This window comes from Desulfobulbus alkaliphilus, from assembly GCF_016918545.1.
GTDB lineage: Bacteria > Desulfobacterota > Desulfobulbia > Desulfobulbales > Desulfobulbaceae > Desulfobulbus > Desulfobulbus alkaliphilus.
Genome location: NZ_JAFFQC010000025.1, coordinates 1 through 57,132, shown reverse-complemented (window position 1 = coordinate 57,132; position 57,132 = coordinate 1). Strand labels below are relative to the sequence as shown.

The following is a 57,132-nucleotide window of genomic DNA, read 5'->3' as shown; positions in this document are numbered from 1 at the left end:
ACCAAAGAAGTGCTCACCAGACTCGCCTTCTTCGGCATGCGGCCCTTGCGAAGGGTCGCTCAACTTAATCGGGAGGTGTGGGGGAATTAAGGTGAATTTTTGTCCGATTTATCTTGCGCCACTGCAAGTAAGAGCATTTTTTATATTTTTACATTCACTGATCCATACAACGACAAGGAGTGCCCATGTATTCGCTATGCTGCAAAACGCTTTCATCAATGGGTCTGATCTGTCTGCTCCTGGCAAGTACAGGATGGACAGAAGAAGTTGATAAACCGGAAACGGTCTGGTCTGCTTCCCGCGATCTGATCTGGTCGGCCTCCGATGGCCTGCGGAGGGAAATATTCTTCAGTTCACTGATCAACCAGAAGTGGACTGAACCGTTCCAGGTCACCTATGACAATGCCGACAATCTCACCCCGTCCATTGATCGAACCTCGCGGGGCATGAGGTATGCGGTCTGGGCTGCAGTTGACCAAACCGGCCATATCATCAGATACGCTGTCTCCGAAAAGGGCGGATGGTCGGAGGCACGGACAATTCCCGAACTGCCCTGGACGGCGACAACCCCCTTTATCTCTGTTGGCCCTGATGACGACATCTGGGTGGTCTTCGCCGGGAATAACGGTGATAGCGATGATATTTATTACACCAGGCTTGCCGGTACTGCCTGGACAAAACCGGAACGGGTGCATGCCGAAAACCAAGTGCCGGATATACAACCCTATTTGGAAATTGATGACACAGGGCGAATGCTGTTGACCTGGGAAGGGTACCGGGGTGATCGATACAGGACGCTCAGATCTGTCTGGAACGGCGAAGGGTGGGGGGAAGAATTCCTCCTGGAGGAAGATGGAGATGCCGAATCCGCTCTAGAAGAACCGAGTACCTCAGAGATACCTGAATTCGTGGAGGATCGGCTGCATGCCTTTCTCCGTGTTTATGACAGGTAAGAAACGGTTTTCGGTTGGCTGTCTTTACACCTTGACTACTTTATAACCAGGCGAAGCAATGTTGAACGTAATTCGTTTTATTCTTTTTGGAGTCTGCTCAGTTTTTCTGTATGCCCAGGGGGCGCATGCCTATACGATCATGGTCGTCGGCGACTCGATTTCGCGAGGGTACAAGGCGACGCCCTATCCCGTTTATCTTCAATCAATGCTTGAAGGTCAGGCAACGGTGGTCAATGTTGCGGTCGGCGGGCAGTTTTCGAGCATCGCACTGAGGAGGTTGCGAACCAATCTCGAAAGACATCAGCCGCAGTTCGTCCTGATCATGATCGGCACCAACGATGCCAAGGCTGGTCTTTCTCCGTATCTGGTCGCCTTTAATATTTCAAAAATGATAGAGATCGTGCGTGAGGCCGATGCTGTTCCCGTTATCTCGACCATTCCCCCTAATACCCGGGACAGGGCGATAACCCCCCTTATCTCCAGGAACTTTAACCCCGAGCTCATCAATCTGGCCTCCAACAGCAACACGCGCTTGGTCGATTCCTATGGCATCCTCAATCCCAATTGGCGGGCCTGGACCATTGACGGCATTCATCCGAACAACGCAGGTTCAAGAGCTTTAGCCGAAGGATTTTACGCTGCCTTGCCCAATGGGGGTGGTGGCGGCAATGGGGGCAATACTGACAGTGGCGGTGGCCGCTGTTTTATTGCCACAGCAGCTTTCGGCTCCCAACTCGAGCCCCATGTGGTGCTCTTACAGCAATTTCGCGACGAGGTATTGCTTGCCCATCCAATAGGGCAGCGCTTTGTCGACTGGTATTATGACAATTCTCCACCAGTGGCCCGGTTCATTGCCGAGCATGAAAGGTTGCGTCCGCTTGCCCGGGGCATGCTGTATCCACTGATTGGTTTTTCCTACTGCATCCTTCACTGGGCGGCGATCGCTGGGTTGGCCCTGGCGATGACAGTCGCCGCGCTTTTGCTTGCGCCAATGTTGAGCAAAAGAAGAAGAATACTCTCACCCTGAAAAGGCTTTCTGGTCTGGGCACGAAGCCGGTTCCTTTCAGGACCGGCTTTTTTTTTATAGCTATCAATCCGGTAAGGGATTAACTTGACGCCTCAGAGTTAAAAAATCAGACTATGGATAGCAGTGTGCCACCGGTAAATTCCAGGTATGAGTACAGAGATGACACTGTCAGATCTCATAAGGGGAATGGTAAAAGAGGCCCGGACACGTCCAAGGTGGCTGTTTAAGCGCAGTGAACCAGGTTTGAAAAGATGAATAGAACGTATTCTCCTCAAAATGCCATTTTTTTGCCGACACCGTCACAGATTTATCATCTGGACGATTTCCAGCGTGCTGGTTGTGTCTCTCCTCGTTGTCCTCTTGGTTACCGATCGACTGACTCCCCAGTCCCACCCTTCCACTCCTGCGGTTTTTCCTGGAGAAAGCTGGACATGGAAAACACCGGAGGCCGCCGGATTTTCCAGCCAGAAACTTGCTGAATTTTCTGAAAAATATGTTGGCACAGGAGCTATCGTCCACGGGGGTGAAATGATCCACTCCTGGGGGAGAATCTACAGACGATCGGATGTGGCCTCGGTGGTCAAACCTTTTTATACCCACTTTGTCTTGAAAGCGATTGAAAAGGGTCTTATTGAATCCCTGGAGACGCCGCTCCTGCAATGGGTTCCTGAACTGGGTACCTTGAATCCTGATCTAGGGTACAAGGATCGGGACATCACCTTTCACCATCTGCTGAGCCAGACGTCCGGATATGGCTTGATTGAACGCCCCGGCGAAACCTTTGCCTACAACGATTTTGCTACAGGCTTGCTTGCCTGGGCCCTTTTGTATCGTGTCTACGGGCTTCCTCCCAAGCGCTACAACGACCTGCTCAACGGTCCTGACCTGGGAGAAATACTGGGTTTCGAGGATTCACCGACTTTGACGCATCCTAATTCCATACGGGGCAGGCTGCGTATCTCCATGCGTGATCTGGCCCGCTTTGGCCTGCTCTATCTCCGTGAGGGACAATGGGAGGGAAACGTTCTCCTGCGAGAGGATTTGTTCAACCTGGCCTTGCGTGAGCCATTACCACCTGGTTTTCCAAGAACCTCAGGAAAAGAAGCCGAGATTCTGGACAGGGTGAGGAGTATTGGTGGCGAAGGGAACGAAAAGGGGCATGGTGGCAGTCTGGGCTATTTTTGGTGGTTTAATCGGATCGGTCTGGATGGAAAACCTTTTTTCCCGGCCGCGCCGCCAAAGACCTTTGTGGCCTCGGGACATGGTGGCTACTTTGCCATGGTTGTCATTCCGGAACTGGATCTTGTCATGGTTTGGAACATTGCTACGAGACACCGGGTGGAACGTTGGAGCCCGTTTGATGAGGTTGGGCGGTACCATGTCAATGATATGATCCGCGAGGTGATGGCTGCCCGAACCAATTAGCCGCAAGACGCTAACGGAGATTTTTGGGATGATGAATGAAAAAGTCCCGCCCATGCTCGTCTGTCATCCACAGTTGTCATGAAAAAAACCCATGCCCATATCACAAGAGGGGCCAGCCCTTTACGTCGATATCAGGAAGTCATTGTCGGTTCGCCATCCTTTACCGATCTGCTCTACTTCGAATGGTGCACCTGGCTGACCAATGTGCCCGGAGCCCTCGGCATCGGCCTGCGAAAGCTGTTCTGGCCGAGACTGTTTGCCGCCTGCGGTCGCGGGACGATGTTCGGCAGTGGGGTCATTCTTCGCCACCCCGGCCGCGTCCAGCTGGGAGAGAGCGTGGTTGTCGGTGACGGCTGCGTCTTTGACGGTCGGTGCGATCAGGGCGAAGATGCCATTGTCCTTGGCGATAATGTCATGCTGTCCAACAGTGTCATGCTGTCCTCCAAAAACGGCCGCATCCGGATCGGCAACGATGTCGGCATCAATGCGCAGACGGTTATTCAGTCCACCAGTAACTGTCCGGTGAATATCAGCAATGATTGCATCCTCGGGCAGGGATGCCTCGTCATCGGCGGCGGCAGCTATGACCTGTCCGATCCCGACTCCCTGACCAGAACTGCCAGCATCATCAATGACGGGGGCGTCGCCCTGGAAGAGAATGTCTGGCTGGGCGCGCGGGTGACCGTCCTTGGAGGAGTGACGGTGGGTCGGGGTTCGGTGGTCGCCGCCGGTGCCGTTGTCACCCGGTCGTTGCCGACCTTCAGTGTCAGCATGGGAGTACCGGCCAAAGTTGTTCGTCTACGGAGTTGAGTGCTCTTTCTATATGTCATTGAAAAGATATCTGTTTTTTGCCGTCAAATTGACGGTCAGCGGGACGCTGCTGTTTTTCCTCTATCGTCAGACGCCGATGGCGGACATTCTGCAACTGTTTGCCGACTGCAATTTGATTCTGCTTGTCCTGGTATTTTTTATTCTGCTGATCAATACCGTGCTGAGCGCATGCAAATGGAAGATATTGCTGCGCGCCGATGCGATCGATATCCCGCTGCCCAAACTGGTGACCAGTTATCTCATTGGCGGTTTTTTCAATAATTTCCTGCCGTCGAATATCGGCGGCGATTCCTACCGGGTGTACGATATCATGCGCAAAAGCAGGGAAGGGGTGCGGAGTGCGGCATCGGTTTTCGCTGACCGGCTCACCGGTTTTCTCGCCCTGGTCTCCTTGAGCCTGATTTCTTCGCTCTTTGCAGCCGTCAAGCTGGACCGGCCCCTGATCATTGTCCTGCCGCTGGTGATTCTGGGGCTGTTGTCCCTGGTATTATTCATGCTCTGGAAACAAACACCGATCCGGCGGTTTCTGCGGGTGACAACCCTGGACCGTTTTTCAGCGCTGAATCGGGGGGCGGAAAAGTTTTTCACCGCCTTTGCTCATTACGGAGCAGACCCCCGAATTATCCTCAAGGTTATGTTCTTATCCTTTCTTTTCCAGTTTTCGGTCATTTTCGCCGTCTACCTCATGGCCGTTTCGCTCCATGCCGAGGTCGCCTTTCTCTTTTTTCCCGCATTTGTCCCCCTCATCGTGCTGATGGAGGCTATCCCTCTGTCCGTCAATGGCATCGGTATCCGGGATGCCGGCTATGTCTTTTTTTTCGGCCTGGCTGGTATGACCGATATCCAGACCCGTTCGCTGGCCATTCTTTTTCTCGCCATGACCCTGCTCTATTCCCTCATTGGCGGTGTTCTCTTCCTGGGCAGGACAGTGGCCGGGTGGAAGAACGTCGATAAGGGTCATCCCGCCCCGTGATTTTTGCCGCCTGTACCGGCGGCCAACTTGTTGGAGTTTCCATGGAAAGACAAACCCTCTGGCGTTATTCGTCGCATATTCTCATGACTGTCGGCATTTCAGTCACCCTGATGGCGCTTCTGGTCCATTTCAGTCTCGGTTCGGTGGAAGGGGAGCTGTGGCCGCGAATGCTGCAGGTAGCGATTAATCTGTCGCCGCTTTTGATCCTGGCCTATACTGTAGCCATCATCCTGCGCACCATCCTGCAATCGCTGCGGTATCGTTTGATCCTGCAGGCCTCGGAAACAGATGTCCCGGGTTTTTTTCATCTGTTGCTGGTGTCCGCCTGTCGCAACATGTTCGTGGATATGTTGCCCGCTCGCCTGGGTGAGCTGAGCTATGTGGCCATGCTCAACCGCGGCTATAAAGTCGCCCTGCCAGCCTGTCTGTCATCGCTGGCGATCAGTTTTGTTTTTGATCTGTTTGCCCTGGGGATCATTATTGTCGGGATTATCGCCTATCAGGCAATTTTTCTCGGGGTCCAGTTCTGGGTTGTGGGTACGCTGTTTCTTCTCACCCTTGTGGTTGTGCTCCTGCTGCTCTTCCTTTTCCCCGGCTTGGCAACCCTGGTACGGCTGCTTGCCCGGGTACATACGGAGAACTGGGGGAGGTTGGGTCGGCTGTTCGACTGGTGCCGTTCACTGCTGAGCAAGATTGTCCAGGCCCTGCAGGCGGCTCGAGACGCCGGTATCACCGCTCGCCTCGCTCTGCTCTCCCTCGGCATTCGCGTGACCAAGTATCTTGGTTTCTATGCCTTGTTTCTGGCCGTGGTCGTCCCGAACTTTCCCCTGATCGATCGACATCTCGTGTCCGCCCTTGTTGCCCTGATTAGTGCCGAGGCCGGAGCCAGTATGCCGGTGCCGGCATTCATGGGATTCGGCACCTATGAAGCAGCCGGGATGCTGGCCATGATCGCCCTGGGGGCGGAACGGTCTGCTTCATTGATTATCATGTTCAGCATTCATATCCTCAGTCAGGTCGTTGATTATGCCTGGGGTGGTCTGGCCTTCATTGTCTTTATTATCCTGACCCGGCAGACGGTCACCTCCGTCAGGCTGGGAGCAAGGCTTCGTTTTTCCTGGTACGGTCTGGTCGCTATAATTGTTTTCTGTATCGGGGTTGCTTTCCTCGTCTGGGAGGTGCGCAGCCTGAAAAATCTCGGCGCCTTGCGACCACCGGCCAGCGGTCATTCCGTCCTCCCCGCCGGGGACTCTGGAGGGCAGGCCGCCAGTCATCTTGCCGGATTAAACGGCTATGTGGTATGGAGTTCCAACCGGAGCGGCAGTCATGATATCTGGATGTATACCCTTCCGGAAGGAGAACTGAGGCAGTTGACTACTGATTCGCATACGGATTATTACCCGCGAATTTCTCCTGACGGGGGCAGCATCGTTTTTGCCCGTTCCCAGGAGCCATGGGTATCTCAGCGGAACTATTACGCCTGGGATGTAATGCTTATGGATCTGAGGAGGAATACAACCAGGTTACTGGCCAGAAACGGCAATGTGCCCACCTGGTCCGGGGATGGGCGAAAGGTCTATTTTCAGCGCAATGGCAATCAACTGGTACAGGTTGAGGTTGCATCAGGCAGAAAGGCTGTGGTAATGCAGACAGGGCAGGATCTGCCGCTGCCCGCTTCGGTGCAATTGCAGACCCCGGTTCTTGATCCGACAGGACAGGTGGTGGCGGTTACCCTGCGGGGTGGGCAACGGGCAACCTCCCTGATTTACCCCGATAAACGGGTAGTGCGTGTCGGTGGTGGCTGCCAGTTGAACTGGTCTCCGGCAGGAGATTATCTCTACAAGATTGACCGCGGCGGGCAAAGGAGAAACGCCGTTATCCGGGTAGATCCGACGACTCTGGACAGACAGGTCTTGTTTGATCCTCCCGGGGAGTACCACCATATCTACTTTCCGAGGGTGGATAACACCGATTCGGTTCTGGTCTATGGCGCCAGTACCGGCGGACATGAACATGATACCGCTGATTACGAAATTTTTCTGTGGAGGATAGGGACTCCGGCCAGCGATGTTGTCCGCCTGACCCATCATACCGCCAATGATTGCTGGCCTGACGTGTATATCACTGGCATGAGATAACCTCACCGTTCAGGGGGACAGATGCAGCATACTATCAGACGGAAACCCGACTTCATTCTCGAAAGGATCGACGACGAGATTGTCGTGTATCATCCCACTCTCACCACCTCCATGTACTGTAACCCGACTGGGGCCCTGGTCTGGGAACTCTGTGACGGTTCACTGACCACTGGCGAGATTGTCGATCTGCTGGCGGAGATTTACCCTGAAGACAGTGAGCAGATCCGCGCCAGTGTCCCCGCAGTCATCGACCAGTTACTTGCCCGCGGCATGGTCGAGTTGACCTGAATCCGGACCGGACCAACGGGATGCTATGCGGGAACTGAGAGTCGCCTTTGCCGGATTGAGTGTGCTACTCCGCCACGACCACGACGATGTCGACCGCTTCCTTCATTTCCTGTTCGCAGATCTCATTGGCTGCGGCGAGGATGGTGAACGGATTGTTGAGATCCTTGTCCATGAGCGGCAAGGATGGTTCCTTCTCGTTTGCAAAGAGGTGATACAGTACACGGGACCGCTGGGTGTCGGTTTTGCGGCGGCCCTCTACGATCTGGTCATCTATCAGTTGCTCGACACCAATTGCAGCGGTGTCGCCCTTCATGCCGGCGCCCTCGTCCGCGACGGCAGGGTCATGTTGCTGCCCGGTGCCAGCGGTGCGGGTAAAAGCACGCTTACCTCCTGGATGGCAGTTCAGGAGGATATCACCTGCCTCACCGATGAACTTGTCCTGGTAACCGAGGACGGGCAAGACCTCCTGCTGACTCCTTTTCCCCGACCGTTGTGCCTTAAGCCGGGTTCAAGGGATATTGTCAAGACCTTTTTCCCCAAGGCTGCCCTGACCGATTCACTGGAGGATGATCAGGGGTTGCTGGTGCCCCTTCGCGGGATCAATGCCGTTGTTGCCCCCTCGCGCCTTGTTCCCGCCTGGCTTCTTTTTCCTGTTTTTCGCCCCGGAGCATCCCTTGCGCTGGAATCCCTCTCTCCGGCCCGGACATTACCGTTGCTTATCTCCTGCGATGTCAATGGACGCAATTTTGCCGATCATGGTTTCAATCTGTTGGCCCGTCTGGCCCGCTCCACCTCTGCACATCGTCTCGTCTTCAGCTCTTTTGACGGCCTTGAAAAAGCACTGAAGGAATTTTTTCCCCCAATTCATGAGCTTTCGGGGTGATGATCAGGACCATTCTCGGCCTGTGCGCGCGGGACCGGGGCAACGAATCGATGTATGTTCTGCTTGGCCAACACTTGCACGAGTTGTCCCGCCGGCAGACCTCCTGGGAGCCTCTTGTCCACTCGGCTGAACACCATGGCCTGGCACCCCTGCTGTACAAGCACCTCAAACAGCTTGCCATCGGCATTCCGCTCCACCCACGACGACAGTTGCAAAGCCTCACCCTGCGCAGCAGGCATGCCAATGCGATCAGAAACATCGCCACGGCGGAAATAGCCCGCGCCCTGGCTGAAGAAAGGATCAACCTTGTCCTCGCCAAAGGAATAGCTCTCTGTAATCTGGTCTACAGCGAGCCTGGTTTACGCCCCATGCGGGATATCGACCTTCTGGTGGCTGATGCCGACACCGCGCGCACGGCGGCTCTGCTGGCGGACCTCGGTTACAGATCGGAAGAGCGACACGACATTCCCGATGACTACTATCATCTTGTCCCCATGACCAGAAGCATCGACGGCATGACTATCACGGTCGAGGTCCATCGCAACCTGCTGCCCTATCATCGCCAGTATCCACCCTGGCCGTTGGCCCGGTCCCTGGATAATGGTTGGGATTTCAGCATCGACGATGTTCCTGTCCGGACTCTTGCCCTGGAGGATATGCTTTTCCACGTCGCTCTGCACGGCCTGCAGGCTCCTCTCACCTATGAGCCCTTTCGGTTTATCCATGTCGCCGATGTTGTCAGTCTGGTTGAAAATCACCTGGAGGAGATTGACTGGCAGGTTGTGCAGACGCTTTTTCCCGCGGGGATAAACCTGCTCACCTGTCTCCATTGGTTGACACCATGGTCCGAGAGCGTCTTCATGAAATTGGGACTGGAGCCCGGCCGCCGTCCGTGGGGGGTTGGTCAGCCGTATTCCGGCTGGCCATTACATCGGTTTCGGAATGTGCGTTTTCGTCAGGTACCAGAATTTGCCAGGAACACCTTGCTGCCTTCCCTGTGGTGGCTGCGGCTGTATTATGGCCGTGGTCCCGGCAGACCCTCGATGCGGGCACGTTGGATCGACCATCCCCGCCTGCTGCTTCAATGGCTCAAGGCGTATGCACTGCATTATATCCGCGGGAAACGATGGGCTTGAATCGGTGATGGCAGGAATTTTGTTCGGGATTTATTTTGCTGCAGTCAACCTGAATCCGTGACGGCTGGACTCTTGTTTTGGATATATTTTGCTGTAATCAGATAGTACTTGCAGCAGAGTCCTTGATAATAACCTTCACCGGCCGTCCTACGGAGCGTCCGTCCTCACGCCATCTTCATTGCCCGTAACCCTCCGATAAAATTATCCTTTCATCGAAGGGTCAAGGACAACGAAGCTGACGCTCGGACGAACACTTACGGATTCACGATGGAAAAAGGTATACACCGGCTGACAACGTTCACTGAGGAAATGAGCTTTCTTGAAAACGCGAAACTCAGGCAGTTCGTGTTACCATCCTGTTTGCTAAAGAATCAGATAACCTTGAGTTTGACCCAAACCGGTGTGGCATTGAGTCTCGCGGCGATATTGGGATGCCGCTTCCTCGGGTCACGTTCACCGGGTTTCTCAGGATTGTATTTTGGACCTCTCGAATTCATCCGCATCTTAGTACTGTTGGGCACGGAAAACTTCGTTCCATCGGAGAACACGAACTCCAGACGGCGCGGTTTGTCATCGATCCAGCGTGGCAGCGGGAACTTACGATGCCATGGTTTATAGTCGCCGCCGTGAATCCGGGTCCACCAGGTGCGGTCCCTGCTTTCGCTGGTTTCTCTGGGGTTGCCTTCCCAGTGGATTTTGATCCATTCTTCCTCTTCGGTCTCCACTGCGCTGGTCGTAGCGTGGGCAGGCAAGGCTCCGAACTCTACCAAAGGTGTAGTCCATCGCGTCGGCAGCAGACTCAAACCGGCTAGAGCGGTGGTGCCGACAGCGATTTTTTTGAGCACTTCCCGACGTCCTTTGTCATCGACCTGGGGGGAAATCTGTTGTTCACTGCTTTTCGCTGTGGTGATGGTATCGGTTTGCTGGGTCTTGTCTGTCGTCTGGTGCGGCATGACTTGTCTCATCTTGTTAGGGTTATTAGGCTCATTTAGAAAAACTAACAAAACATACCTATTTTACTGTAAAATGCAATGAATTAGGGCCAATAGGAGGCAAATTTTTCCTTTGACCTTTGCCTGCACCACGGATGGAAAAAAAACATTCCTGAATCCGTGACTGCTGAACTCTTGTTTTGGATGAATTTTTCAGTAATCATTTTGTAATTCAGTGTTATCGCTGTCGATGATTATTCGGGTGGAAAGAGGGGTGCTCTGGTGCGCAATATCACTGCGGCCAGCGATATCAAGGGGAAGGGTACTCCGAGGCAAGACCTGGGATTCCCATTGATTTCACAACGTACGCCAGAAAGATTCACAAAGGTTAATCACTGCAGTTAACAGGTCTGCTGTTCAATCCCCTGCGTCTGAACATAACCTGCTGTGACGATTAGATTCAGACCGTCGAGGGGCGCAGAAAACGCGGCAAACGGATGTATACTGTTCTCCCCATTTCAGCGGGTATGCTGAAATGGGGGTGTTCATGGATCCAGGTTCTCGTCAATGGGATGTGCAAGTTCCGCCGCCTCTGGCAAAATTCTGATGATTTGCTCCTCAATGCCCCAGCCAACGACTACTCTGCGAAGATGCTCGCTGGGTACAAAGATGCGGCTGGCGCCGTGGGCCACAAATATCGCCATCACAGCCCACAATCGCCTCTGCAACCGCTGATATATGCTCCGCAAGAGTCCACCCGGATCCGAGATCGCATCTTCCGACCGCCTTCTTTTGTCAAAGCCGTGTTCGTCCATGATACTCAGGAGATATTTTTTGCATCGTAGCCGGCAGGCCAGATAGGCAATCAGTCCCTGACTGACCGCCGCCCCACACACGCAGATCACCTCGGCCCAGCTGGCCTGCCGCCAGACTTCACGAAAAAAAAGGATGCTTCGTCGGACAGCGTCAAGTTCTCGGCGTATCCCGGACATCTTTTCTGCTCCTTTTTTCTTGTCAATCTCACTATACACCACTGACCTGATCTCAACATCCGTTGGGGAAAGGCCGATCTCTTCCCCCAGAAATTGAGCATACATTGCCAGGTTGGCCTTGTCCGGCCTGTTGCCGGCCAGGAGGATTTTCCTGTACCTGTTGTCCTCACGAATAGCTGCTTTTCTGGAGCGAAAAATCCATCGATAGATAAAAAAATTCATCACGGCCAAGCCGGCCGACATGATAATCTGGGCCAAAAGGTACCAGACCAGGAACACCTCGACCAGCAGGTACATGCCCACGGCATTCAAGATCAGGCCGAAGACGCCAACCAGGAAATAGATCAGCATTTGCCCTGCTATCCTCTCCCGGTCGGAATCGGCGAAGGTCCAGAATTTTTGCAGAGAAAAACTGACCAGATAGGCCATGATAAAAGCGAGACTCGCTGCCGGCACAATGGGGAGGTGGATCAGGCCGTGAAAGACAAACAAGGCACCCAGATTTGTCATCGCCGCCAGGGAACCGGAGATAAGAAATTTGAGATATTTCTTTCTTTGCAGAATCCCGATGCACAACTTTTTGTACTGCATGATCAGCTATGAATTCCAAGTGGTTGAACTCTCACGGCGCGGGCCACGGAAGGACCGGGCCGACAACCCTTTGTTTCCGGGTATGCTTGCTGGAGTTGGGTCTGGTTTGGTTTTTCCTCAGGGTTGTTCCGGAGCGGTCCAGGGAGTGGTATTGAACCGATAAGCCATGGCCTTGAAGGATTTGCCGGCTTCAGCGGAGAGAAAAACATCTCTGTCGGTGGTATAGGTGACCCCTTCAACTTGTGGTGCCTTGAGATCAAACAGTTCAATCCGGCGTTTGTTCCCATCCAGAAAATTGAACCCCTTGAAATCAAACAACAACCAGAGAAAAGGGATGTATTCTCCGCGGAAACGATTGTATCCGGTCAGAATGACCTCGTTATGCTCTTTAGTAAAATCAGCCCCGGTTACCAGCCCCCCACTGTTGAAATTGTCCAGTGTCTCGGCGACCCAGTTGCCTGGTTTTTTGGGAATGCGATACAGGTTGGTGCGGAGGTCTCCCCTGTTTTTGCTGAACAGATAGAGGAAATCTCCGGCAGCGATCATGGCCTCACAGTCAAAGTTGTGGGTGCGTGATGGTGCAAAGCTCACCTGGTCAGGATATCTGAATCGAATGATTTCAGCCTCAACTTCCGCATCTCCTGATTTCGGCAGGGCAGCAAGGGGAACCTTATACACCGCCAGGTTGGTCCTGGTGCCGGCGTTGTTGCCAAAATCACCGACATAAAGATAGGTATCGTCCCTGGTGATATCTTCCCAGTCATGGTTGTGCACATTATTCACACGAACCCGCTGGGTCACTGTTCCATTGCTCTGGTCGATCGCATACAGGACAGGTTCTCCGCCGCTGTCATTAAAAGTCCACAAACGGGAATCGTAAAAGAGCAGGCCCGAAGTCTCATGGACTTCATCGGGAATTTCAAAGGCAAAAGACGGGGTGTGGGTGGTTAACGGATAGACACAGCTGCCATCGTTTCGTTTGGCAGCAGGTTCATAATTTGCCGCCTGGGGATCAGTGCAGCCAGCGAGTGGGCCAGCAATTGACGAGACAGCAGTCAGGACCAGAGTCAACGCCAGCAGCGATGCAAGAAGAGCGGGGTAAAAATGCAACAAGGTGGGATACTGCACGGGCATACGTATTTCCTCCCGCCTGGATCAGCCATCCATTGCAGGGAAAAGCTGGATTCGTGAGCGTTCGTCCTTGCGCTGGCTTTATTGTCTGTGACCGTTTGATTAAAAAGACTTTATCGGACGGTTACGGGCAATGAAGATGGTGTGCGGACGGACGCCCCGAAGGGCGGTTGGTGAAAGTTTTTATCAAGGATTCCGCTGCAAGTATAATCGGATGACAGTAAGATATATCCAAAACAAGCGTCCAGCCGTCAAGTATTCAGGCGAAGGTAACCGATAACGGGGTTTTCGTGCCTGTCTGGTTTAATAAGGCTCTTGTCTTGGAAGTGATCACAGCCGCGCCTTGTCGTATGGGACGACTTCGATGTGCATATCCCGGTCCACCACCAGGTCAAGGGTGGGGGAGATCTGCTTTTCACCGTTGATAACCCAGTGGTGCGGCTTCGTCCCGCTGCCGGCAGGGACGATCCGAATTTTCTGCCCCTGAAAATAAAAGCCTTCGTAGTCGCCCCTGTAGGGATAGCCATCGACCATCAGGTCGTAGTCGCCCCTGTTGATCACTCTGCAGGTGAAAGGGCCCTGCAGATCTAAATGGTGGCGCAGATCTTCTCTGACTTTCCGGCTGCGGTTGTCCATGAATTCCCTCAACATGGCCACATATTCCTCATGGGGCTCTCCGAAGCCGCGCATCATCTGCTCATAATAACTGACACGTTCATGGAGAAAGGTGCTGGTGAGACGGTGGTTGAGGATCTCGGTGAAAAGGTTTAGAGCGTAGGTGCGGTAGGAAGGGCTTTCGTCGATCAGGCGGCTGAACAGCTTGGTGCGGTCACAGTGATGCCTCTCTCGATAAATCATACTGATGCTTTCCTGCTCCCAGCTGGGTCGATCGATCCTGTAGGTCACTGCTCGCCAATCCCAGAAACTGTGGTCCATATCCCAGTTGATATAGCGGACCCTGGCATCGGGGTCATTCTTGTCGACAAAGGCAACGCCCTGGCAGTAGTCGGTGGTGCCGTTGAACACCCAGGAAAAAACATGGCGGGTTATATTATCCATGTCGATGGACGAAGTGACCCGTTCAAAGCTGAAGGTCTCCCGGTCGTTGATATACGTCCACATTCTCCGGACAAATTCGACTTTATCGGCATGGGGAATCGTTCCCCGCCATTTGTAGAACATGTAATCGAGGTCGTCTCCGTCACCCATGCGTTGATCCCACTGCCGCCGACTGAGGTGCTCGGTGACATAGGCCATCCCCTGGGATTCGCCATTGAGATAGACTTCGACCAGACGTGTTATCGGAACGATACAACCCATCTGTTCGGAGATGTCATAGGCCAGCGGGTTGTTCATCGGTTGATCGGCAGGCCAGTCGGCAATCTGCACCACCAGGGTTTTAATCGGATAACCGGTCTGCAACATGACACCATCCGGTACATGCTCCATGCCGTATCTTTTTCTGAAATAGAGGCGATAGCTCTGGAAGGGCTGAGTGAATCGCCGTTTGCCACCGTGGATGCGCAATCCCGCTGATGAATAAAACTGCATCTCGCCGTTGACAATGAACGCGGCTTCCGCGGCCCGTTCCCACTCCCGGCCCTTGTACGCGCGATTGGCAATGATGCCACGTTCCGGGTCATACAGGGATTCAGGCGGCAGCTGAATGGCGAGAATGGGCCAGTCGCCTTTGTGGACAACTCCATCGGGAAAGAAATGCGACACCGTGATCGGTGTTCTGATAGATTGCACCTGGTACAGATATTGATCAACCTTCCTTCTTTTCTGAAAAGAGGGTACTTCGAGATCCGGTTGCACGGCGACCCAGGCCTCATTTTCCTCGGTGGGGATAAAACGGGTGCCGTCATTGTCGACCAACCGCACCAGCCCCAGCTCTTTGAGCAATTTACCCCTGTCACCGTAATTGAGCATCCCTGAATGGACCTGGTGGGTCTGCAGGGACTGTTGCAGCTCCGCAAAGAAAGGTGAGCGCTCGAAAAACAGACAGGTCAGCGCAAAGAGCAGAAACAGCAGGGGCAGCCACAGCCGGGTGAGCATTCTCGAGCGCATGACCATTCACACCTCTCCAGAGCGATGATACTGGATACGAACCGAGGAGACGGCAGCGCAACTCTCCCGCAGGAGAGTCGCCAGCTGATCGACGCGTTCACCAGTCCCACCAGTAAAGGCAAAGCGGTACCGGCGTGCCCCGCCGCTGTCGATGACACTGACCAATTGGACATTGCCAAGTCGCTTGTTGAGCACGGCGAGCATACCGGTGCTGCTCTCAGCTTGGTCCTCTGTCGATGTTTCAACGATGATGTTTCCCCGCAGGCGACTTCCTTTGAGCAATCGCTGGCAGAGAACAGCAAAGAGTATCAAGCCGGTACCAACAGCTGCCAACAGCCATTTTCCAGCTGGGGCCAGATCAAGGGAACGCTTGTTGATTGGGAACACGAGCCAGGGATCGTCATTGATGGCCTGGAAAACCAAACCCTGTTCCGGCTGGTAAGCGAGGTCTTCGATGCCTGAAACCACTGGGGTGCCGGTGGGGTATGAGGATAGATCCATTTCTTGCTGCTTGAAATAGGGGTTGGCGAGACTGACTCTGCTGATGCTGAAATCCCCGGGCCCGTCCCCCGGATCAAGGCGTATCGCGGCAAGTCCCCCTCCCGGTAGAGTGAAAGTGACGCTGGTGGCCCCCAGTTCAAAGGGAACACGAAGAGACCGCTCTGGTGAGAATTGGTTTGATCCTGAGCGCCAGAATAACTCGAATTTTCCCGGGACAGAGGCCTGCAGGTCGATTGAGACAGTATTGGTGGCGGACATGACGACCAGGGCAAAATTCACAGAGAAAAACAGCAGGGAAAACAAAAGGCAACCGGCAAGCTCAAGAGGAATGGAGCTTTTTTTCGATGACGGGTAGGACCGGAATCGAAACCGTGTCATAAGTCGCTTAAATAGCCACATTATTGTTGTAGACGTTGGATACGATCGAGGTGTTGACGGTACGTAATTCCTCCTGCAGGCGAAGAATCGAATCCTCGCCGGTACGGGCGTAATTATAGGAAAGCACGGTCAGGTCATTGTTCTCCACCAGACTGTCGAGCCGTTTACCCTGCAGATACTCCTCGCAGACTTTGTTGATCTCCGCTCCAAGCCGATGGTACACCTCGGTGGGCAGGGTGATGACGAGCATTCCGTCATTCTGATGGAGGTTGAGAAACCGGCGGCCATAGTGCAGGCCGTAGAGGGCGATGACTGAAACACTGAGCAGAATGAACAGAAAGACCAGGTTGAATGTGGCGCAACAGAGCGCGGAGGCAACCACCAGCATGATGAAGCCAATTTCCTCCGGTTCTTTGATCGGCGTTCTGAAGCGGACAATGGAGAGAGCACCGAGAAGCCCCAGGGAAAGAGGCAGGGAAAATTGGATGGAAATAAAAATGGCGGTAATGGATGTGCTCAGCAGGGGAAAGGCACGGTAGACCAGGCTGCCGGTCGATCGGGGCTTATAGAAACGGACATAGAGCAGGGCAATGAGGAAAGAGGAAAAGAGCGATAAAGTCATAACTCCCAAAAACGGGAGAAATCCGATTTGACCCATGGTTTGACTGCCGAAACCGGAAAGTATGGCGAGCCATTCTGAAGAACTGTAGATATCCATTTGTTTTTAATGTTGAAAATTAGTAATATGTTGAAAACTGGCGAGGTATTTGGAAAAGGCCGCCCGGCGGCCTTGAAAAGCGTTTATTTGTGACAACCAATCCGGAAAATCATCATAGCCCTGTTGCTTGTATTCGACCACGCCCACAGGCATGCAGACCGGTCTGGTTGTACTGATCATCAGGGGGTTGGTCCGCGGCACATGGATATCCTGATCGACGCAGAGACGGGCACCGGTGAGGGGGTCGATGAATCGTCTTCGGGTGTAACTGACCTGGAAGGCTGGAAACAAGTTCTCCCGGAGAACGACGCCAAGGCTGCGCAGGAGTGGCGGCAGTTGCATAAAGTCCGGCAGGTACATCGGGGCGGTGGCCAGCCAGTCACTTTCCCGACCGCTGGGCATACGAACTTTTTTTCGGGCACTGCCGATTTTGTATTTGGCTTCGATGAAATTACTGGGGAACAGTTGTGAAGAATGGGCGTCAGCATACCAGCGAACCCGGATTTTCAATTTCAGATATTCGCTGTTCAATTTTTCCCTGAGAATAATCCAGTCCCGGCTGTCATAATAGATACTTGAGATGCGGCTGGCCGGAAAGGTTGGATCCGGCACACAGCGTTTTTCCATCCAGTTGACCACCTTGGCGGCGAGATGATTACCGTAGGTGAATTTGAACTCATGATTGGCGTACATGCTGGGGATGCTGCTCATAAGGGTGGTACTGTTTTCGGCCAGAAGTGACAATAGGAAAATCTACGGAACACACAGAGTGTGTTGGGCGAAAGTCTTGCAAAGTGTGGCGTCTTGTATAAACCACCGCATCGTCTTTTTCAAGCCCGTATCGCCGAGCTTCCCGAAAAAATCTGGTAAATGATCTCAAAAGTCGATGGAATAGCAGCCTCGGGAGGACATTGAGCAGTCATTGAATACAATGGCAGCAAAGGTGACAACCAACCTCTTGGGCCTGGCGAAGGGTTTCCAAAATTCACTGCAACGACAACAACCTGATCCAACTTGATCTTGCATCGAGTCGGGAAACTGTGGTAAGGCTATCCGGTTTGAATGGGGGGATTGATGCGTCCACGATCCTTTTTCTCCTGTTCCTGAATCCGTGACAGCTGGACGCTTGTTTCGGATATATCTTTCTGAAATAATAATATAATTCTAGTTTCTGGCAGATGCTAACCAACGGAGAGTCCGAGTGGATATATCAGTGGTAGTTCCTCTCTACAATGAGGAGGAAAATGCCCTTATATTATATGAAGAATTAAAGACGGTGCTGGAAGGACTGTCTCTGCAGTGGGAAATTATCTTTATCGACGATGGATCCATTGACAGTACCCTGGACATTCTTGGCGGCATTCAGGAAAAGGATGCTTGTGTTCGTGTCATTGGCTTGCGACGGAACTTTGGTCAGACAGCTGCCATGACCGCTGGATTCGATTACGCACGTGGAGATATCATTATTACCATGGACGGTGATCTGCAGAATGATCCCCATGATATCCCCAGGATGATCGAGAAACTCAACGAAGGCTTCGATGTCGTCACTGGTTGGCGATTTCTTCGTCAAGATCCTTTTTTTTCGCGACGACTTCCTTCAAAGATAGCCAATCGGGTGATTTCCTGGGTGACGGGTGTGAACCTGCACGACTACGGATGTACATTGAAGGCCTTTCGTCATGATGTGATCAAAAACATTAATCTGTATGGAGAGATGCACCGCTTCATCCCCGCCATTGCCAGCGGGATGGGCGTTTCTTTCACTGAGTTGAAGGTCAACCATCGACCCCGCCGTTTCGGTGCGTCCAAGTATGGCATCTCCCGCACGGTTCGCGTTATCCTTGATCTGATTACCGTTAAATTTCTTCTCAGTTACGCGACCCGACCTCTGCATGTCTTCGGAGTCGTGGGTGCTGTTTCTTCGTCGATCGGGGTGCTGACGGTTTTCATCATGACAATTCAGCGGCAGTTTTTTGGGATTGCCATGGGCAACAGGCCACTGCTGCTTCTTGCTATCCTGCTGATTTTCATGGGGATTCAGTTTATAACCATCGGCTTGTTGGCGGAATTGGTGGTGCGGACCTATCATGAATCGCAAAATAAACCGATTTATTATGTGCGCAAGGTTCTGGAAAATACTGGCAGGAAAAGCCGGTAGACAGCGACCATGGATGGCGGCAAGACCGGGGTCGACATAATCATCCCCAATTTAAACGGCCGGCACTTGCTGGCAGGCTGCCTGCACTCGATTCGTCTGCAAACGTATGGTCACTGGCATGTCACCGTGGTTGATAACGGTTCCAGTGACGGATCCGTGCCCTTTTTGCAGCAAGAATTTCCTGAAGTCGGCATTATTGCCCTGCCAGAGAACACCGGCTTCAGTGCTGCCGTCAACACCGGCATCCGGGCAGGAAGGCGGGCCCTTGTTTTTCTCCTCAACAATGACACTGAGTTGGCCGAGGATTGTTTGCAGCGCCTGGTGGACGCAGGGGAATTGTTGCCTCAGTTTGCCTATTTTGCCCCGAAAATGCTGAATTACCATCAGCGCGAGTTGCTTGATGGTGCCGGAGAAGGGTACCTGCGCGGTGGGGCAGGTTACCGCTTGGGGACCATGGAGCGGGACGGCGCACCCTATGACTGCCCGCGGCAGGTATTTGGCGCCTGTGGTGGCGCTGCATTGTATCGCCGGCAGTTGTTTGCTGATGTCGGTTTGTTCGACGAGGATTTCTTTGCCTATCTTGAAGATGTGGATTTCAATCTGCGGGCTAGCCGGGCTGGTAAAAATTGTTATTACGTGCCGACTGCCAGAGTGTATCATATCGGCAGCGCGACCAGCGGTTCAAAATTCAATAACCTGACCATCAGGCTTTCCACACGCAATTCTTTTTATCTTCTGGCAAAAAATTATCCTTTTTTTCTTTTGATCCGCTATGGACATGTCATAGTTGTTTATCAATTTTTCTGGCTGCTTTTTGTCATAAAAAAGAAGCAGTTGCCTCCGTACATAGCTGGCCTGACCGACGCGGTCAGGAATGTACGCCGCATGCGAGGCAAACTCCACCGGCAAAGTCCAATGTCCCGAGCCGAAATCAGCAACTGGTGCCGGATTCTCGGGCGGGCCGAAGGAGAGGTGCTCGATTCGATCATGCGTCGACGTATGGCGCAGAACAAGGGAAACAGCCTGCTGCGGCTGTACCGTCGACTGTTCACTTGATGGGGTCAGTCCTTGGAGATCGCCGTCATCATTGTGACCCATAATTCGCAAGCGGTTCTAGGTCGGTGCCTGGCTGATCTCCAGCGACAAAGTCGATCCTGCCGGACCATTATCGTCGTTGACGCCGGCTCAAGCTCGACAGCGTACCTCGATGCCTTGCGTGGTCAACCAGAGATTCAGGTGTTGACAAGCGGCCCCGTGGGCTTTTCGCGGGCGAACAATATTGGGTACAGTCACTGTCCTGCCGGGGTTGATTATGTGGTGTTTCTGAACCCGGACGCCTTTCTTGATGAGCATGCATTGGCAACGGCAACCGCCTGCATGGAAAAGGAGCCAGAAGTCGGCTGCCTCACAGGACGATTGCTGGGCTATGACATGGAAGCAGACCAGCCCAGCGGACTGATTGATTCAACCGGTATCTTTCGGGCATGGTACGGTCGTTGGTATGATCGGGGCCAGGGGTTATCCTGTCGTGGACAGTATGCCACCGAGGAAGATGTGCCCGCTGCATGCGGGGCGTTCATGTTCTGCCGGAAAGCGGCTCTGGATTCCGTGGCTCTGCCTGGAGACCATGTTTTTGATCCCGATTTTTTCCTGTATAAGGAAGACATTGAACTGAGTCTCCGTTTTCGGGCTTTCGGGTATCGCATACGATATCATCCCCATTGTATTGTCTATCACTGCCGCGGATGGCAGCGAAATCGCCGCCGCATGGCGTATGCTTTACGGGTAATGGCGGCAGCCAACGAAGTGCGTCTTTATTGTAAACATCCCTCGGTGTATATGATGTGGGCTGTGAGTAAATACCTGTCAGTGCGATTGCTGCGCCTATGACCTGAATCCGTGACGGCTTGAGTCTTTTTTGGATTACATTTAACTGTAAATAGGTTATAAATGCGGCGATTTTCTTTGCAATATGTCGTCACCCGCCGCCCTTCGGGGCGTTTGTCCGCACGCCATCTTCATTGCCCGTAACCGTCCGATAAAGTTTACTTTAATCGAACGGCCACGAACAAAAAAGCTGACGCACGGACAAACGCTCACGGATCCAGGTATGAATCAGGAATTGCCCACCGATAACCGGCAGGCTTGCGCTTTGGATGTATCGGTTGTTATTCCGACCTGGAATGGGGCCTGCTGGCTGGATCAGGTGCTGACCTCGCTCAAGGAGCAGTCGCTGCTTCCCAGGGAAATTGTCATTGTCGATTCAGGATCCACGGATTCGACCCTGGCAATCGCACAACGTCATGGGGTGCGATTGCTGCACATTGCCAAGGAGCAGTTCGACCATGGCGGAACCCGTACTCTGGCGGCGCAACAGGCCCAAGGGGATATCATTGTTTTTCTGACCCAGGACGCGATCCCCGCTGACCGGCAGGCACTGGCCCGGCTGGTGGCGCCCTTTGGCGATGATCCCCAACTTGCCGCCTCGTATGGCCGGCAACTGCCTAACGCGGACGCCAACCCCTTCAGCGCCCACCTCCGCTTGTTCAACTATCCGGAGCAGGATTCTGTCCGCTCCCTTGCCGATCGACACCATCTGGGCTTCAAAACCATTTTTATTTCCAACTCCTTTGCCGCCTACCGGCGCCAGGCACTGGAACAGGTCGGTTTTTTTCCGGAAAAACTGCTTTTTGGCGAAGATACCCTGACGGTGGCCAATATGCTCAACCTCGGCTACCGGGTGCGCTATGTCAGCCAGGCCAAGGTCTTTCATTCCCACAACTACACCATGTGGCAGGATTGCCGGCGCTATTTCGACATTGGTGTCTTCCACGCTCGGGAATGGGCCGTCCTGGGCCGCTTCGGCGGTCCCGGCGGAGCGGGCCAGCGATTTGTTCGTTCGGAGATTTCCTTTCTTTTCAGATCAAAACATTTTATATTAATCCCCTTGAGCCTTGTGCGCAGCACTTTGAAATTAGCAGCCTACAGCCTGGGGAAGCAGCATGTCCTGTTACCGAGAAGTCTTGCCAGGTCTTTGAGTATGCAACCTTTATGGTGGGATTGATTTCCGCCCTTTTCTGGTATCATGGCACCACGTCTTTCCTGGAATCTGCGGGAGCGCAGTTCCTTTATTTATCGCCTCCTCCATATCGTTGATTGCTGCCTGGCCTGTTTTTTCCTCTGGGCCCTGGTCCACCTCTATGAGGTGCCCTGGTCCCATTGGTATACCCGGCTGCTGTGGATAGTGTTCATTGCCTGCTTTATCAGTTTCCATTTCTTTCAGCTCTACCGCTCCTGGCGGGGGTGGAAATATTACAAGGAATTTCTCGTTATTCTCAAGGCCTGGGCCGTGGTGATCGGAATTGTGCTCAGCTATTTTTTCCTGTTCAAAATTTCCGAGGCCTATTCACGCGTTGTTTTCCTGATCTGGTCCTTCACCACCCCACTGCTCATCTTTGCCGCCCATCTCCTGGTGCGCAAACTGCTCCATTTCTATCGGGCCCGAGGCAAAAATATCCGCCATGCCGTCATTGCCGGTGCCGGTGACCTGGGGGTGCACATGGCCAGACGCATTGAGGACATACCTTGGGCCGGGATCGAGGTGGTGGGTTTTTTTGATGATAAGATCGAGACACCGGCAGCCCTGCTGGACCTGAATAAACCGCTGCTGGGCAGAATCGATGACGTGCGCGACTATCTCAAGGCCAACGATATCGATTATGTCTATATTGCCCTGCCGATGCGGGCTGAACGGAAGATTTTCCGCATTCTTCAGGAGTGCCGCGATCTGGGTGCCCAGCTTTTTCTGGTGCCCGATATTTATATTTTTGGCCTCCACCACGCCGAAATCCAGTCGCTGGGCAATATGCTGGTGTTGAGTTTTAACCCTGATAGCGAATGGAAACGCAGTTTCGACGTGGTCTTTTCTCTGGTGGTTCTGATCCTGTTTGCCCCGGTGTTGCTGCTCATCGCTCTGTTGATCAAGCTGGACAGCCCCGGGCCGGTGCTGTTCAAGCATCGGCGGATCATGGCCACCGGCCGGGAGTTCTCCTGTCTCAAGTTCCGGACCATGGTTCGGGATGCTGATCAAAAACTGGAGGAATTGCTCACCAGTGATCCGGCCCTGCGGCAGGAATGGGAGCAGTACTATAAATTAAAAGATGATCCCCGGGTGACCAGGATCGGGCGCCTGTTGCGGCGGACCAGTCTCGATGAGATGCCTCAGTTTCTCAACGTGCTCTGGGGCGAGATGAGCGTGGTCGGTGCCCGGCCCATTGTCGGCCGTGAGCTTGCAACCTATTATAAAGGGAACGGCGAGCAGAGCGCCGGTCGTTATTGCTCGATGAAACCAGGGATCACCGGGCCCTGGCAGGTAATGAAACGCTCGGACACGGACAACTATCATGAACGTGTCGAGCTCGATGACTGGTATGTGCTTAATTATTCTCTGAAAACCGACCTGATGATCATTGCCAAGACCATTGTCTGTATGTTTACCGGCAAGGGAGCGTATTGAATGGGGGGCCCTGGTCGTTTTTCCGGCCGCCCCAGTGGAGTGGACTTACCGTTTTTTGTAAGCAATTTCCATCGCGAGGAATACTTTTTTCTGCTTGACGCTTATAAGTGAACATTATAATGTCGATCAATTTTATTGTTTCCAGCTGGCTGCCCGGTTTGGAATGAAGACAAAGCGCACATCTGATTGATGCGTCATCTATCAAGATCTTGGAGGTACTTTACTATGTCTGTTTATGTTGTTGGTCACAAAAGCCCGGATACCGATTCTGTTACTGCTGCCATTGCCTATGCTGCACTGATGAAGGCCAAAGGTGAAGAGTACATCCCGGTTATGCAGGGATCCATGAATCCCGAAACCGAAGTAGTCCTCAAGCAGTTTGGCGTTGCAGTTCCAGAGATCATGACCGATGCCACCGGTAAGAAGGTGGCCCTGGTGGATCACAGCGACCTGGCCCAGGCCCCGGATAACCTCTCCGCCGGTGAAGTTGTTGCCGTGGTCGATCATCACAAGATTGGTGACGTGACCACCAATCAGCCGATCTTTTTCTGTAACATGCCGGTTGGCTGTACCTGCACCGTACTCAAGGTCCTCTACGACCTGGAGGGTGTGGCCATTGATCCCAAGGTCGCCGGTATCATGACCGCTGCCATCCTCAGCGACACCGTCAACTTCAAGTCACCCACCTGCACCGAGGCCGACAAGAAAGCGGTTCAGGAACTGGCGGCCATTGCCGGTGTCAACGATACCGACGGCCTGTTCATGGAGATGCTCAAGGCCAAGAGTGCGGTAGCCGGCGTTCCCGCCATGGATCTGCTCCATCGTGATTACAAGGATTTTGACATGAAAGGCAAGAAGGTCGGCGTTGGTCAGCTGGAACTCGCCACCCTCGATCAGGTTGCTGACATGCGTGATGCTCTCTATGCCGCTATGAAAGAACAGAAAGGCAGTGAGCGGCATTCCGTGCTGCTGATGCTCACCGATGTTGTCAAGGAAGGAACCGACCTCATGGTTATCTCCGATGATCCGACCCTGATCGAAGGCGCCTTCAACGCCAAATTGTCCGACAACTCCATGTGGATTGACGGCATGATGAGCCGCAAGAAACAGACCGTTCCCAATCTGCAGAAGGCTTTTGGCTGCTAAATCTCAGCTTGTTCGCTGTACCACGAAAGGCTGCCCCTTGGGCAGCCTTTTGCATTTATGATCACCAGATTGCCCATCTTTCAGCGGCAGTCCTCTGTCTGCGCCTGGGCGATCCGTTCCTGGGTCTTTCGCACCAGGGCCTCCACCTCTGGGTCAGGGCGCAGGGAGGTGCGCAGGGCGATGAATTGGTTGTTATAGGTCGAAACCGATTCGGAGTTCAGCCTCTGTACGCCGGTGAGTTCCCTGGTCCAGGGACCGGAGCCGTTCCAGTGCAGATCGAGGACGCCAAGATACTGGCCCCGCGGCCCTGTCTGCGCGATGAGCGCGTTGTTGACGACCATGGGGGGCAGATTGCCCATGACCTGGCCTGACTGCAGAATGAGGTTGATGGCTCCATGGGTTCTGGCCATTTTTCTGTTCTCCTCAAGCGGATAATTTGACAACAGGATGATGAAATCGGCCCGGGGACCGATCTCCGCCAAGGCAGCGGGGAGGACATCCTGCCAGGGCAGAGCAAGCACATTTTCGGTATGTTTCACCAGAGGAACATGGTTGGTCAGGGCCAGTATCGCCACCTTCAGCGGGCCTGCCTGGCGAAAGAGAACCGGAGGGAACAATGGCCTCCTGCTCATGGGATCGACAAGATTGAGGGAAAGCCAGGTCAGCTGAGCGGGTGTCTGCTGGTGGAGAAAAGTAATTCCGGCCGCCAGGTCCCTCGTGCCCACGCTGGCTATACCGCCTCCCATGGATGCTGTTGCCCGGATGATGGCCTCGGCGGCCATCTTTTCCCGAGCTGAGGTGTCCTCTGCCAGTGTCTCTCTCGAAAAGAGCAGATTACCGCTTTCCACATACAGTCCGAACTGCCCGCCATCCTGGAGCAGATCGCCGATCAGCCCTGCTTTTCTGGACAGACCGCCCAGTCGATTACTGCCTCATCCACCGCTGGCGGTGAGTTCGCCCCGGTTGTCGTTGCCATAAAGAATGCGTAAGGACGCGGCTTCACTTGTTGTCCCCAGGCTGACGGCCAGCAGGGTCAGGAGGAGGATCATCAGGGTCGGTTTGTTTTGTACTGCGAGTAATCCGTTCATGCTCTTGGGCCCGAAGTTTGAGTATCTGTTTCCATTTGGTAAGGCGATCCTTGATGACCGCCTCATAGCCGCGGCTGGTGGGCAGGTAGTAGTTGCTGGTCGCCAGTTCCGGGGGGAGATGATCCTGAGCGACCAGCCCGTCCCGGTGGTCGTGGGCATAGCGATAGCCCTTGCCGTACCCCAGGTCCTGCATCAAGGCTGTCGGGGCGTTCCGCAGGTGAAGGGGCACGGGGAGGGAACCGGTACGATCTATATCCGCCCGGACCTTACCGGCGGCGACATAGAGTGCGTTGCTTTTCGGTGCTGTGGCCAGGTACACAGCAGCCTGGAACAGGGCCAGTTCCCCTTCGGGTGAACCCAGCATATGGTAGGCCTCCCGACAATTCAGGGCCACCTGCAGGGCCTGGGGATCGGCATTGCCGATATCTTCCGAGGCAAAGCGAATCAACCGTCTGGCAATATACAGGGGATCTTCGCCGCCGGCCAGCATTCTTGCCAACCAATAGAGGGCCCCGTCCGGGTCACTGTCACGCAGGCTCTTGTGCAGGGCCGAGATCAGGTTGTAGTGCTCTTCGCCGCGGGCATCGTATCGGAGAACCTTCTGCTGCAAGGCTTCCCGTACCTGAGCCTCGGTAATGTCCTGCTCTTGCCCATCGCCTTGACGGTCGGGGTGGCTCGCGGTCAGAGCTGCCACGGCTTCCAGGTGATTGAGAGCACGGCGGCAGTCGCCGTCCGCAGAATCGGCCAGCAGGCTCAGGGCCTGTTCGTCAATGGTCAACCGCCGGTTGCCCAGACCGGCCACCGGGTCGGTGAGTGCCCGGCGCAGGACTTTTTTGATATCGCCCTGGCTCAGAGGGACAAAGAGAAGGACCTGACAGCGGGACAGCAGCGGCGCGATAATCTGGAAGGAAGGGTTTTCCGTGGTGGCCCCGATCAGGGTCAGCAGACCGCTTTCCACATGGGGAAGAAAGGCGTCCTGCTGAGCTTTGTTGAAACGATGGATCTCGTCGACGAAAAGCAGCGTCGGGGTAGCGTGCTCATCGCGTAGCACTCTGGCCTGATCAACAATCTGTCTGATCTCCTTGACGCCGGAGAGAACCGCGGAGAAGAAGACAAAGTTGGCGGTCATGGCCTGGGCGAGCAGTGTTGCCAGGGTTGTTTTGCCCGATCCCGGAGGCCCCCAGAACAATAAGGACGACAGAGTCCCCGTATCGATGAGATGGCTGAGCAGCCTGCCGCTGCCGAGCAGGTGTTCCTGGCCGAAAAAATCCTCAAGCCGGGCAGGTCGCATCCGTTCGGCCAGGGGGATATATATATGTTTTTGCTTGGTCATCAACCAAATATACCCTATGGAAAGAGAAATGAACAGCAGCGGAACCGTTGCTGCCGGGGACGGCAGGCCTATACCTTGCCTTGCTTGCAAGTGAGTGGTACCATGGTACACAAATGAGGTTTTTACTCTGTCGGGAATCCCCCTATGAAATCTTCCGTGATCCTGCTCACCATTGATGATGCCCTGGCCGAAAGGATTGTTGCCATCCTGGAACGGTTAGCGGTGATTCATTGCCGAACTGAGCAGGACGCATTGACGATCTGCGGTCGGCAGCCTGTGTGTCTTGCCCTGGTTGTCGACGAACCACCGATGCATGACGGTTGCCGCCTGTTTGCCCGACTTGCCGTCCTGCAGCCCGGCCTGCTCGGTGTCCTCCTCACTGCATCCGTGGAGAAGAACCTACTTTGCAGCGCCATGGAGGTTGGTTTTTCAGGGCTGGTGGAACTGCCGGTGCATGCCGTCCACCTGAACCGAGTGGTGGAGCAGGCTCTGGAGCGGTTTGGGCTGCAACGGGAAAATACCCGACTGCGAACGCTGATCCCCCTATACCAGCTGGGCGAGCAGTTTGCCTCAGCCGCCACGGAACAGGAAATACTGGACGGGCTCCTTGATGCCATAGGCCGGCAGACCGAGGCAAACCATATTTCCGTGATGCTCTATGACAGCAATGAAGACCGGCTGCATATTGCCGCGGCACGTGGTATGGATCCCGCTCTGGTCCGCTCTGTCCGCCTCCAGCCCGGTGATCAGATAGCCGGCCGGGTTTTCCAGCAGGGCAAACCGGTCATCCTCAACAGGGAGGACCAGGAGAATTCCATTTTTGCCCCCCTGTTGCAGCAGCCGGATATCGTCTCGGCCATTTCTTTCCCCCTGCGTGTACGTCAGCAGATCATCGGCGTTGTCAATATCAGCCAGAAGGCGAGCGATGCGCGTTTTTCCGAGGCCGACAACGAGATGCTGGCCATTATCTGCAGCCAGGCCGCCATCGCGATGGAGAAGGTTCGCGCTTTGCGGGAGCTGGAAACCACTACCCGGATGCGCACCCTGTTCGAACAGTATGTAGCGCCTGAAGTCGCTGAATTGCTCATCGCCCGCGGCGATGATCCCATGGACCTTGGTGAGATCAAGGAGGTCACCATCCTGTTTGCCGACATCAGGAATTTCACCCGCCTGGTCCAGCATATCGATCTGCCGATGCTTCGCCTGTTTCTCAATGAATTTTTTCAGTTTTTCACCGAGGAGGTTTTTTTCCACCAGGGGACGGTGGATAAATTCATGGGAGACGCGGTGCTGGCGGTTTTCGGTGCGCCGGTCAAGGTGGGGCAGCCCACTCTGGCGGCAGCCAGGACAGCCTGGGGTATCAGGAGACGATTCAGAATGCTCCGTGACCAGTGGATTGAACGCTGCGAGGGATTTCAAGGACTTGATCTGGGGATTGGCTTGACCTGCGGGCCCGTCTTTCTGGGTAATGTCGGTTCCGCACAAAGGCTGGACTACACTGTAATTGGCAATGATGTCAATATTGCTCAGCGTTTAGCCGCGGAATCCTCCGCCTGCAGCATTTTTACCACCGAGACAGTGCAGCATGATATCGCCCCCTGGTTTGCCTGTGAAGATCTGGGCGAGCTGTTGCTGCGGGGCATGGAAAAACGGGTTCATGTTTTCAGTATCACGGAAGAGTCTGGAACAATCTCCTGAATCCGTGACGGCTGGACGCTTTTTTTGGGTATATCTTGCTGTAATCTTATTCTAATTTCAGCAGAAACCTTAAAGAGAAACTTCACCAGCCGCCCTTCGGGGCGTCCGTGCGTCAGTTTCAGGGTGTTCAGCCGATCCTGCTGTGGTCCAGCCACCATTGACCCCGCTCTTCCTGGTGCTTGTGCAAAGTCAGCTGCAGTTGTCGCATCCGATCCCCATCAGGATTTCCGGTGAATTCAACTCCCATTTTAAAGGCTTTGATCTGTTGCCGCTGGAATAGATCAATCCAGATCGGGATGGCTGTGAACATGCACTGGTCGAGTTCAGGAAGGTAATCAGTGGTCAGTTGCAGCAGAAGGCTGTTGTTTTCCCTGGTGGAATGAAAGATATGGAAGCTATTGCGCAACACCTGCGTCATCAGCAGACAGGCGCCATGCAGGGAAATATCGATAATCCGTCCGGCAAAAGGGCCGGCGATGCACCTGCCGCTCCTGCTGTCCGCCGCATGAACCTCAATGGGCAGGTAGTCGATGATTCGCCGGGATCGGCGCTGATCTTCGTGCATGGTTGTTTGTGAGTGCCCATCCAGTACCGGCTCTATTCCCCTGACGCTTAAACCCAGACAGCAATCCAGCCTTCACGGATCCAAGAGTTAATGTTCCTCCGGTGCCATTTTTCATCGTTCCCAGTTCATTCCTGCCGCGGCAGTGGTGCCCGAACAGGTCGGCGTAGTGCTGATCAGGGGTGAAAAGAGAAAAAGTCCAGTGTATAATACCCAATTTGTTTTTATGGTACCATAGGCCGGTGGGCAGAGAAAAGAAATTATCGTCTTAGTGGTCGCTCGCGTGGTTTTTCAGGGACGGCCGCTTGTTTGCATAGAGGGTGACTCGTGGAGAAGGAAGCGAATAAAGTGCGGGAGAGTGCCTTGTGGCGTACTCAGTGTTATGCGAACGGCAAGTGGTTTGCTGCCGCGGATGACAAAAGAATAACTGTTCACGACCCCGCCAGCGGCCAGGGAATCGGCACTGTGCCCTCGCTCGGGCCAGGAGAAATAACGGCCGTCATTGAGGCCGCTCAAGCCGCCTGGCCTGCCTGGCGGCGTTTGACCGCCGGGGAGCGCTCCCGGTTGTTACGACGTTGGTACGAACTGCTTCTGATGCATCAGGAGGATCTGGCCATCATCATGACCACGGAACAGGGCAAACCCCTGGCCGAGGCCAGGGAGGAGATTCTTTACGGGGCAGGGTATCTCGAGTGGTTTGCCGAGGAAGGCAAGCGGGTCTATGGGGATACCATTCCCATGGGCCAGCCGGGCAAGCGTATCCTTGTCCTCAAGGAGCCCATAGGTGTCTGTGCTGCCATCACGCCCTGGAATTTCCCTATGGCAATGATCGCCCGCAAAGCGGCTCCCGCTCTGGCTGCCGGTTGTCCGATGATTGTCAAGCCGGCCAGTCAGACACCGTTCTCCGCTCTGGCCCTTGCCTGGCTGGCCGAGCAGGCCGGTATTCCCGCCGGGGTCTTCAACGTGGTCACCGGACCGGCGGCGGAGATTGGCGCTGCATTGACCTCCAGTCCCCTGGTGCGCAAACTCAGTTTTACCGGTTCCACCGAGGTGGGCAAGCTGCTGATGCGTGCCTGCGCGGACACAGTGAAAAAAGTGTCCCTGGAACTCGGCGGCCATGCCCCTTTCATTATTTTTGAAGATGCCGATCTTGATGAGGCTGTGCGGGGTGCGGTGGCCTCCAAATACCGTAACTCGGGGCAGACCTGCGTCTGCGCCAACCGTTTTATTGTCCATGAGCGGATCTATGAGCAGTTTGCCGCCAAGCTGGTCGAGGCGGTGCGGCAGCTCAAGGTTGGCAGCGGGTTTCAGGAAGGCGTACAGCAGGGGCCTCTGATCGACCTTGCCGCGGTTCGTAAGGTGGAGGAGCATATCCACGATGCCGTGACCAGGGGTGCCCGTATCGCCTGTGGAGGCCAGCGGCTGGACCGGCAGGGATATTTCTTCACCCCCACTGTTCTCCTCGACGCCACCGCCGATATGCTGATTGCCCGCGACGAGACCTTTGGGCCGGTGGCGCCGCTCTTTTCCTTTCGGGACGACCGGGAGGCAGTGGCCCTGGCCAATGATACCCCTTTTGGCCTGGCCGCCTATTTCTACAGTCGAGATATCGGCAGAATCTGGCGAACAGCCGAGGCGCTTGAATACGGCATGGTCGGCATCAATACCGGTAGGATGTCTTCCGAGGCGGCTCCATTCGGTGGTATCAAGGAGTCCGGTATCGGCCGCGAAGGCTCCCGGTACGGGATCGAGGAGTATCTGGAGATGAAGTATCTCTGCCTCGGCGGCCTGGAATTGTAGCATTGGCCTGGGTATCAGGTCGGGCGGTTCATTTCCAGATCCCTGCTGTCGACAAAGGCATAGGCGCTATGCTTGTGGATGGATTCAAAACTTTCGACTCCCACTGAAAACCAGGCGATATCCGCATGGCTGAACGCTTTCTGGGCGACTTTTCGCGCTACATCCTCAACAAACATCGGTTGGGCGTAGGCGGCCTCGGTAACATATTTTTCATCCGGTCGTTTGAGCAGGGCGTAGACCTGCGAGGAGCCGCAGCTTTCAACCAGGGAAATGAGGTCTTCCAGCCAGATCAAAGCCAGGGGACGGATGGTCAGGGTGACCTCAGCCCGTTGATTGTGGGCCCCGACGGTGCTGATTTCCTTGGAGCAGGGGCAAAGAGTGGTCAGGGGAACATGGACCGTGAGCAGAGGCTCACCCTCGGTTTCCGAGGAGGCTGTAAAAGTGCACTGATATTCCATCAGGCTGGATGTCCCTGAAACAGGAGCTTTTTTCGCAACGAAATAGGGAAAAGACATGGTGAGGCGGACCTCGCCGGCCTGTAACTGGTCGCGAATCCCGGTGAGCAGGGATGAAAAAAGATCGATATGGAGGTCCGGCGGGATCCGGGCCAGGAGGGACGTCATGATACTGACGCTGGATTCTAGACGATTCCCGGGCATGGACACCAGGAGATTGACCGTGGCTACGGTCTGTTGACAGCCGCCGTTTTTCTCCTGGATACGGACAGGACAGGTATAATTGTCGATGCCAACGGTTTGTACGGACATGGTGCCACGCTCAGGGGGACAAGGTTTCCGTTGCTGAAAGCCTTTTGATGGGGTTTTTTTTGTGTACAGGGCCTTACCCGATTTTTTTGACCTCGGCAACCATTTCGCTGCCGCCTTGTGCCTGGCATTCGCTTTGCCGGTATAGGAGCACGAGCATGACCCTATCCTGAATCCGTGACGGCTGGACTCTTGTTTTAATATATCTTGCTGTACTCATTTTTTAATTGGAGCGGAATCCTTGGCAATACATTTCACCAGCCGCCCTTCGGGGCATCCGTTCGCACGCCATCTTCATTGCCCGTACCCGTCCGATAAAGTGTCCTTTCATCGAACGGCCACGAACAACGAAGCTGACGCACGGACGAACGCTCAGTGCGGATTCAGGCCTATGTTCTTTGTTTGAACGATCCATTGAAATGTGGTATTTTTGTCATGTAAAAAAACGTACGGAATATAGTGGGTATGGAGACAGTGCGGATCGATAAATGGTTGTGGGCCGCCCGGTTTTATAAAACCAGGTCTCTGGCTGTCAAAGCGGTGAGTGGCGGCCACGTCGCCGTCAACGGCCAGAAAATCAAACCGGCGAAAATGGTCCAGCAAGGGGACCTTGTCGTTATCCGCCTGGGGAACTGCGAATATACGGTGCGGGTTCTTGAGGTCAGCGCTCATCGTGGCCCGGCGGTTGTGGCCCGAACCCTGTATGCGGAGACTGAAGAATCCGCCCTGAAACGAGAGCAGGCCAGGGTCGAACGTGCCGCGATGCACCCGGAGGGAAGGCGGCCCGAGCAGCGCCCCGATAAACACCAGCGGCGGAAGATCCGCAAATTTCTGCAAAAAGAATAAGAGGTGTTTATTGCAGGGCCACACCATCGGCAACCCTGGGATCTGGTCCCGCAATCGTTGGCGCCTACCCGCTGTACGGTTCCGCGCATGGTGATTGAAGCAGGAGCTTTGCAGGGGAGACCTGAATCCGTGTGCGTTCGTCCGTGCGTCAGCTTCGTTGTTCGGGGACGTTCGATTAAAGTGCACTTTATCGAACGTTACGGGCAATGAAGATGGCGTGCGGACGGATGCTTCGAAGGGCGGCTGGTGAAAGATATTGTCAAGGGTTCAGCTGCAATTATAATATGCTTACAGCAAGATATAACCGAAACAAGAGTCCAGCCGTCACGGATTCAGGGGAGAGAGAAAAAAGATGAGACGAGTGGAGCGGGCACTGATCAGCCTCACCGATAAATCAGGATGCGAGGCTTTTGCCGGGGCGATGGCCGCCATGGGGATCGAAATCCTTTCCACCGGCGGAACAGCCCGGGTGTTGCGGGCCGGTGGTGTTGCCGTGACCGATGTGGCTCAATTCACCGGATTTCCTGAAATGCTCGACGGGCGAGTGAAAACCCTGCATCCCCTTGTCCATGGAGGTATTCTCAACCAGCGGTCCAATGCCGAGCATCAGCAGCAATGCCGGCAGCATGGTATCAGGCCTATTGATATCGTCGCTGTCAACCTGTATGCTTTTTCCCGAACCGTTGCCGAACCCGGATGCACCCTTGCCGATGCCATCGAACAGGTCGATATCGGTGGGCCGACTCTTTTGAGGGCCGCGGCAAAAAATTTTCATGATGTCACCGTGATTGTCGATCCGGATGATTATCGGCAAGTGCTTGATGAATTGGGTCGTCACGGCAACACGACCCTACCCACCCGTTTCAGGCTGGCATGTAAGGTGTTTGCGATGACCTCCGCGTATGACAGCGAAATCGCTGCCTGGTTGCAAAGCGTTGATCCGGGGACTCACCCTTTTTTTACAGGAGCAGATGAGCATGCGTAAAATGGCGGTGCTGCTTTCAGGAAGCGGCAGGACTCTGGATAACTTTCATGAGCGGATTGTGGCCGGAGATCTGCGGGCCGAGATCCAGGTCGTGGTTGCCAACGTGGCCAATGCGCTTGGCCTTGAAAAAGCAAAACGCTATGGCTACCCCGCATTTTATGCCAGAGATAATGAGGCAATTAATCAAATTCTCGCTGGATATGATCTCAATCTCATCGTCCTGGCCGGCTATCTCAAGTTGTACGCGCCTCCCGAAGCCTTGCGCCGGGCTGTCCTCAATATCCATCCGGCCCTTATTCCCTCTTTTTGCGGTGCAGGCTATTATGGGCATTATGTTCATGAGGCAGTCAAGGCCCGGGGCTGCAAGGTGAGTGGCTGTACCGTCCATTTTGCCAACGAGGAATACGATGCCGGACCGATCGTCCTCCAGCGTTGCGTGGCCCTGGAAGACAGCGACACCCCGGATGAGATCGCTGCCCGGGTTTTTGCGGTGGAATGTGAGGTCTATCCCGAGGCCATCAACCTGGTGGACACCAAGGGCGTTGATTATTTCTGGGACAGGGTGTGAGGCAATGACAGCGCGAACCATCATGGTGGGCAGGGATATTGATCGCAGCCTGGATCGTATCAGCCTGGAGATAGTTGAACGGAATCACGGCGTAACGGAATTATCCATCGTTGGTATTCATACCGGAGGCGTTTTTCTGGCCCAGCGGATCAGGAACCGAATCGAAGAACGGGAGGGAATCGCCCTGCCTTCGGGTAATCTCGATATTACCCTCTATCGCGATGATTGGAGCCTTATCTCCCAGAACCCCATTGTCAAAAAAACCGACATCGGCTTCCTGCTTGAGGATAAACGGGTAGTTCTGGTGGATGATGTTATTTTTACCGGCCGGACCATTCGGGCCGCCATGGATGCCATCATGGATTATGGCCGCCCACTGTCCATTCAACTGGCCGTTCTCATTGATCGTGGTGGCCGCGAGTTGCCGATTCAGCCTGATTATGTCGGTGTGACCCTGGTGCCTGAACCCGGAGAACGGGTTGATGTCCTTCTTAATGAAAAAGAGAATCGTGATGCAGTGATTCTCTCCATGCGTTGACCGTTCCCGAGACAGGAGCGCGGTACACTCCACCAGGACAACCTCGTGATCGGGTACTTGTCCTGTCAAGGTCTGTTCTTGCGCCTACGGTCTCTACGCTGAATCAGAGCAGCATGTCCCGGATTTCCCTTCTATGAGTGAGCCAGTATCCCTTCCTGCCGTTCCTAAGGACCTGGAACCTGTGTGCCGCCGCATTCTTGAGAAAGCGGAGAGTTATGGGCAATACAATTTTTCCCAGGTCCGCAATGATTTCCTCAAAACTTTTTTTGACCTGGCCCAGGAATATGATTCCCTGGATGATTTTTACCGCATCTGCGTGTCCGTGCCCCTGGCCATCGATGGTGTAGCCAGTTCTCTGTACCTCTGTCAGGGGAAGGAAGGGGGGTTGCAACTCGTCTGTTCCAGTGATCGAGGGGTGCTGGCCGAACCCGAATTGCCCCCGCGCTCCATTCAGGTCAGCGAAAACCCCTATGCAATGGGTGGTTCCTATATCATCCCGATTTTCAGCAAGCAGATGTTTCATCAACGGGAGAACAACTGGCGGGATCAGGGGCGGTCCGGGGCAGTATGGAACGAATTAAAAGGTCTGTGTGGTGGTGGGCGTACCCTGGGCATGTTTGAGGTGCGCCGCGAGGGGGGACTTTCCGAGTCGGACAGGTTTTTCTTTGTCAAGTATGCCAACAGGATCGGGTATAATCTTGATAACCGTTTGATCGCTCTGCAGAATATCGATCGATTGAAATTTATCAATACCCTGGTAATCGACATTGAGCACAATATCATTGTGCCCAATATGTATTTCAAGCATCTGTTTAATCAACTCAAAAAGAAAATCGCTCTTATTGATGACCTGAAAGATGAGATGGTGGCAGCCAGGGGACGTGAACAACATCTGGAACAATGTCGCATGTGCTGCATGAAATTGCAGTCCTTGCAGGACGACCTGCTTCGATACTATCAGGAAATAGTCAAGCATCATGCCAACATGAGCCTGTTCATTGAAAGTCTCTTTCGCCGTGAGCATTTTGAACGCGGCCATCTGGTCCTGCATCCGAAACGATGTTTTATCGAAAAAGAGGTGATCATCCCGCAGTTGGAGCATTACATCAGCCGACTCGAAGCCGCCAACATCACCATTGACCGGCCGCGCAATATGCATGAGGAAGAATTTCCTATTTTCGTCGATATCGGCCTGCTTGCCCAGGTGTATGCCAATCTTTTTTCCAACGCCGCCAAGTATACCCGGGAAATCATCGATCATACGGGTCGACCGCGCAAGGCAATGGCCTATGGCCGGGAAATAGTCGAAAATTTTTTTGCAAGCGGACAGAAAGGTATCAAATTCAACGTCTTTACCACTGGGCCCAATATGTCTGAAGAGCAGGGAAACCGCCTCTTTCTCGAGGGGATACGGAACGATGACAATCTTGATTTGCCCGGTACCGGTCATGGGTTGTCGTTCATCCGCCATGTCATTGAAATGCACGGCGGCCGAGTCGGCTATGAACCTACGCCCGAAGGCAATAATTTTTATTTTATCCTGCCGTTGCCGTCTCTTGAATATCCCCTGACCCTCTGCCCTCCGACAGAGTAGGCTTGATCCGATCTCTTCCGCGCTTGCGCTTTCTGTCCGCGGTGTTGTTTCCTTCCGCGTCAAGGCGGTCCGACGTGCCGGAATTTTTTATATGAAAACCACACAGCCTGTCTCTTCTCCTCCTCGAGCACTTCTGGAGCTGCTTGCTCCTGCCGGTACGTTACCTGCATTTGAAGCAGCTCTGCGCGAAGGAGCCGACGCTGTCTATATCGGTGCCCCCGGCTTCAATGCCCGGGCCCTGGCACGGGATTTTTCCCTTGCTGAAATCGCTGCCATGGCCGAATCTGCCAGGGAACAGGGAAAAAAACTCTATGTGGCCATGAACATCCTGGTCAAGGAAAGCGAAGTGCCGGCCGCACTGCGTATTCTGGCCGCCCTGGAGCAGATTCGACCGGACGCGCTTATTGTTCAGGATTTTGGCATTGTTCACCTTGTCCAGCGTTTTTTTCCCGGTCTCAGGCTGCATGCATCGACCCTGATGACTGTCAACAATTCCCTGGGGGCAAACTTCCTGGCCGGGATAGGGTTCAAACGGGTCGTGCTGGCGCGGGAACTCAGCATAGAGGAGATACGGGCCATCCACGCACAAAGCGATATAGCCCTGGAAATTTTCATCCATGGGGCTCTGTGCTTCAGTTACTCAGGTCTGTGTCGTTTTTCCAGCCTGCACGGCGGTAAATCGAGCCTGCGAGGTCAATGCGTCCAGCCCTGCCGTCGCCGCTATGATTGGCTGCCATCCGGGAAAAAAAGGATTGCTGGTCCTTCTTCCGGTAAGGGCGGCGGCTATCTGTTTTCCATGAATGATCTGTGCGGCATTGAACAGCTTGCCGCCATACGGGCAGCGGGTGTGACCAGTCTCAAGGTCGAGGGTCGCCTGAAATCCGTGGAATACGTTCGCCACGTTGCCCGAGCATACCGGCTGGCCCTGGATGCCCTGGATGCCGACCCGAAACAGGGTGGGGAAATGATGATTGCGGCCCGCAGGGCCCTTGATCGGGCCCTGGGACGGAAACAGTCACCAGGCTTCCTGGTGGCCGGTCAGGAGGAAAACCTGATAGTCCCCCGGCTTTCCGGCAGCACCGGAGAGGTGATTGGCAAGGTTACCCGGGTCGAGGAGAAGGGGCGGCCGGGGAAATCGGCAACGCTCGGTCTGCGCGTCCAGTTGCAGCGGGCTGTTGCCCTGGGAGATCGGTTGCGTCTCTACGACCAGCGAACCGGTAATCGGCAGAGTTTCACCCTGCGGAATATGGAGATGCGTGGCAAGAAGGTCGATCAGGGCAGGCCCGGACAGACTGTCCTCATGCTGTCCGCCGGGGACAAGGCCGAGCATCCATCTACCTTCCAGCACGGGGTGCTGTTCCGGGTTGACACCGGCGGGGTCGAAACCTGTTCCAGGGATCTGCAGCGCCGGGTTGCCACGTGTCGTCCGGCGGAGGCGGCACCGGCGAAAATCGAGACCATTTTGACGGCCCTGGCCTTCTCCTCCGAGAAAAAACAACCGGGAAGAGTGCCCAGGGGGCAGGGGACCAGGAAAAAGACCACCGGGCCAAAGGCGAGAACAGGTCAGATTCCATGGTGGGTGCGGCTCGCCAACCTCTCCGCGCTCGGATACCGTTTTCCCTTTGAAGTGTCCGGGGTGGTTATCGAACTCAATGCCGATAACCTGACGCAGTATCGCCCAGGGCAGCGGCATCCACCCCTGATCTGGTCGCTGCCATCGATCATACATCAGAAGCAGCTCCCCTGGTACCGGCAGGCCATTGTTCAGCTACGGGATCAGGGCGCTCATCGCTTTCAGATCAGCCACTTTGCCCAATCTGCCCTGTTTTCCGATGAGCTGGGTTCTTCACCTGACAGAGAACTCGAACTGTATGGGGAGTACTCCTGCAACCTGCTCAACAGCCCGGCCCTGCATACAGCCGCATCCCTGGGCATGGCCGGGGTCCAGTTTTCCATCGAGACCGACAGGGATACCCTGATGGCAGCCCTGGCTCATTATGCCGCCGCAAGCGGCACCGAGGGGCAAAATAGTGGTGGAAGAGTACGCATCGGCTTACTGATCCATGGACGGCCCCCTCTTTTCACAGCCCGGTTCGATGCTCCCCATTTCCAGGGGCATCGGACCCTGGTCAGTTCCCGTAACGAACGTTTTTATCTGGATCGTCGTCCGGACGGTCTCCATGTCCGTTCCCATACCCTTTTTTCCCTGCTACCTTACCTGAATGAACTGTCCCGGGCCGGGCTTGATTATTATGTCCTTGACCTCAGTCAGGGGGGATTGAAACGGGAATGCGCCGAGGTCATCGCCTTGCTCAGCGGTCGTGGTAATCTTCCCGCGTTCTTTTCCGGGAACTATGGTGGCATCCTGGCGTAAAACAGGGTAAAGGAAGGACCCGGAGGATCTGGATTCTCACACCTGCCAACGGGGGCATCCGTCACCCGGAGAACACTCATACGCTGAACCTCCGAAGGGGCGGCCGGTGAAGGTTATCATCAAGGATTCAGCTGCAATTATAATTTGATTACAGTAAGATATGTCAAAAACAAGTGTCCTGCCGTCACGGACTCAGGGGAATGAAACCCTGCACCTCAAGCAAAGGCATCGTAGTCAAATCCGGTCTCTGGACCGTTGAGCAGCATTCCATCAACGGCCGGTCAGACTGTCGTGCATGGAATGACTCCAGTCCTGCGGTCTGGGTATCCATATACGAAACGCTGGTCAACGGTTCCGGTTCCCGGGATATGCTGCCTTTTCCTTGCACCCGGTGAACACTGATTTTTTTCTTCTTGGGCATGAACAACAACGAACTCTACCCGAAGCTGATAGCTGTTCTCCGGCCGTATAAGTCGAGATTGCTGATCGCCATGGTCGCCATGATGGTGGTCGGTGGTTTCAACGCCCTCCAGGCTTATATGGTCAAGCCCTTACTGGACGAGATTTTTTTCAATCAGAACGCGCGCTGGCTGTATCTGTTGCCCCTGGCCTTATTGCTGGTCTTTTTTGTCAAGGGTGTCTTTTATTTTATCTATTCCTACATCCTGGAAAAAGTCGGGCAGAGTGTCATCCGCGATCTGCGCAACAGAATCTACGCCCATCTCAACGATCTACCGTTGACTTTTTTCCATAAAAATCCGACGGGTGAGTTGATTTCAAGAATCATCAACGATGTCAGTCTGCTGCAGGGAGCGGTTTCCCATGCCCTCATTCGCCTGATCCGAGATTTTTTTACGGTCATCGGCCTGCTTGGGGTCATTTTTTACATGGACTGGCGTCTGGCCTTCATCTCCGTGGTATTCATTCCCATGGCGGCGGTGTCCATCGTTGTTTTCGGGAAAAAGTTCAGAACATTAAGTACCAGTTATCAGACTCAGATCGGCGAGGCGACCAGTCAACTGCACGAAACCATCGCCGGAGTCCGCATCGTCAAGGCCTTCTGCACCGAGGGGTACGAAAAAAAGAGATTCGCCGGCAAGATGCAGAACATAATGGATACCCTCATGACCGAGGCGCGATACCGTTGTCTTGCCCATCCACTGGTGGAATTTCTTGGCGGCATCGGCATGGCCCTGATCATCTGGTTCGGCGGCTATCAGGTCCTGCAGGGCAACTCCACCCCGGGAACCTTTATGGCCTTTCTCACCGCGCTGATCATGCTGTACGAACCAGTGAAAGGTGTGAGCCGTCTCAATGCCACCATCCAGCAGGGAGTGGCCTCGGCAACCCGGATTTTTGCCTTGCTTGATATCCGTCCCGATATCCGGGAGGCTACTGATGCCATCGAGATGCAGTCGTTTTGCCGCGATATCGTTCTCGATAAGGTCAGTTTCAGCTATGAATCCGGAAAACCTGTCCTCAACAGTATCAATCTGCAGGTCAATCGAGGTGAAATCCTGGCCCTGGTGGGGCCGAGCGGCAGCGGCAAGACAACCCTGGCCAATCTGATCCCCCGGTTTTATGAGATCAGCGCCGGGACCCTGTGCATTGACGGAGTCGATATCCGCCAGCTCTCCTTGGCATCCCTGCGCCAGCAATTGGCCCTGGTCACGCAACAGACCATTCTTTTCAACGATACGGTTCGCAACAATATTGCCTATGGCCGCAATGATTGCCCTGAAGAGAACATAATCGCCGCGGCCCGGGCTGCGTATGCCTGGGATTTCATCCAGGCCTTGCCTTATGGGCTTGACACGGTCATCGGTGAATCCGGGGCGAGGCTTTCCGGAGGACAGCAGCAGCGAATTTCCATTGCCAGGGCCCTGCTTAAGGATGCCCCGATATTGATTCTCGATGAAGCGACATCCTCCCTGGATACGGAATCGGAACGGGAAGTGCAGCATGCCCTGGAAAATCTGATGCAGAACCGAACCACCATTGTCATTGCCCACCGGCTGTCAACAATTAAAAATGCCGACCGGATCGTTGTCCTCAAGGATGGTCACCTGGTGGAGGAGGGAACCCATGATGAACTGCTCGCCCGCAATGGTGAATACAGTGCCCTCTACCAGCTGCAATTTGCTGATTGAATGGTGAGGATGCGGCAATGAACCTGTTGCAAACCCGGGTGGGCCAAATCAACTTCTGGCTGCCGATGCTGCTGGCCTTCTGCCTGCCTCTGTCGACTTCGGCGGTGACCATCCTGGCTCTGCTCATGGTGCTCCTGTGGCTGATTGAAGGTCGATTCCGGGAAAAATGGCAGGAAATCAGCACCAGTCCGACCTGCATGGTTGTTGCCGCCTATTTCGGCGCCCTGCTGCTCGGATTGTTTTGGAGCAACGACCCCCAGGCGGGTTTGGACGTCATCCGTAATCAGTGGAAAATCCTTCTTCTGCCGATTTTCCTGACCACTCTTCGCTGGGAGCATCGCTGGTGGTATATTGCCGGTTTCATCGCCGGGGTCAGCGCCAAAATGGGGTCAACCTACCTGGTCTGGTTCGACCTGGTGCGGTATGCTGATGTCACCCCGCAGCATCTCACCCGGAAAACCTTTCATGTGGTGTATAACCCCATGCTCGCCCTGGCAACCTATCTGCTTGTCCACCAGATATTGTGGGGCGGGCTCAGCAGGGGGTGGCGCTGGCTGCTGTCGATCCTTGCCGCTTTGATGGTCCTGAATATGTTCATCACCGAAGGACGGGCTGGACAACTGGTTTTCTTTGTTCTTCTCGGTCTGCTGCTCATGCAGTGTTTCCAAAAACACAGGCTGAGAGCATTTCTGCTAAGCCTGGTTCTGCCGGTGCTGGTCTTTGTTGCAGGCTATCAGGTCAGCCCGGTCTTCCATGACCGCATGGAACAGGCCCGCCAGGAGATTGCCGACTTTAAACACAATCCCGAAACCTCCGTTGGCCTACGGCTGCTGTATTGGCAGAATTCGGCCAGGATCATGACCCAGTCCCCCTGGTTCGGGGTCGGAACCGGTGGTTTTGACAGTGCCTATGCGGCCGTCAACCAGCAGTGGTCGCCCGGAATGCCCGCCACCGACAATCCCCATAATCAGTATATCCTGGTCACCGTCCAACTGGGTTTCCTGGGGTTGTTGACCCTGCTGGCCCTTTTTGGGGTACCCGTGGTCCAGTCCTGGCGGGAAGCAGATGGCTGGCAGCGGATCCGCCTGGCCTTTCCGGTCTTCTTCCTGACCATCATGATGAGCGAGTCTTATCTGATCGTCTTTGAAACCGCATTTCTTTTTTCCCTGTTCGGCGCTGTTCTCGCTAAACGCCCGGGTACTCAAGGATCGGCCACCGCAGGCAATGCCGGTCCGGGTCAGGAAAGATGCTGGCTGATTCTTTCCTATCGGGCCAATATGGCCGGCTCCGCCTGTTCGCAGCATATCGATGATCGCCTGCCTTTCCTGGAGCAGCAGGGGATCAGGCCCATTCTGCTCACCGGACCGGTGGGCGAACGGTTCCGCCGATATCCGCATTATCGTACCTGGTCGCTGGCGCCATCGGGAATCCGCTTTGAACTCCGCCATTTGCTTCGCAAACATCTGCACAAGCGCTGGCAGTTCAAACTGGTTGAGACGATTGTCCTGTTGCCGGTTTTCCCTTTCTATCTGCTTGAAAAGATAGTGATCAATCTGGAGAGCGAGTGGTCCTGGTTTGCCGCTGCCGCTGCCCGCGGCCTGCTGTTAAATCGTCGCTACAGGATCGAGGCGATCTACTCGACCGGTGGTTCGGCTTCCGCCCATGCTGCCGCTCTGATCATCCATCGCTTTTCCCCAAAACCCTGGCTCGCCGAGACCCAGGATCCCCTGGTGCACGATCAGCAATGGCGACGCAGCCGGGTGGTGCTCCGTCTCTATCAATGGCTGGAGAGACGGATTGCCGCCTCCTGCACCGCTTTTATCTTTCCGACCAGCGCGGCCATGGAAAATGCCCGGCGACGAGTGGGGGAGCCCTTTCCCGGCGTGGTCATCCTGCCCGGATCATCTCCCGCCCTGTTCGGGCCGGTGCAGTATGCAAAAGGAGCATGCTGCCATTTTGCCCATTTCGGCTCCTTGGCCGGTACGCGTAATCTGCAGGTTTTTTTTCAGGCCCTTGATCTGCTGCTGCAGAATGATCCTGGCCTGCGGTCGAGAATCCGTGTTGACCTCTATGGATCATGCGATCAACTCTCCACCGTGGACATGCATCGATACGGCTTGGAGTCACTGGTGACGTATTTTGGCCTGATTGACAGGGAAAAGGCCCTCGAAGCGATGCAGTACGCCGATTGTCTGCTGTTGATTCAGGATATCACTTTTTTTTCCACGGAAACCATCCCATCCAAAGTCTATGAATATCTGCTCAGCGGCCGCCCCATACTCGGTTTAATTCATGAAAACAATGAGTTGACTGAAATGTTGGCGACCCGATCTCATTTTGTGGCTGCAGCCGATGATCCCCATGCGGTGCAACAAAGGTTGGCGGAGATTCTTCATCTGTATCTGTACACCGATTTCACCTGGCACAGCGGTGCCGGTACCTATAGAATAGACACCGCTGTGCAGAAATTGATCGCCCTGGTCCCAGCGGAGGAGAGGCAACTGCCTGACGAGTGATCCCAATGGCAGCCTGCAGAAGATATGTTGTCTGTGTTGTCGGTACTTGCACCCGGTCGGCGACGAGAGAACGCAATGGATATGAACAATAAACGGATCCTGATTATCAAGCAGAGTTCCCTGGGTGATATTGTCCACACCTTGCCGGTGGCCCATGCCCTCAAGCGCTGTTATCCCTCCTGTGCGATCGGCTGGATAGTGCAGGAGGGCTATGCTTCCCTGCTGGCCGGCGATCCCGCCGTGGATGTCATTCATCCTGTTCGCATACCCTCAACCAGTGATCCCAATGCGAGCTGGTTGGACTATGTCCGGGCGTTGACCGCCATGGTCAGGCAGCTTCGCCAACTGCGGGCCTTCTTTCGCAAGGCTCCATATGACCTGGTTCTCGACCTGCATGCCTCTTTTCGGAGTGGTTTGTTTGCCCTGATGAACCCGGGAGGGCAACGGATCGGTTTTGCCGACGCCAAGGAGCTGAACACCCTGTTTCAGCATCAGCTGCTGCCGAGAAGCACGACTTCCGTCCATGCGGTTGACGGGAACCTGCTGTTTGCCGATTTTCTGGGCTGCGAGGCACACGCCGAGGATTTTCATCTCCGCACGAGCAGGGCTGATGAAGAGCAGGCTGATCGATTTTTGCGCAACGCCGGAATAGAGGCCACTGTCCCCCTCGCTTATATGAATCCCCTGGCCCGATGGGAGTCAAAATGCTGGTTTGCTTCCCGGTGGAGTGCTCTCTGTGACCGGCTTATGGATACGGGAATTCAACCGATACTGGCGGGAGGACCCAGCGATCAACCCTATCTGGATGAAATTGCCGCTCGCATGGTCCGGCCCGCGGTCATTGCCGCCGGTCGTCTGGATCTGAATGCTTCAGTAGCATTGATGAAGAAAGCCGCGGTCTATGTGGGCGTTGATACCGGGCCGTTGCACATGGCGGCCATGGTCGGCACGCCTGTGGTGGCTCTCTTTGGCCCCACTCATCCTGAAAGGGTCGGGCCGTACCGGGTACAGAGTACTGTTGTCCGGGATGAAGGGCTCGACTGCCTCTGTTGCCGGAAACGGACCTGCGCTCATATGCGTTGCATGGAGAATATTTCCGTGGCCACTGTCCAGCAAGCAATACTGGCTACTATCAGGAACCGGGGCCAACAATAAACCTGGATCCGTGAACGTTCATCCCTACGCCCCGAAGGGCTGCGGATGAAGGAATTCCATGAAAAATGGATCTACACGTATACCCTGATCACAGACAAATATATCCAAAACATGAACGCCGCCGTCACGGATTCAGGATAAAGATATGTCAGCGCTGCGCATCAGTCTGATCATTACCACCTATAATTGGCCAGCTGCCCTGGAGCTTTCCCTGCGCAGCGCCCTCAAACAGACCCATCTCCCCTGTGAAATCGTGGTGGCAGACGATGGTTCCCCTCCAGATACAGTTGAACTGGTCCGACAGGTCCGTTCATCGACCAATGTTCCCATTCTCCATTCCTGGCAGGAAGATAGAGGGTTCCGCCTGGCTCGAAGCAGAAACAAGGCCATTGTCAGGGCAAGCGGAGACTACATCATTCTTATCGATGGCGATATCCTGCTTGAACCGCGTTTTATTGCCGACCACGTTGCTTTTGCCCGGCACGGTTATTTTGTCCAGGGTACCAGGGTGCTGCTGGGAAAAGAGCTTTCTTCCCGGACGCTGTGCAGCGGCCGGTTGCGGATCCCCTTGCTGCTGACGGGAGTGGAAAATAAAAAGAATTGTCTACGTTCTGTGTGGCTGGCCCGGCTTTTTTCCTTTCGGAGCCGAGATTTGAGCGGTGTCAAGACCTGCAATTTTGCTTTCTGGAAAAAGGACGCATTGAGCATTAATGGCTTCAACGAGGAGTTCGTCGGCTGGGGAAGGGAAGATTCGGAATTCACGGCACGTTTGCTTAACTACGGCATCCGGAGACAGAACCTGAGGTTCCATGCCCTGGGGTACCATCTCTACCATCCCATGAAGACCCGCGACAGACTGCCTTTGAATGACGCCATCCTCAAGAAAACGATTGATCAAAAATTGAGATGGTGCCAGACAGGGTTGGATCAGCATCTCGCCTGACGGCAGGTCAGGCCGTCATGAACCTGCACCTGTGACCGCCTGCGAGGGGTGTGGCAAATCACACAACAAACCCGTGATGGGATACGGTGAGTGTTTACTGCCTGCCTGGTCACTATCGGAGCGGCGGTGAAGATGGTGGGGTCCAGTCCGCCCCGAGTTCAAGCAGTTTTGCATACTTGTAGAAGGTGCCTTCAAAGTTGCCGATGGCGATGACCAATCCCGGCCAGCCATCGAGGACGCCGCGTTTGAGGATGTACATGTGGAAAAAAGCCCAGATGCCATGGAGCACAGCCATCCCCATGGTGGCCTTTCGTCCCTTTTTTGCCAGTTTTTCAGCACCAAGGGTCGAATATTTATTGGCCTTGTGGACGACCTCCTCGAGATTTTTGAAGGGAAACTGCCAGATGGGGTTGCGCAGATAGGCAGCCGGGTGTTTCGAGAGGACCGTATACTCTTCATGGACCGGGTCATCTTTAAAAACCAGGACCCCTTTCCTGAACAACTGCGGTTGGCGGTAATCGGGGTAAAAACCGGAATGGCGCATCCATCGGCCCATGAAGAAATTTTTTCGGGGGATGTAATAGGCCTCGGATTGCGGGGCGTGGAGTACAGTCCGAATCTCATCCCGGGCCTCGGGGGTGCAGCGTTCATCCGCATCCAGCGAGAAAATCCAGTCATGGCTGCAGGCCGCCATGGCCTGATTGCGCAGGTCACCGAAACCGCGGAACTCTATCTGGACCACCCTGGCTCCGAGGCTCTCGGCAATGGCGGCCGTGTCGTCCTGGCTGTGGGAATCGGCAACCACAATCTCGTCAGCCCAGAGCACTGACTGGACAGCCGAGCGGATTTTTTCCGCCTCGTTGTAGGCAATGATATAAACGGATACTTTGTTCATGCGTGTCGGACAACATGGGGAGGCCGGGTTTTGGTGGCCCCGGCGAGCTGCACCACAATACGGTCGGTCTTCTGCAGCCGTTCGACCAGGGTACGAAACAGATATTTCGAGACATCAGGATATTTTTCGATGAGTTCAGCAAGCTTATCGCCGGGGTACCGTTTAATGGTACATCGGCCCGCTGATATGATCGAAGCGGATCGAGGTTCATCGAGGATGGCGGCCATCTCTCCGAAATATTCTCCGGGTTCGGTGATCTCGGCTATTTTTTTCCCGGACCGAAGGACCGCCACCTTGCCCCTGACCAGCTTGAAGAAGTCTTTGTCTTTGTTTCCCTCCTGGATGATAATGTCACCGTCTTCATACTCCTCCACATCCGGATTCACCAGATAGGCAGGCAGGCTGTCCTCATGAGCCACGGTTCGCCGCAAAACCTCTTCCAGGCTCGTGACCCCTTCCCGAGCTTTTTGCAGTCCTGCCTCCCTCAGCGTGTACATGCCCTCCTGAATGGCGATTTTGCGCAGCTGCTCTTCAGAAACCTCTGCCTGAATGGCTTTGGCCACCTCCTTGGTCACCTCCATCAGTTCAAAAAAGCCGACCCGGCCCCGGTAGCCAAGGCCATTGCATTCCGGGCAGCCCTTTGCCTTGAACAGATGCAGGTCGTCGAGTTCTTCTTCGCGGAAACCGGCGGTAAGCAGTGCCTCCGGGTCATATTGCCCCGGAATCTTGCACTTGGCGCATAACCGCCTTCCCAGTCGCTGAGACAAAACCATGGTGAGCGAGGAGGCGAGGATGTAGGAAGGGATGCCGATGTCCACCATGCGGCTGACCGTTGCCGGAGAATCATTGGTATGCAGGGTGGAAAAAACCAGGTGGCCGGTCATGGCGGCCTTCATGGCGATCTCCGCGGTTTCGATATCGCGGATCTCACCCACCATGATAATGTCAGGATCCTGGCGGAGAAAAGCTTTCAGCGCCGCGGCAAAGGTCATGCCCACCTCGGAGTTGACGTTGACCTGATTGATGCCTTTGAAGTTGAATTCAACCGGATCTTCCGCGGTGAGGATTTTGATGTCCTCATTGTTCAGCGAGTTCAGTGCTGAATACAGGGTCACGGTTTTCCCCGACCCCGTAGGCCCTGTGACCAGCAGCAGTCCCTGTGGTCGCTCCAGGCATCGCTTCAGGGCGGCGAAGGTGTCTTTGGTGAAGCCGAGCTTGGTCAGGTCGACATTGAGGGAATCCTTGTCGAGAATACGAAGAACAATACCCTCGCCAAACAGCAGGGGAAGCGTGGATACCCTGAAGTCGACAGCCTTATTGCGACCAAGGCGGATTTTGATGCGGCCATCCTGGGGAACTCGACGCTCGGTGATGTTCAAGCCTGCCAGGATTTTCAGGCGGGCGGCCATGGCGTTCTTGATGGTCAGGGGCAGGTTCATGGACTTGAACAGAGAACCGTCTTTGCGGTATCTGACCTGCATGGTCTTTTCATAGGGCTCTATATGGATGTCACTGACTCCATCCTGCACGGCTTTGACCAGAATTCCGTTCACCAGTTTGATGATGGGGGCGTCGGACGCGGAGAATTGTTCGTAGCTTCCATCCTCGGCACCGCTGCTCTCGATTTCGAAATCCTCGGCAGCATCGGACACCAGGGCGCCGAAATCCTCGACCTGGGTGACGGTGTCATCTTCACCTTCCGGCTCGTACTTGAAGAAGGATTGGTATTCTTCATCACTGATATGATAGTACTTCTTGTACGCCTCGATAATGTCCTTGGCCGTGGAAACACAGACGGTCAGGCTTTTTTGCACTACATCCTGCAGTTGCTCCACCTCCACCGCGTCGGTGGGCTCGGCCATGGTGATCTGCAGGGTATTGCCGGCCAGGCGCAGGGGGAAGGCGAGAAAGCGTTTTGCTGTTTCATAGGGAACCAGATTGAGCGCATCCCGGCTCGGAGCCTCCTGCTCAATGGAGACCATGGTGTAATTATGCATACGGCTGAGAAAGTTGGCGATGGTGTCGCGTTCGATCGCCCCGCTTTCCAGGAGTATTCGTCCCAGCCGTTCACCGGTTTTTTTCTGAACAGCTTTGGCTTCCTCAAATTGAGTTGCCGTGATGTATCCCGCCTTGCTCAACAGTTCGCCGATTTTGAGTTTACCGGCGCCGGACTGGTCCTTCACCGTTCGTTTCATTGAACTCCGGGGAGAATCAGCTGTTGGTGATCCAGTTTTTATGGCCATAAGAGGTTTTTTGATCCCGCCATTGCAGAAAGAAGAGGTAACCGTTCACCGGCTCGCCATTCGCGGACGATCAGGCTGGCGGTCAGCGGAGTAAGGCTCGACAGCCGGTTTATCCGTATACGGAACACTGGTCAACGGTTTCTGTTTCCGGGTCATGTAGCCTTTTGCCTGCATCCGGTGAACGTGTACAGGGAAAGCACTGCAAACAGATTCCATATTCCATATCCTACTACAAAAAAAAAAACCGGTCAAAAAGGAAGCACTTTTATTCCTGGATCCGTGAGCGTTCGTCCGCACGCCCCGAAGGGCGGCTGGTGAAGGTTATCTTCAAGGATTCTGCTGCAATTATAATGTGAGTACAGCAGGATATATCCAAAACAAGCGTCCAGCCGTCACGGATTCAGGAAAAGGGTCTCAGGAGAAAATGGCAGGGTATCGGGAACGCAATTCCTGCTGGAGTGGAATCATGACCTCGCGCATGGAGGGCTCGGCATTTTTTGCTGTCCGCAGCATCAGAATGTGCTGCCATTGCATGAGATTGGCATAGGTAATGATTTCTGTTTTGCAGGAGTTGGGCAGCACGGTTCGGGCGGCCTGAGGAGTCGAAGTTTGCAGGAGGCGCAGATACTGCTGCTCCATTTCTGCCATAGATTGTTTCCAGATAGTATATTCCTTGCTTTGTTCGTCGAAAAAAATGGGCTTGATAAAGGTCACCTCGTTGCCAAATTTGTCGGCGGAGTATCGGCAGTACCGTTGACTTTCCTGGAGAAAGGCACAGGGCCGGTGGCGGACGAGTTCATGGGTGACGGCCCGGCTGACGATGAATTTCACCGCCAGGTGACGATGTCTGGCGCATTGCCGGGGGGCCAGCTGTTCCACCTCGGCAAGCGGCATTTTTTCGACGGAAATCCCCGGGGGTGGCAGTTGCGTGTCGCTTTCAATCCCCGAGAAGAAATACGGGTGCCGGCGGGCAAGGAAGAGAGCAATCGCTTGGGTGATGTTGTTGTCCGGGTAAAAAAGAAGCATCTCCCGAAAGGCCCGGATCGAGCCGGTGATCAGCAACTGTCGGGGAGTGAGTTGATCGATGTGCAGGAATTTCGGCTGGCAGAAAAAGAGGTCCTGGACCGGATTCGAGGTTGAACAGCTGACGACCAGGGTGACCACAGCCATTTCCAGCACCGAATTGTGGCCATGTTCGATCATGTTGCGAACAAAAGGGAGGGCTGAGTCGCTGTTGATCCGGTTTTCGCTTTTATAACAGATACGGCCGCAAAATTCGATGCGGACGGGCAGGCTTTGTTGATCCAGTTCATCCAGGATAATGAAGTGTGGTTCAATAATATGCATGGGGAGGCCGTTACAGAAAAAGAAGAACGAGGACGCCTTGAAAGGCGGCTGGAGAAGACGAATTCCTGAATCCGTGACGGCTGGACGTTTTTTGGGTATATCTTGCTGTAATCATATTATAATTGCAGCGGAATCCTTCAAGATAACCTTCGCCAGCCGCCCTTCGGGGCGCCCGTCCGCTCGCCATCTTCATTGCCAGTAAGCGTCCGATAAAGTGTACTTTAATCGAACGGTCACAGACAATAAAGCTGAGGCACGGACGAACGCTCACGGATCCAGGTGTTAGTTTTGTCATCCTCCTGCAAGGTACATGGTCAGCTGTTTTCTTCCCAGAAGGGCGACATAGCCCGCAGTTTGGCTATGATATCCGGCATGGTGGCCAGGACATAGTCAATCTCTTCCTCGCTGTTGTAGATGGAAAGGCTGTAGCGAATGGATCCGTGGGCTGCGGTAAACGGTACGCCCATGGCTCTGAGGACGTGTGAGGGTTCCAGCGAGCCGGAGGTGCAGGCTGAACCGGAAGAGGCGCAGATATTGTGTTGGTTCATGTGCAGCAGGATAGCCTCGCCCTCCACATATTCAAAGCTGATATTGGCGGTATTGGGCAGGCGCAGTTCCTTATGACCGTTGAGCAACGCCTTGGGAATGGTGGTCAGCAGGCCGGTTTCCAGTTTGTCACGGAGGGCTCGTACCCGGGTGTTTTCTTCCGTCATTGCGGCTGCAGCCAGTTGGCAGGCCTTACCGAGGCCGACAATGGAGGCGACATTTTCGGTGCCGCCGCGGCGGCCATGCTCCTGGTGACCACCGTTAAGAAAGGGAACAAAAGGGGTGCCCTTGCGGATATAGAGGACGCCAACCCCTTTGGGAGCATGCAGTTTGTGACCGGAAATCGACAGGAAATTAATGGCGGAACTGCTCAGATCGATGGGGATCTTACCTACGGCCTGAACCGCGTCGGTATGAAAGAGGATGCCCCGGTCGTTTGCCATTTGGGCCATCTCCTCCACCGGAAAGATCACCCCGGTTTCATTGTTGGCCCACATGGCGCTGACGATGGCGGTTTCGTCGGTCAGGCTGTCCTGGTATTTCTGCAGATCCAGAGTGCCGTCCCCATTCACGTGCAGTCGGGTGATGTGGTATTTGCGGCCGGTGAAAATATCGAGGTTGTCACAGAGATTTTTGACCGCCGGGTGTTCAACCCTGGTGGTAACCACATGGTTTTTCTCAGGATAGGTTTGCAGGGCGGAGAGGATGGCCGTGGAGTCACTTTCCGTGCCGCTGCTGGTGAAAACGATTTCTTCGGGTTCAGCACCAATCAGGTCAGCAATGGCCTGCCGCGCGGCGTGAATTGCCGGGGCGACCCTGCCGCCGAAGGAATGCATGGAAGAGGGATTGCCATATAAGTCCGTCAAGTAGGGCATCATGGCTTCCAGCACCTCGGGGGCAATCCGGGTGGTGGCGTTGTTGTCCATGTATATGACCTTGCTGGTGGTATCGGTCATTATCGGTCCTCCTCCACAACCAGGCTGTCAAGGACCTGTTCGCGCAGCTTTTTCTCCACATAGTCCTTCAGCGTCGTTCGCGACGAGTGACAACCGGCACAGGCACCGAGGAGGGAAACAGTGACAAAATTTCCGTCCACATCGATCAGGCGGATATCGCCGCCGTCTTTTTTCAGGGTCGGTTTAATTTCGCGTTCAATGACTTCTTCTATTTTTTTGATTTTTTCCAGACTGGTCATGCGTTTTTCTTTCTTGACCCCCTTTATCTGCGCGGGCAGGTCATCAACAGTTTCGGTGAGAATTTGACTCAGGCGCTTTTCGCATTTGCCACAACCACCACCAGCCTTGGTATAATTGGTGATTTCCTCAACCGATTTAAGCTGGTTTTCTCTAATGGCCCGGATGACTTCAAGGTCAGTAACCCCGAAACACTCACAGACGATTTCACCCTGGGCCATGGGGAGGATGGTGCCGGTATAGTCGGCGATGGCCGCCTCCAGAGCTTCACGTCCCATAACAGAGCAGTGCATTTTTTCCTTGGGCAGGCCGCCGAGCGCCTTGGCGATGTCATCGTTGGTCAGTTTTTTGGCCTCTTCGAGTTTCATGCCTTTGAGCATTTCGGTGAGCACCGAGGAAGAAGCGATGGCCGAAGCACAGCCAAAGGTTTTGAACTTAGCATCAGTGATCACCTTGTTTTCGTCGACCTTGATGGTCAGGCGCAGGGCATCACCACAGGCGATGGATCCGACATTGCCGACTCCGTCAGCGCCTTCAATTTCTCCGACATTTTTCGGATTGATGAAGTGTTCCTGGACTTTCTCCGTATATTCCCACATGATGGCTTCTCTGTGTTTGATGTTAATCTTTTGAGGCCGGCATCTTGCTTTGCTTAGGTCGGCAGGAAGGGCAAAATTATAAGAATATATTATGGCAGGAGGCCGATTTCGGCAAGCATCGATTTTGCACTGCTGACCAGCTGTGCAGTCTCCGAGCTGGTTCTTGCTTCCACATAAAAGCGGACCTTGGGCTCGGTCCCGGATGGTCGGATCATAATCCAGGAGCCATCGTCCAGAATCATCTTGCGGCCATCGATGTCAATCACCTTGGTGATGGTTTTCATGGCGTCACCCACTGCCACCTGGCTGCCTGGAGTGTATTTTTTCAGCTTATCCAGTGCCTGCAGCAGTTCCTTTCCTTGCCGGGAGACAGCGACCCCGTCCCGGTCCGGATAATAATGACCAAACTGTTCTTCAATTTCGAAAAGATATTCGCCCAAAGATTTTTTCATGGTCAGAACCATGTCCAGAGCAAGGATCAGGCCGATGAAGGCATCTTTCTCCGGTGTGTGACCAATGATGGAGATTCCGTCCGATTCCTCGAAACAGACCAAGGCCTTGTTGAGGACGGGTTTGAATTCCTTGAACCCTACTTTAGGTTCAAACACATCTTCAGCCAACTGGGCGGCCAAGGCATTGGCCAGATTGCTGGAGGCGACGGTTTTCGCGACCATGCCCTTTTTTTTCTTGATTTCATGGAGAAAATGATAGGCCATGGCCCCGAACTGATTCATGGAGATTTCGATACGACCATCGGTAAAACGGATCCGATCGCCGTCTGGATCGATAATGGCTCCGATGCGCAGGGGTTCCCTTCGGGCAGCCAGCGCGGACATGACCGGCTGCATATTGACGGAAGAGGGTTCCGGAGCAATACCGCCAAAGGTCGGATCCGGCTTATTCCGTAAAAGAACGAGCCGTTCTTCAGGGGGATTGTTCAACAGGCGCCTGAGATACTGTCGCGCAGCACCGTGCACGGCATCGATGCAGAGCACTACGTCGCTGCTGGCTGCGAACGTCTCAAGGATCCGGTCATACTCCAGGCCATGGAGCGGGGTGCCGTTGCGCACCAGTTGCTGCCAGCTCTGCAGAGCATCTTCTGCAATAATTTCGGGCCGGTCATTGAGCGATTGTTGCAGGTCGATATCCGGTGGCATGAAGGGATTGTCCGAACGGAGGATGAAATCCCTTGCCCGCTTTGTAATGGCATCTGTGAGGATCGGGGCTGCAGGACCGGCATCCGCTGCGTTGTACTTAAACCCTCCATACTCCATGGGATTGTGACTTGGAGTCAGATTGACGGAAAAGGCGGCTTTGCGGACCAGAACGGCGGCGGACAGGGCTCCGGTTGTCGCCTCGCCGGCATAATAGACCCGGACCCCGTTGGCACTCAGTATATTGATCACGGCCTGGGCCAGCAGGGAACCGCCAAAACGGTTATCGTGACCGACAACGCATCCCCGGTGCTGCATGGTGGCAAAATCGGCAATCCCCAGGGCAGCACGAAGGGCCGGGTCCTTTTCTGCCTCCCTGTACAGGCTGAGGATAGCGGTGGTGACGACCGCCACTGAACGGATGGAAATATCCTTGCCGAGGATACCTCGCCAGCCGGAGGTGCCAAAAGTAATGGCCCTGAGCGGCGGGTCAGGGTTGGTGAGCAATTCGTCCGCCACCAGGGTGTAGACATGATCGATACCCGCCTGCCACTGTGTTCGGGTGGCCTCGTCAGCAGCTCTGTTTCGTTCGTCGACCAGCAGCTGCAGAGCGGCGAAATAGTTGCTGTCCCGATGGTTGTGGGCAACGATGTGCTGCTGGAGTATCCGGTCGATTTCTGATTTGATCATCATGTCCGCTCCATCTTATCTGAGGTGGTCAGGCAGGAAGGGGTGAATTTGTTTTTTACGTGGTTAAAATATAGCTTCTGAAATCGGGATTGGCAACCAGTCTCCTCAGCGGGTCACCCCGGGACGGATCCGCGCCGATGGACGTTTCAGTTGACCGGTAGAGAAAAGTTTTCTATTATCAAATTTTATCAAAAACTGCGCTAGTTGCCGACTGTTTTCCGCTCAGAGCTGAAGCGAACCGGATGGTGACATCATAAAAAAACGAGGGGACAAATAATGGGAAACCAACACACACAGGCACTCATTCTCTGGTTTGATGAAATCGGCATTGAAGATGTACCCCTGGTGGGTGGGAAAAATGCTTCTCTGGGGGAAATGCACCAGAAACTGACCTCCAAGGGAGTGGCCGTCCCCAACGGCTACGCCATCACAGCGTATGCGTATCAGTACCTTCTTCAGGAAGCCGGGATCGAGGCTGCAATCCGCGAAGCCCTGGCCGATCTGGATACGCACAATCTGCGTAATCTCCAGGAACGTGGCGCCAAGGCACGGGATATTATTCGCAACGCCGAGTTTCCCCCCGCCTTGCGGGAAGCGATCATCGAGGCCTATCGCCGGATGGAACAGGAATATGGTGCCGATGTGGATGTGGCGGTTCGTTCCTCGGCTACCGCTGAAGACCTTCCCGACGCCTCCTTTGCCGGGCAGCAGGATACCTATCTCAATATCCGTGGCCCCGAAGCCCTGATCGATGCCTGTCGGCGTTGTTTTGCTTCCCTGTTCACCGACCGGGCAATTTCCTATCGCCACGACAGAGGTTTTGGTCAGTTTGATGTGTATTTGTCGATCGTGGTCCAGAAAATGGTCCGTTCGGATTCGGCCTGCTCCGGGGTTTTGTTTTCCATTGATACCGAATCCGGATTCAAAGATGCCGTTTTTTTGACAGGGGCTTGGGGGCTTGGGGAAAATGTAGTGCAGGGAGCGGTCAATCCCGATGAGTTTTACGTTTTTAAGCCAACCTTGCGTCAGGGAAAACGGCCGATCGTCGGCAAGCGGGTGGGGAGCAAGGAAGTGAAGATGGTCTACAATACCGATCCTGGTGCCAAGGAGCCGGTGAAAAACATCGACACGACCGAAGCGGAGCGAGGCACGTATATCCTGAGTGATGACGAGATCCTCGAACTGGCTCGTTGGGCCTGTATCATCGAAGATCATTACGGCCGCCCCATGGATGTCGAGTGGGCCAAGGATGGTGATGGGGTTGCAGTGGGAACCGGCGGTCTGTTCATTGTTCAGGCCCGGCCGGAAACAGTTCATTCGCAGAACAAAAAAAGGGTGATGGAGACCTACGTGCTCAAGGAAAAGGGTACCATCCTGGCCAGCGGGCAGGCTGTTGGCGCCAAGATTGGCCGGGGAACGGCCCGTCTGCTGCACGATGTCAGTCAGATCCATGACTTCAAGGCCGGAGAGGTCCTGGTTACCGATATGACCGATCCCGACTGGGAACCGATCATGAAGATTGCCGGGGCCATTGTCACCAATCGAGGTGGACGGACCTGCCATGCGGCGATCATTTCCCGGGAACTGGGTATTCCCTGTGTTATCGGTACGGTCAACGGGAGTCAGAAGATCAAGGACGGACAAGGGGTTACGGTCTCCTGTGTCGAAGGAGAAACCGGACACATCTACGAGGGACTGCTCGAATATGTTGTTGAATCCCTTGATCTTGACAACATCCCGGAAACCAGGACCAAGGTGATGATGAATGTCGGCTTGCCGGAAAAAGCTTTTATCGAAGGGCAGTTACCCAACGAAGGGGTCGGGCTGGCCAGGGAAGAATTTATCATTAATGCGCATATCGGTATTCATCCGCTGGCCCTGTACAACTACGAAAGTCTGCGGCAGCAGGCCGAAGAGGATGACGAGATTCTGGACATCATCGAGGATATTGATTTTAAAACCTCGGCGTATACTGATAAACGCCAGTATTTCATTGATAAACTGGCTGAAGGCGTCGGACGGATCGCCGCCGGTTTTTATCCCAAGGATGTCATTGTCCGTCTTTCTGATTTCAAGTCAAATGAATATGCCAACCTGATCGGCGGCCACCTGTATGAACCGGTGGAGTCCAACCCGATGATCGGCTGGCGCGGCGCCTCCCGCTATTATGACCCGAAATACAAGCCGGCCTTTGAGTTGGAGTGCAAGGCCCTGCTCAAGGCGCGTAACGATATGGGGCTGAACAACATCAAGTTGATGGTCCCGTTCTGCCGCACCCCGGAAGAGGGGCGGAAGGTGATTGAGGTGATGCGGGAATTTGGTCTCGTCCAGGGGGAAAACGGACTTGAGGTCTATGTGATGTGTGAAATTCCCTCCAACGTCATTGCCGCCGATGCCTTCAGCGATGTATTTGACGGGTTTTCCATCGGGTCCAACGATTTGACCCAGTTGGCCCTGGGGCTGGATCGTGATTCGGACCTGGTTGCCCATATTTACGACGAACGGAATGAGGCGGTGAAGACCTTGATTCGGATGGTCATCGCTACAGCCAAGCGGAGAGGGCGAAAAATCGGCATCTGCGGTCAGGGGCCTTCCGATTTTCCCGATTTCGCCACCTTTCTGGTCGAGGAAGGGATCGATTCCATCAGTCTGGTTTCAGACACGGTGGTGAAGACGCGGCTGGCTATTGCCGCCAAGGAACAGGAGTTAGGCATTACACCTTGAAAATAAGCCGCAATGCCGGGCCGGCGGTGCCAGAGGC

At 54.4% G+C, this 57,132-nt stretch carries 45 protein-coding genes; 28 read left to right on the top strand and 17 right to left on the bottom strand.

The window, feature by feature from the left end; translation table 11 throughout:
- The first annotated feature begins 185 nt into the window (after nt 1-185).
- The 9 genes from JWG43_RS13065 (at nt 186) to JWG43_RS13025 (ending at nt 9,654) form a co-directional block, all read left to right on the top strand.
- Complete coding sequence (locus tag JWG43_RS13065) at nt 186-953, top strand: TolB-like translocation protein (RefSeq protein ID WP_205243385.1); 768 nt, start codon at nt 186-188, stop codon at nt 951-953.
- Nucleotides 954-1,011: 58 nt separating this feature from the next.
- Nucleotides 1,012-1,980 carry an SGNH/GDSL hydrolase family protein gene (locus tag JWG43_RS13060; protein ID WP_205243384.1) on the top strand — a complete coding sequence of 323 codons (969 nt, stop codon included), beginning with the start codon at nt 1,012-1,014 and terminating at the stop codon, nt 1,978-1,980.
- Nucleotides 1,981-2,310: 330 nt separating this feature from the next.
- Complete coding sequence (locus tag JWG43_RS13055) at nt 2,311-3,405, top strand: serine hydrolase (protein WP_205243383.1); 1,095 nt, start codon at nt 2,311-2,313, stop codon at nt 3,403-3,405.
- Between the two features lie 78 nt (nt 3,406-3,483).
- On the top strand, nt 3,484-4,215 hold the full coding sequence (locus JWG43_RS19705; RefSeq protein WP_240193577.1) for an acyltransferase: 732 nt from the start codon (nt 3,484-3,486) through the stop codon (nt 4,213-4,215).
- Nucleotides 4,216-4,228: 13 nt separating this feature from the next.
- The gene (locus tag JWG43_RS13045; protein ID WP_205243382.1) at nt 4,229-5,209 is read left to right on the top strand and encodes a lysylphosphatidylglycerol synthase transmembrane domain-containing protein; all 981 of its coding nucleotides are present in this window, start codon (nt 4,229-4,231) and stop codon (nt 5,207-5,209) included.
- A gap of 41 nt (nt 5,210-5,250) precedes the next feature.
- A complete protein-coding gene (locus JWG43_RS13040; RefSeq protein ID WP_205243381.1) occupies nt 5,251-7,347 on the top strand; it encodes a lysylphosphatidylglycerol synthase domain-containing protein in 2,097 nt (698 codons plus the stop codon).
- 21 nt (nt 7,348-7,368) lie between these two features.
- Nucleotides 7,369-7,635 (top strand): PqqD family protein, encoded by a 267-nt coding sequence (locus tag JWG43_RS13035; RefSeq protein WP_205243380.1) that lies wholly within the window; start codon nt 7,369-7,371, stop codon nt 7,633-7,635.
- A gap of 25 nt (nt 7,636-7,660) precedes the next feature.
- The gene (locus tag JWG43_RS13030) at nt 7,661-8,518 is read left to right on the top strand and encodes a hypothetical protein (RefSeq protein ID WP_205243379.1); all 858 of its coding nucleotides are present in this window, start codon (nt 7,661-7,663) and stop codon (nt 8,516-8,518) included.
- Nucleotides 8,518-9,654, top strand: a complete 1,137-nt coding sequence (locus JWG43_RS13025; protein ID WP_205243378.1) for a nucleotidyltransferase family protein — start codon at nt 8,518-8,520, stop codon at nt 9,652-9,654. Before JWG43_RS13030 ends, JWG43_RS13025 begins: the two co-directional genes overlap by 1 nt.
- A gap of 371 nt (nt 9,655-10,025) precedes the next feature.
- Here JWG43_RS13025 and JWG43_RS13020 read toward each other — a convergent pair whose 3' ends face one another.
- The 7 genes from JWG43_RS13020 to JWG43_RS12990 all read right to left on the bottom strand — a co-directional run bounded on the left by JWG43_RS13020 (nt 10,026) and on the right by JWG43_RS12990 (nt 17,660).
- The gene (locus JWG43_RS13020; RefSeq protein WP_205243377.1) at nt 10,026-10,607 is read right to left on the bottom strand and encodes a hypothetical protein; all 582 of its coding nucleotides are present in this window, start codon (nt 10,605-10,607) and stop codon (nt 10,026-10,028) included.
- A 524-nt stretch (nt 10,608-11,131) separates the two neighbouring features.
- Nucleotides 11,132-12,169, bottom strand: coding sequence for a GtrA family protein (locus tag JWG43_RS13015; protein ID WP_205243376.1), 1,038 nt, complete (start codon nt 12,167-12,169; stop codon nt 11,132-11,134).
- 117 nt (nt 12,170-12,286) lie between these two features.
- A complete protein-coding gene (locus tag JWG43_RS13010) occupies nt 12,287-13,303 on the bottom strand; it encodes a hypothetical protein (protein WP_205243375.1) in 1,017 nt (338 codons plus the stop codon).
- Nucleotides 13,304-13,630: 327 nt separating this feature from the next.
- Nucleotides 13,631-15,370, bottom strand: coding sequence for a CotH kinase family protein (locus tag JWG43_RS13005; protein ID WP_205243374.1), 1,740 nt, complete (start codon nt 15,368-15,370; stop codon nt 13,631-13,633).
- Nucleotides 15,371-15,376: 6 nt separating this feature from the next.
- Nucleotides 15,377-16,249, bottom strand: coding sequence for a hypothetical protein (locus tag JWG43_RS13000; RefSeq protein WP_205243373.1), 873 nt, complete (start codon nt 16,247-16,249; stop codon nt 15,377-15,379).
- Nucleotides 16,250-16,256: 7 nt separating this feature from the next.
- Nucleotides 16,257-16,871, bottom strand: coding sequence for a DUF4956 domain-containing protein (locus tag JWG43_RS12995; protein ID WP_205243372.1), 615 nt, complete (start codon nt 16,869-16,871; stop codon nt 16,257-16,259).
- A 102-nt stretch (nt 16,872-16,973) separates the two neighbouring features.
- The gene (locus tag JWG43_RS12990) at nt 16,974-17,660 is read right to left on the bottom strand and encodes a VTC domain-containing protein (protein ID WP_205243371.1); all 687 of its coding nucleotides are present in this window, start codon (nt 17,658-17,660) and stop codon (nt 16,974-16,976) included.
- A 508-nt stretch (nt 17,661-18,168) separates the two neighbouring features.
- Here JWG43_RS12990 and JWG43_RS12985 point away from each other — a divergent pair.
- The 6 genes from JWG43_RS12985 to JWG43_RS12960 all read left to right on the top strand — a co-directional run bounded on the left by JWG43_RS12985 (nt 18,169) and on the right by JWG43_RS12960 (nt 24,790).
- On the top strand, nt 18,169-19,128 hold the full coding sequence (locus JWG43_RS12985; protein ID WP_205243370.1) for a glycosyltransferase: 960 nt from the start codon (nt 18,169-18,171) through the stop codon (nt 19,126-19,128).
- Nucleotides 19,129-19,137: 9 nt separating this feature from the next.
- Nucleotides 19,138-20,184, top strand: coding sequence for a glycosyltransferase family 2 protein (locus JWG43_RS12980; protein ID WP_205243369.1), 1,047 nt, complete (start codon nt 19,138-19,140; stop codon nt 20,182-20,184).
- Nucleotides 20,185-20,196: 12 nt separating this feature from the next.
- Complete coding sequence (locus JWG43_RS12975) at nt 20,197-21,018, top strand: glycosyltransferase family 2 protein (RefSeq protein ID WP_205243368.1); 822 nt, start codon at nt 20,197-20,199, stop codon at nt 21,016-21,018.
- 220 nt (nt 21,019-21,238) lie between these two features.
- Nucleotides 21,239-22,192 carry a glycosyltransferase family 2 protein gene (locus JWG43_RS12970; protein WP_205243367.1) on the top strand — a complete coding sequence of 318 codons (954 nt, stop codon included), beginning with the start codon at nt 21,239-21,241 and terminating at the stop codon, nt 22,190-22,192.
- A gap of 21 nt (nt 22,193-22,213) precedes the next feature.
- Nucleotides 22,214-23,644, top strand: a complete 1,431-nt coding sequence (locus JWG43_RS12965) for a sugar transferase (RefSeq protein ID WP_205243366.1) — start codon at nt 22,214-22,216, stop codon at nt 23,642-23,644.
- Nucleotides 23,645-23,869: 225 nt separating this feature from the next.
- The gene (locus JWG43_RS12960) at nt 23,870-24,790 is read left to right on the top strand and encodes a manganese-dependent inorganic pyrophosphatase (protein WP_205243365.1); all 921 of its coding nucleotides are present in this window, start codon (nt 23,870-23,872) and stop codon (nt 24,788-24,790) included.
- 80 nt (nt 24,791-24,870) lie between these two features.
- On the opposite strand, the gene JWG43_RS12955 is transcribed toward JWG43_RS12960, so the two are convergent.
- Both JWG43_RS12955 and JWG43_RS12950 read right to left on the bottom strand, forming a co-directional pair.
- Nucleotides 24,871-25,638, bottom strand: coding sequence for a bifunctional UDP-sugar hydrolase/5'-nucleotidase (locus JWG43_RS12955; RefSeq protein ID WP_205243364.1), 768 nt, complete (start codon nt 25,636-25,638; stop codon nt 24,871-24,873).
- A gap of 151 nt (nt 25,639-25,789) precedes the next feature.
- Complete coding sequence (locus JWG43_RS12950; RefSeq protein ID WP_205243363.1) at nt 25,790-27,211, bottom strand: replication-associated recombination protein A; 1,422 nt, start codon at nt 27,209-27,211, stop codon at nt 25,790-25,792.
- A gap of 144 nt (nt 27,212-27,355) precedes the next feature.
- On the opposite strand from JWG43_RS12950, the gene JWG43_RS12945 reads away from it, so the two are divergent.
- Nucleotides 27,356-28,909: a GAF domain-containing protein gene (locus JWG43_RS12945; protein WP_205243362.1), complete on the top strand. Its 1,554-nt coding sequence runs from the start codon at nt 27,356-27,358 to the stop codon at nt 28,907-28,909.
- A gap of 127 nt (nt 28,910-29,036) precedes the next feature.
- Here the strand turns inward: JWG43_RS12945 and JWG43_RS12940 are convergent, their stop codons facing one another.
- On the bottom strand, nt 29,037-29,474 hold the full coding sequence (locus JWG43_RS12940; protein ID WP_205243361.1) for a PilZ domain-containing protein: 438 nt from the start codon (nt 29,472-29,474) through the stop codon (nt 29,037-29,039).
- Nucleotides 29,475-29,798: 324 nt separating this feature from the next.
- Between JWG43_RS12940 and JWG43_RS12935 the strand changes: the two genes are divergently transcribed.
- On the top strand, nt 29,799-31,271 hold the full coding sequence (locus JWG43_RS12935) for a succinate-semialdehyde dehydrogenase (protein ID WP_205243360.1): 1,473 nt from the start codon (nt 29,799-29,801) through the stop codon (nt 31,269-31,271).
- Between the two features lie 14 nt (nt 31,272-31,285).
- Here the strand turns inward: JWG43_RS12935 and JWG43_RS12930 are convergent, their stop codons facing one another.
- Nucleotides 31,286-32,038 (bottom strand): GTP cyclohydrolase I FolE2, encoded by a 753-nt coding sequence (locus JWG43_RS12930; protein WP_205243359.1) that lies wholly within the window; start codon nt 32,036-32,038, stop codon nt 31,286-31,288.
- Nucleotides 32,039-32,500: 462 nt separating this feature from the next.
- On the opposite strand from JWG43_RS12930, the gene JWG43_RS12925 reads away from it, so the two are divergent.
- The 10 genes from JWG43_RS12925 to JWG43_RS12880 all read left to right on the top strand — a co-directional run bounded on the left by JWG43_RS12925 (nt 32,501) and on the right by JWG43_RS12880 (nt 45,704).
- A complete protein-coding gene (locus JWG43_RS12925; RefSeq protein WP_205243358.1) occupies nt 32,501-32,881 on the top strand; it encodes an RNA-binding S4 domain-containing protein in 381 nt (126 codons plus the stop codon).
- Nucleotides 32,882-33,233: 352 nt separating this feature from the next.
- A complete protein-coding gene (locus tag JWG43_RS12920) occupies nt 33,234-33,866 on the top strand; it encodes an IMP cyclohydrolase (protein WP_205243357.1) in 633 nt (210 codons plus the stop codon).
- Nucleotides 33,859-34,434 carry a phosphoribosylglycinamide formyltransferase gene (gene purN / locus JWG43_RS12915; protein WP_205243386.1) on the top strand — a complete coding sequence of 192 codons (576 nt, stop codon included), beginning with the start codon at nt 33,859-33,861 and terminating at the stop codon, nt 34,432-34,434. The genes JWG43_RS12920 and purN overlap by 8 nt, the downstream gene beginning before the upstream one ends.
- A 4-nt stretch (nt 34,435-34,438) precedes the next feature.
- Complete coding sequence (gene pyrR / locus JWG43_RS12910; RefSeq protein ID WP_205243356.1) at nt 34,439-34,972, top strand: bifunctional pyr operon transcriptional regulator/uracil phosphoribosyltransferase PyrR; 534 nt, start codon at nt 34,439-34,441, stop codon at nt 34,970-34,972.
- Between the two features lie 133 nt (nt 34,973-35,105).
- Nucleotides 35,106-36,566 carry a sensor histidine kinase gene (locus JWG43_RS12905; protein ID WP_205243355.1) on the top strand — a complete coding sequence of 487 codons (1,461 nt, stop codon included), beginning with the start codon at nt 35,106-35,108 and terminating at the stop codon, nt 36,564-36,566.
- A gap of 91 nt (nt 36,567-36,657) precedes the next feature.
- Nucleotides 36,658-38,940 (top strand): peptidase U32 family protein, encoded by a 2,283-nt coding sequence (locus JWG43_RS12900; RefSeq protein WP_205243354.1) that lies wholly within the window; start codon nt 36,658-36,660, stop codon nt 38,938-38,940.
- A gap of 419 nt (nt 38,941-39,359) precedes the next feature.
- Nucleotides 39,360-41,090 (top strand): lipid A export permease/ATP-binding protein MsbA, encoded by a 1,731-nt coding sequence (gene msbA / locus JWG43_RS12895; protein ID WP_205243353.1) that lies wholly within the window; start codon nt 39,360-39,362, stop codon nt 41,088-41,090.
- Between the two features lie 17 nt (nt 41,091-41,107).
- Complete coding sequence (locus tag JWG43_RS12890) at nt 41,108-43,606, top strand: O-antigen ligase family protein (RefSeq protein WP_205243352.1); 2,499 nt, start codon at nt 41,108-41,110, stop codon at nt 43,604-43,606.
- Between the two features lie 75 nt (nt 43,607-43,681).
- Entirely contained in the window at nt 43,682-44,761 is a 1,080-nt protein-coding gene (locus JWG43_RS12885; RefSeq protein WP_205243351.1) for a glycosyltransferase family 9 protein, read from the top strand.
- Nucleotides 44,762-44,906: 145 nt separating this feature from the next.
- Nucleotides 44,907-45,704, top strand: a complete 798-nt coding sequence (locus JWG43_RS12880) for a glycosyltransferase family 2 protein (RefSeq protein ID WP_205243350.1) — start codon at nt 44,907-44,909, stop codon at nt 45,702-45,704.
- Nucleotides 45,705-45,816: 112 nt separating this feature from the next.
- Here JWG43_RS12880 and JWG43_RS12875 read toward each other — a convergent pair whose 3' ends face one another.
- The 6 genes from JWG43_RS12875 to JWG43_RS12850 all read right to left on the bottom strand — a co-directional run bounded on the left by JWG43_RS12875 (nt 45,817) and on the right by JWG43_RS12850 (nt 54,374).
- A complete protein-coding gene (locus JWG43_RS12875) occupies nt 45,817-46,599 on the bottom strand; it encodes a glycosyltransferase family 2 protein (protein WP_205243349.1) in 783 nt (260 codons plus the stop codon).
- Complete coding sequence (gene pilB, locus JWG43_RS12870) at nt 46,596-48,794, bottom strand: type IV-A pilus assembly ATPase PilB (protein WP_240193575.1); 2,199 nt, start codon at nt 48,792-48,794, stop codon at nt 46,596-46,598. Before pilB ends, JWG43_RS12875 begins: the two co-directional genes overlap by 4 nt.
- 462 nt (nt 48,795-49,256) lie before the next feature.
- On the bottom strand, nt 49,257-50,189 hold the full coding sequence (locus JWG43_RS12865; protein WP_205243347.1) for an FAD-dependent thymidylate synthase: 933 nt from the start codon (nt 50,187-50,189) through the stop codon (nt 49,257-49,259).
- A gap of 314 nt (nt 50,190-50,503) precedes the next feature.
- Nucleotides 50,504-51,691: a cysteine desulfurase NifS gene (nifS, locus tag JWG43_RS12860; protein ID WP_205243346.1), complete on the bottom strand. Its 1,188-nt coding sequence runs from the start codon at nt 51,689-51,691 to the stop codon at nt 50,504-50,506.
- The gene (gene nifU, locus JWG43_RS12855) at nt 51,691-52,527 is read right to left on the bottom strand and encodes a Fe-S cluster assembly protein NifU (RefSeq protein WP_205243345.1); all 837 of its coding nucleotides are present in this window, start codon (nt 52,525-52,527) and stop codon (nt 51,691-51,693) included. Before nifU ends, nifS begins: the two co-directional genes overlap by 1 nt.
- An 89-nt stretch (nt 52,528-52,616) precedes the next feature.
- The gene (locus JWG43_RS12850; protein ID WP_205243344.1) at nt 52,617-54,374 is read right to left on the bottom strand and encodes a phosphohexomutase domain-containing protein; all 1,758 of its coding nucleotides are present in this window, start codon (nt 54,372-54,374) and stop codon (nt 52,617-52,619) included.
- 273 nt (nt 54,375-54,647) lie between these two features.
- Between JWG43_RS12850 and ppsA the strand changes: the two genes are divergently transcribed.
- Nucleotides 54,648-57,095: a phosphoenolpyruvate synthase gene (ppsA, locus tag JWG43_RS12845; protein ID WP_205243343.1), complete on the top strand. Its 2,448-nt coding sequence runs from the start codon at nt 54,648-54,650 to the stop codon at nt 57,093-57,095.
- The last annotated feature ends 37 nt before the right edge of the window (nt 57,096-57,132 follow it).

Bases quoted from the DNA above. Each gene is read 5' to 3' on its own strand.
- nifU (WP_205243345.1), bottom strand. From the start codon at position 52,527: ATGTGGGAATATACGGAGAAAGTCCAGGAACACTTCATCAATCCGAAA.
- JWG43_RS12905 (WP_205243355.1), top strand. From the start codon at position 35,106: ATGAGTGAGCCAGTATCCCTTCCTGCCGTTCCTAAGGACCTGGAACCT.
- JWG43_RS12945 (WP_205243362.1), top strand. From the start codon at position 27,356: ATGAAATCTTCCGTGATCCTGCTCACCATTGATGATGCCCTGGCCGAA.
- JWG43_RS12880 (WP_205243350.1), top strand. From the start codon at position 44,907: ATGTCAGCGCTGCGCATCAGTCTGATCATTACCACCTATAATTGGCCA.
- pyrR (WP_205243356.1), top strand. From the start codon at position 34,439: ATGACAGCGCGAACCATCATGGTGGGCAGGGATATTGATCGCAGCCTG.
- JWG43_RS12995 (WP_205243372.1), bottom strand. From the start codon at position 16,871: ATGACTTTATCGCTCTTTTCCTCTTTCCTCATTGCCCTGCTCTATGTC.
- JWG43_RS12850 (WP_205243344.1), bottom strand. From the start codon at position 54,374: ATGATGATCAAATCAGAAATCGACCGGATACTCCAGCAGCACATCGTT.
- nifS (WP_205243346.1), bottom strand. From the start codon at position 51,691: ATGACCGATACCACCAGCAAGGTCATATACATGGACAACAACGCCACC.
- JWG43_RS13005 (WP_205243374.1), bottom strand. From the start codon at position 15,370: ATGCGCTCGAGAATGCTCACCCGGCTGTGGCTGCCCCTGCTGTTTCTG.
- JWG43_RS13015 (WP_205243376.1), bottom strand. From the start codon at position 12,169: ATGCAGTACAAAAAGTTGTGCATCGGGATTCTGCAAAGAAAGAAATAT.
- JWG43_RS13025 (WP_205243378.1), top strand. From the start codon at position 8,518: ATGATCAGGACCATTCTCGGCCTGTGCGCGCGGGACCGGGGCAACGAA.
- JWG43_RS12960 (WP_205243365.1), top strand. From the start codon at position 23,870: ATGTCTGTTTATGTTGTTGGTCACAAAAGCCCGGATACCGATTCTGTT.
- JWG43_RS12970 (WP_205243367.1), top strand. From the start codon at position 21,239: ATGAATCAGGAATTGCCCACCGATAACCGGCAGGCTTGCGCTTTGGAT.
- JWG43_RS12940 (WP_205243361.1), bottom strand. From the start codon at position 29,474: ATGCACGAAGATCAGCGCCGATCCCGGCGAATCATCGACTACCTGCCC.
- JWG43_RS13000 (WP_205243373.1), bottom strand. From the start codon at position 16,249: ATGACACGGTTTCGATTCCGGTCCTACCCGTCATCGAAAAAAAGCTCC.
- JWG43_RS12900 (WP_205243354.1), top strand. From the start codon at position 36,658: ATGAAAACCACACAGCCTGTCTCTTCTCCTCCTCGAGCACTTCTGGAG.
- JWG43_RS13010 (WP_205243375.1), bottom strand. From the start codon at position 13,303: ATGCCCGTGCAGTATCCCACCTTGTTGCATTTTTACCCCGCTCTTCTT.
- JWG43_RS12925 (WP_205243358.1), top strand. From the start codon at position 32,501: ATGGAGACAGTGCGGATCGATAAATGGTTGTGGGCCGCCCGGTTTTAT.
- JWG43_RS12875 (WP_205243349.1), bottom strand. From the start codon at position 46,599: ATGAACAAAGTATCCGTTTATATCATTGCCTACAACGAGGCGGAAAAA.
- JWG43_RS12885 (WP_205243351.1), top strand. From the start codon at position 43,682: ATGGATATGAACAATAAACGGATCCTGATTATCAAGCAGAGTTCCCTG.
- msbA (WP_205243353.1), top strand. From the start codon at position 39,360: ATGAACAACAACGAACTCTACCCGAAGCTGATAGCTGTTCTCCGGCCG.
- JWG43_RS12865 (WP_205243347.1), bottom strand. From the start codon at position 50,189: ATGCATATTATTGAACCACACTTCATTATCCTGGATGAACTGGATCAA.
- JWG43_RS13060 (WP_205243384.1), top strand. From the start codon at position 1,012: ATGTTGAACGTAATTCGTTTTATTCTTTTTGGAGTCTGCTCAGTTTTT.
- purN (WP_205243386.1), top strand. From the start codon at position 33,859: ATGCGTAAAATGGCGGTGCTGCTTTCAGGAAGCGGCAGGACTCTGGAT.
- JWG43_RS12920 (WP_205243357.1), top strand. From the start codon at position 33,234: ATGAGACGAGTGGAGCGGGCACTGATCAGCCTCACCGATAAATCAGGA.
- JWG43_RS13065 (WP_205243385.1), top strand. From the start codon at position 186: ATGTATTCGCTATGCTGCAAAACGCTTTCATCAATGGGTCTGATCTGT.
- JWG43_RS12980 (WP_205243369.1), top strand. From the start codon at position 19,138: ATGGATGGCGGCAAGACCGGGGTCGACATAATCATCCCCAATTTAAAC.
- JWG43_RS19705 (WP_240193577.1), top strand. From the start codon at position 3,484: ATGAAAAAAACCCATGCCCATATCACAAGAGGGGCCAGCCCTTTACGT.
- JWG43_RS13045 (WP_205243382.1), top strand. From the start codon at position 4,229: ATGTCATTGAAAAGATATCTGTTTTTTGCCGTCAAATTGACGGTCAGC.
- JWG43_RS13040 (WP_205243381.1), top strand. From the start codon at position 5,251: ATGGAAAGACAAACCCTCTGGCGTTATTCGTCGCATATTCTCATGACT.
- pilB (WP_240193575.1), bottom strand. From the start codon at position 48,794: ATGAAACGAACGGTGAAGGACCAGTCCGGCGCCGGTAAACTCAAAATC.
- JWG43_RS13030 (WP_205243379.1), top strand. From the start codon at position 7,661: ATGCGGGAACTGAGAGTCGCCTTTGCCGGATTGAGTGTGCTACTCCGC.
- JWG43_RS13035 (WP_205243380.1), top strand. From the start codon at position 7,369: ATGCAGCATACTATCAGACGGAAACCCGACTTCATTCTCGAAAGGATC.
- JWG43_RS12930 (WP_205243359.1), bottom strand. From the start codon at position 32,038: ATGTCCGTACAAACCGTTGGCATCGACAATTATACCTGTCCTGTCCGT.
- JWG43_RS12890 (WP_205243352.1), top strand. From the start codon at position 41,108: ATGAACCTGTTGCAAACCCGGGTGGGCCAAATCAACTTCTGGCTGCCG.
- JWG43_RS12950 (WP_205243363.1), bottom strand. From the start codon at position 27,211: ATGACCAAGCAAAAACATATATATATCCCCCTGGCCGAACGGATGCGA.
- ppsA (WP_205243343.1), top strand. From the start codon at position 54,648: ATGGGAAACCAACACACACAGGCACTCATTCTCTGGTTTGATGAAATC.
- JWG43_RS12965 (WP_205243366.1), top strand. From the start codon at position 22,214: ATGGCACCACGTCTTTCCTGGAATCTGCGGGAGCGCAGTTCCTTTATT.
- JWG43_RS12990 (WP_205243371.1), bottom strand. From the start codon at position 17,660: ATGTACGCCAATCATGAGTTCAAATTCACCTACGGTAATCATCTCGCC.
- JWG43_RS13020 (WP_205243377.1), bottom strand. From the start codon at position 10,607: ATGCCGCACCAGACGACAGACAAGACCCAGCAAACCGATACCATCACC.